A 56395-nucleotide genomic window follows, 5' to 3' on the forward strand; every position below is an offset into this window, starting at 1 on the left:
GAAGGTGCCCGCCTCGCAAGGCCCCCGGCGGATACTTGTGGGTAACTTCAAGCCGCCGAGGGCCGCCTGCCGGGGCTTGGTTTCATGACTTACGTCATGACGTATGTCATCCACGGGACAATGCCGCTGCGCTCCAGCACCTCCGGGAGCAGAACCGCGCAGGGTCTCTCGTCAATCGATCGGCACGGCAAACGCTGCGCAGAGAGCGGTTGAACCCGGTCGTTGCCGGCGATAGCGTTTCACCCATGCGTGCGTCGGAAGCTGCTCGAGGTTAGTATCTAGCAGCTTGAATCTACAACGCAGGCGCACGAAACCGCATTCGGCCCAGTTCCGTGGGGTCACTTCTCATTGGACATTCCGGCCTACCCGGGTCAGCTCTCAGCGGAAATCAACAGCTGCTACCACAACATCCGCAAGATCCTCGCACATCTGAGGGCTCTTCTTGCTTCCGTCATCACCCTTCGTCCTAGCGGTGATCAGGCATCAGCAGTTTCAGCGGCACAGCCTCGCAGCCGCCGGATCGGGTTGTTCAGGCTGAACCATTTATCATCCGGGATCGAACGCCTATCCTGCTTTCTGGAGTGCCGAGATCTGGATCTGGGTTTTTGCTTGTCCCCCGAGGATATCGAGGAGGATCCAGACACGTTTGTCGGGCTCGATCTGCTCGACGGTTGCGATGTAGTCGGCGAAGGGGCCGGAGATGATCCGGACGCGGTCGCCGAGGTTGAGCTGCTCGGGTGGGAGGAGTGTTCCGTCGTTTGCGCATCTCTGGCGCAGGCCTGCGATGAGCGCGTGCGGGACGGGGCTGGGGATGTTTCCGAAGGTGACGAGACGTGCAACCCCATAGGTTGCGTTGATGGCGCGCCACTGGGGGAATTCAGGATTGAAGCGGACGAAGACGTAACCTGGGAAGAGCTGCTGGACGACCTGGCGGAAGCGGGTTCCGAATTTCTTCGTCTGGTTCTGCGTCGGGGAGAAGACGGAGAAGTCCTGTCTCAGCAGGTTTCGTTCGGCGATGCGGAAGGCGTTCGGCTTGGTCTGGACGAGGTACCAGGGGGCCGTGTCGGGGAGGTTCTGGTGGCAGGTCACGCGCGATCTCCGGCTTCATCGAGATCGGACACGCCGCGGGCCTCTTGCGTGGGCGAGGTTGTCCAGGCAGCGCTGGCTGCCCGGATGCGTGCCCTGAGCGACGGAAGGTACCTTCCGCGACGGGCGGCGAGGGTCATTCCGGTCATGTAGGTAGCGATGAAGAGGGCTCCAAGAACTGCGAGAGTTGCGAAGGCGATGAGGGGCTGGTTCCAGAGCAGGACGCCCGCGGTGATGGGGGCTGCGATCATGGGCAGCAGGATGAGGGTTGTGAGGGGGTTTGCGACGCGCCGCGCCTGACGTCCGAGGATGAGGATCTCGAGGGCGCGCATCACGAGCTGGTGGAAGTGCAGCCGATCGGGTTCATCGGAGGGGCGCCCGGCGGTGCGTCGGCGCCAGATGGCGAGGAGCGTGTCGGCGACGGGCCAGAAGAAGATGAGCAGGACGGCCCAGGGGGTCAGTTCGTCGATCCGCGAGATCGACAGGATCCCCACCCATGCCAGCAGGTGGCCGAGGGAATAGGCACCTGCGTCACCGAGGAAGATCCGGGCCTGGGGGTAGTTGAAGATCAGGAATCCCACCAGGGCGGAGACGAGCAGGAGCGCCATCCAGACGAGGCCCGGGTCTTCGGCCAGCAGGGCGACGGCTGCGAGGCCGAGGGCGGTCGCAACGCCTGTGAAGCCGGACAGACCGTTCATTCCGTCAATGAGGTTGAAGGCGTTGCAGACGCCCATGACGGAGAAGATGCTGAAGGGGATGGCGACGATCGACCAGGTCATGATGAGGTCGAGACCCGGGATGTCGAGGCGGGTGAGCCAAATCTGCAGGGTGGCGATTGCCACCACGCTGGAGAGGGCTGCGGCGGCGAGGCGCCCTGCTGGCGGGATGCGGAGGCCGAGGTCTTCGGCGAGGCCAGCCAAGGCTACGGGGGCTGCGGAAGCGAGGATGATGGACCACAGGTGGGCCGTATCCTGTGATGCCAGGAGCGCCCCGGCGGTCAAGCCTGCGAGGACAGCCAATCCTCCGAGGCGGGGTGTGGGGGTGCAGTGGCTGGCTTGAACGGCGCGGAGATCGTTGCGCCGCAGGACGAGGGAGATGTGATGGTCCCGGGTCCACGCGAGGAGTGCGGCGGAGAGGAGAGATACGGAGAATGCCGTGATGATGGGAATCCATTCACCGGATGTCATATGGCTTCTCCCCAATATCTTAAATTTGGATCTTGATACGGGGGGTGCCGCACATTCTCAAATGGACGCCAAAGTTTCCGGAAATGTCTTTGGTGCGATCGGTTTCATGACTGTTCGGGTCATTGTTAATCTTACGTCTACTCTCTTCCGGTGATCCCGGTTGCGCTGACTGCATCGGGTCCGCGGCGAAGGGACAGCCAGAAACCTGCGATATGATCGAACGGTTTCGCCCATCCGTAAGGATGTGCCGCGGCCGGCGCAGGCTTCGCCGCAGGCCGGCAACCCTCTCCTGCGACGGTTTTGCGGACCGATTTCTGGTCCTGGAGCCTTCGACCATGCAGGATACTCCGCGGTCTCTGCCTCTTGCTTGCACGCCTCCCGTACTTTTCTCGTAGGTATTGGTTTTTTAATACCTGCGATATTTGCCCTGACCGTCCGGCTGGATTTCTGTTGGGGTTGCTTTGTGCTTTTAGCGGTTGCGGGGCTACACGCGTTGCGGGTGAATTTGGATCCGGATGCGCTTCCCCCGGGCACCGGCTTTTCACGGTGTCATTTCTGGTGTCAGTCGCCGGGCTCTTCAGGGAGGCAGCGGCGGTGAGGGAGACGGGTTTCGCCGATGCTGCATCGACTGACGGTTGTTCTTGTGGGGAGCCTGCCGGTTCTGGCGGGCTGTTCGGAGGGCCATGTGCGCTTTCCGGTGACGGAGAGCGCGCAGAAGGCGCTTCCGGAGAACGTGCATGTGATCCGGCTGGATGCGGAGAACATCCGCAGCTTCGAGGTGCCGGCGGAACCGCACCAGGCGACGCGGCTGCCGGCCGGAGGGGGATGGGACTACCGGATCGGGGTGGGGGACATCCTGGGGATCACGGTGTTCGACCATCCGGAACTGCTGCTGCCGGGGGGCGAGAAGACCGCCGGGGAGAGCGGGTTCCGGGTTCAGGCGGACGGGACGGTGGCCTTTCCCTATGTGGGGGCGGTGCGGGCGAAGGGCCGGGCGCCGGAGGAGGTGCGCGCGGAGTTGCAGACGCGGCTTGCGGCCTTCGTTCCGGACCCGCAGGTGGATGTGCGGGTGACAGCCTTCAACTCGCAGGCGGTGAGCGTGACGGGGGAGGTGAGGAGCCCGAACCGCCAGCCGCTGACGACGGTCGAGCTGACGCTTCTCGATGCCATCAACGCGGCGGGGGGGCTGACGGAGACGGCGGACGCGCGCCGGGTGACGGTCCGGCGCGGCACGAGCTCCTACAGGGTGGATCTCGAGGGGTTCCTGAACGCGGGGCTCGGGAGCAACAACCCGGTGCTGCGGCCGGGCGACATCGTCACGGTGGCGCGCCGGCAGGCGCGCGAGGCCTATCTTCTGGGCGAGATCGTGAAGCCCGCGGCGGTGGATCTCTCGGTCGAGCCTCTGACGCTGACCCAGGCGCTGAGCCGGCAGGGCGGCATTCTCGAGCGGCGGGCGGATGCGCGGGGGGTTTTCGTGTTTCGCGCGAACGGCGGGCCAGGGATGAAGGTGTTCCAACTTGATGCGCGGTCGCCCACGGCGCTTCTCCTGGGGACACGGTTCCTGCTGCAGCCGGGGGATGTGGTCTATGTGACGCGCGCGCCGCTCAGCCGCTGGAACGATACGATCAGCGACCTGCTGCCCTCGGTGGGGATCACCAGCAGCCTTGATCGGCTGGGGACGAACTGACCGGTGGAGGTTCAGTCCATCCTCGTGGTCTGCGTCGGCAACATCTGCCGCTCGCCCACCGGCGAGCGGCTGCTGCGGGCGCGGCTGCCCGGGCTTCGGATCGAGTCCGCGGGGCTGGCCGCGCTGGTGGGAAGTGCCGCGGACGGGCGTTCGGCGGCGGTGGCCGAGGCGCAGGGGGTTTCGCTTGCGGGCCATGTGGCGCGGCAGTTCACGCCGGCGATGGGGACGGGGTTCGATCTCATTCTCGTCATGGAGACGGCGCATCGGGCTCGGATCGCCCGGATGGCGCCGCAGCTTCTGGGGCGGACGATGCTCTTTGACCACTGGACGGGAAGTCGAGGGATCCCCGATCCCTACGGCCGCCTGGCCGAGATGTACGAGAGCACATTTTCACGATTGTCCGCGGCGGCCGATGCCTGGTCGGTCCGGCTGCGCAAGAGGGTTGACGGATGACGGACACGTCCCGGCCGGCACAGGCCGCCGAAGAGGACGAGATCGATCTCGGACTGCTCATGGCCCAGCTCTGGGCCGGAAGGAACTGGATCGCGGGCTTCATGACCGGAACGGCGGCCCTTGCGCTGGCCTATCTCGTCAACACGCCCCCCACCTACCGCGCGGATGCGCTGCTGCAGCTCGAGGCCAAGAGCGGCTCGATGGCACTGCCGCAGGCCCTGTCCGCCATGGCGGAGATCGAGCCGCAGAGCGCGACCGAGGTCGAGATCCTGCGCTCGCGCTTCGTGCTGGGCGAAGCGGTGGCAGGCACCCATCTCGACTGGCGCGCCGCCCCGGTCCGGCTGCCGCTCCTTGGCCAGGCCGTGGCCTCGGGACGGCTGCCGCTGCCCGATCTCGATGTCCTGACCGCTTATGACCGGGGCGACGCCCGGATCCGGCTCGACATGCTCGAGGTGCCGCCCGAGTGGATCGGGGAGGAGATCCGGGTGACGGCGGGGGAAGGGGGGCGCTTCACGCTCCGGCTGCCGGACGAAAGCCTCGCCGAGGGCGCGGTGGGCGTGCCGCTCTCGCTGCCCGGGCAGGGGTTCGGCCTGCGGATCGGGGCGCTCGAGGGCCCCCCGGGGCGCGCGTTCGTGATCCTGCAGCGCGACGAAACCCAGGCCATCCAGTCGCTGCGGGAGAGGGTCTCGGTCGCCGAGCGCGGGCGGGGCTCGTCCATCCTCGAGGTGAGCCTGACGGGAGAAGATCCGGCCGAGCTGCAGCGCACGCTGGGCGCGATCACCGAGGCCTATCTGCGCCAGAACATGAGCCGCAGCGCCGCGGAGGCGCAGAGCAGCCTCGATTTCATCGAGCGCCAGCTGCCCGAGGCGCGCGCGGCGGTCACAAAGGCCGAGGAGCGGCTGAACGCCTACCGCCAAGCCCAGCAGGCGATCGACCTCGGCTTCGAGGGCCAGAGCCTCCTGACCCAGATCGCCGCCGCCGAGGCCGAGCTGCGCCAGCTTGCCGCCGAGGAGGAGGATCTCGCCGAGCGCTACACGCAGCAGCACCCGGTCTATCAGAAACTTCTCTCCGCCCGGGCGCGGCTCGAGGAGCGGCTGGCGGCGCTGCGCCGCGAGACGACCGAGCTGCCCGAGACCCAGCGCGAGGTCTTCAACCTGACGCGCGATCTGGAAGTGGCCCAGCAGGTCTATCTGCAGCTTCTGAACCGGGCGCAGGAGCTGAGCGTGCTGAAGGCCAGCACGCTCGGGAACGTGCGCATCATCGACAGCGCCCGCACCGAGCCCCTGCCGATCGCGCCGCGGCGGGGCAGGGTTCTGGCCTTCGCCCTTCTGCTGGGCGCGCTCGGCGGGGCGGGTTTCGTTCTCGGGCGGCACTGGCTGCGCCGGGGGGTGCGGGGCGCCGAGGAGATCGACCGGATGGGGTTGCCGGTCTTTGCCACCGTGCTCTATGCCCCCGCGGTGGCGGGCAACCGTCGGCGGAAGGGCGCCCTGCCGATCCTGGCCCTGACCGAGCCCGATGCGGTGGCCGTCGAGGGTATCCGGTCGCTCCGGACGAGCCTGCATTTCGGGATGCTGGACGCGCAGAGCCGCTCGATCGCCTTCACCTCCTCGGCGCCCGAGGCGGGCAAGTCCTTCCTCGCGGTCAATCTCGCGGTGGTGGCGGCCGATGCGGGCCAACGGGTCTGCCTCGTCGATGCCGACCTGCGCCGCGGCCGGATCCGGCAGTATTTCAGGGTGGGGAAGGGAGAGCCCGGGCTTTCGGACTATCTCGCCGGCGAGGCGGCGCTCGAGGATCTTCTGCGACCCACGCCGATCCCGGGACTCCGGGTGATGACCACGGGCCGCTATCCGCCCAACCCGTCCGAGCTCCTGATGCGGCCGGCCCTGTCCGAGCTCGTGGCGGAGCTCGACCGCCGCTTCGATCTGACGATCTTCGACGCGCCGCCCGCGCTCGCCGTCACCGATCCCGTGGTGATCGGGCGCGCGGTGGGGGCGACCATCGCCGTCGTGCGCCACGATATCACCACGACGGGTGAGGTCGAGGCGCTGATGCGCCAGCTCCAGAGCGCGGGCGTGAAGCCCGCGGGCGCGGTGCTCAACGCCTACAAGCCCGAAGCCGGCCGCGGACCCTACGGCTACGGATACGGCTATGGCTACCAGTACAGCTACCGGCCGCAGGCCAGGGACTGATCCGCAGATCCGGGTCCGGAACAGCCGGGACCGGAGGACCCATCGGGAAAGTGAGGAACCATGATCACGCAGATCCTGCTCTGCGGCGGCTCGGGCACCCGGCTCTGTCGAGGCCGGAGCTCCCGGGGCGGCGGGGGATCTTTTGGCCCGTGGTCTTGCGGCGCTCACGGGCAGTCTTGGGGAGATCGCTCCGACATGACCTGCGGCCGCTCCCCGGGGACCTGCCATTCCGGTGCCGCGCGGCTTTCGGCCGCTCTCTCGCCTGATCCTGGGCGCGAGGGGCGGCGAGAGCTTCTTTTCTCATCCTCAAGGATACTTCATGCAACGCAAGGTCACAAAGGCGATCCTTCCGGTCGCGGGTCTTGGAACACGCTTTCTTCCCGCCACCAAGTCGATCCCGAAGGAGATCCTGACGCTCGTCGACCGCCCGCTGATCCAGTACGCGATGGACGAGGCGCGGGCGGCTGGCATCGAGCAGTTCATCTTTGTCACCTCGCGGGGCAAATCGGCGCTGGAGGATTATTTCGACGAGGCGCCCGAGCTCGAGGAAGCGCTGCGCCGGTCGGGCAAGACGGCCCTTCTCGAGGCGTTGGCCGCGACCGACGTGGACTCGGGAGCGATCGCCTATGTGCGGCAGCACCGGCCGCTGGGCCTCGGCCATGCGGTGCGCTGCGCGCGCCATCTGGTGGGGGACGAGCCCTTCGCGGTGATCCTGACCGATGACGTGATCGCGGGCGATCCGCCCTGCCTTCAGCAGATGATCGAGGCGCACGCCGAGACCGGCGGGAGCATGGTGGCGGCGACGGAAGTGCCGCGTGCGGCGACCTCCTCCTATGGCATTCTCGACATTGCCGGGGAGACGGGACCGCTCGTCCGGCTGCAGGGTCTGGTGGAGAAGCCGAAGTCCGAGGCCGCGCCTTCGACGCTCGCGGTGATCGGGCGCTATATCCTGGCCCCGCGGGTGATGGAGCATCTCGACCGTCAGACGCCGGGGGCGGGTGGGGAGATCCAGCTGACGGACGCGATCGCGGAGGAGATCCGGGCCGGCGGTCAGGTCTTCGGGTTCCGCTTCCGCGGCCGCCGGTATGATTGCGGCTCGAAGGCGGGGTTCCTGCAGGCGACGGTGGCCTTCGGGCTCGCGCGCCCGGATCTGGGCGAGGAGTTCCATGCCTTCCTCGAGGAGGAGGTCGGTTTCCGCAGGGCCGCCGAATAATGGCGCGAATCTGCGTCCTTGCAGACCGGCGGTTCATGGAGAGGCGGGGACCCCGTGACCTGATTGCCTCTTGCCTGCGCCGCCCGGATCTTCGGGCGGCGCTCCTTCCCTTTTGCAGAGGTTCAACGACATGAAGATCGCGATGATCGGCACGGGCTATGTGGGCCTTGTATCCGGTGTCTGCTTCTCGGACTTCGGACATGAGGTCGTCTGCGTCGACAAGGACCCGGCAAAGATCGCCAGGCTGAAGGACGGCAAGGTGCCGATCTTCGAGCCCGGGCTCGAGGCGCTGATGGCGCGCAACGTGGCGGCGGGGCGGCTGTCCTTCACGCTCGATCTGGCCGAGGCGATGCGCGGCGCCGAGGCGGTGTTCATCGCCGTGGGCACGCCGACGCGGCGCGGCGACGGGCATGCCGACCTCACCTATGTCATGGCCGCGGCCGAAGAGATCGCCCACACGCTCGAGCATTACGCGGTGGTCGTGACCAAATCGACCGTGCCGATCGGCACCAACCGCAAGGTGGCCGAGGTGATCCGGGCGGCCAATCCGGCCGCCGATTTCGACGTGGCCTCGAACCCCGAATTCCTGCGCGAAGGGGCCGCCATCGACGATTTCATGCGCCCCGACCGCGTGGTGGTGGGGCTGGAGTCCGAGCGCGCCCGGAAGATCATGGCCGACATCTACCGCCCGCTCTTCCTGCGCGACTTTCCGGTGGTCTTTACCGGCCTCGAGAGCGCCGAGATGATCAAATACGCCGCGAACGCCTTCCTCGCGACCAAGATCACCTTCATCAACGAGATCGCCGCGCTGTGCGAGCGGGTGGGGGCCGACATCAAGGCCGTCTCGAAGGGGATGGGCCTCGACGGGCGGATCGGCAACAAGTTCCTCCATGCCGGACCGGGCTATGGCGGCTCGTGCTTTCCCAAGGACACCAGGGCGCTCGCCCGGATGGGGCAGGAGCATGCCTCGCCGATCCAGATCGTCGAGACCGTCATCAAGGTCAATGACGAGATCAAGCGCCGGATGATCGAGAAGATCGAGGATCTCTGCGAAGGCTCGTGCCGCGACAAGGTGATCACGGTGCTGGGCGTGACCTTCAAGCCCAACACCGACGACATGCGCGACGCGCCCTCGCTGACCATCGTCCCGGCCCTGGTCGGCGCGGGGGCGAAGGTGCGGGTGGTCGATCCCGAGGGGCGGCGCGAGGGCGAGCATCTCCTGCCGGGCGTGCGCTGGATGGAGGATGCCTATGCCGCGGCCGAGGGGGCGGAGGCGCTGGTGATCCTGACCGAGTGGAACGAGTTCCGCGCCCTTGATCTGCAGCGCCTGGCAGGGTTGATGGCGGTACCGCGGCTTGCGGATCTGCGCAATGTCTACGAGCCGGAGGCGGTGCGCGCGGCGGGCTTCATGGCCTGCGAGGCGGTGGGCCGGCGGCTGGACGGGCTGCCGGGCCGGGGTCAGGACCAGGGAACGGATCGTGGTGCGGCGCAAGCTTCCGGGGAGCATGCGCGGGAGACGGCCTGACGGCAGCCCGGCGCGCCGAATGAAGAACCGCCCGGCCTTTGCGGGCCGGGCACCACCCAGCGAACCCAGGAGGGGCTTTTCGTGAGGCGCATCCTCGTCACCGGCACGGCCGGCTTCATCGGCTTCCATCTTGCGCGGCTGCTGCTCGCCGAGGGCTTCCGCGTCCACGGCTACGACGGGATGACCGACTATTACGACGTGACCCTCAAGCGCCGTCGCCATGCGATGCTGCTGCAGGACCCGAACTTCTCGGCCACGGAGGGTCTGCTCGAGGATCAGGCGCTGTTCGACCGGGTGGCCGATGAGTTCGCCCCCGAGGTGATCGTCCATCTCGCGGCCCAGGCCGGCGTGCGCTATTCGGTCGAGAACCCGCGGGCCTATCTCGATGCCAACGTGATCGGAACCTTCAGCGTGATGGAGGCGGCGCGGCGGCTGAAGGTGGCCCACCTGATGATGGCCTCGACCTCGTCGGTCTATGGCGCCAACGAGGAGATGCCCTTCCGCGAGACCGACAAGGCCGACCACCAGCTCACCATCTATGCCGCCACCAAGAAGGCGAACGAAAGCATGGGCCACGCCTGGGCCCATGTGCATGGCGTGCCGGTCACCCTGTTCCGCTTCTTCACGGTCTATGGCCCCTGGGGGCGGCCCGACCTCGCGCTGTTCAAGTTCGTCGACGCGATCCTCGACGGCCGGCCGATCGACATCTACAACCACGGCGAGATGTGGCGCGACTTCACCTATGTGGACGATCTCGTCCGCGCGATCCGCCTCCTGATCGAGGCCGTGCCCGGAGGCCCCGAGACGGCGGTCGAGGGCGACAGCCTCTCGCCCGCGGCCCCCTTCCGCATCGTCAACATCGGCAATTCCGACAAGGTGCGGCTGCTGGATTTCATCGAGGCCATCGAGGAGAGCCTCGGCCGCCGCGCGATCCGCAACCTCCTGCCGATGCAGGTGGGCGACGTGCCCGCGACCTGGGCCGATGCGGGGCTTCTCCAGCGCCTCACCGGCTACCGCCCGCAGACGGACATCCGCGACGGCATCGCGCGCTTCGTCGCCTGGTATCGCGACTATTCGGGGAAGTAGCGGTTGCCTGGCCTCATGACACTTGCGGGTATCGAAGGCGCTATCGGCAGTGACGCTGGCGATCTGCTTTTCGGGCGGGATCTGGTCCAGCGGCTCGGGCAGCATGGGCGCGTCGCTGGTGGTGAACCCCGCGGCCCGGATTTCGAGGGATTTCTTGTCGATCCCGATGTGGATCTTGCGCCAGACCCTGCGTTTGGCGCCGCCACGGGCGTTCCACTCGCCTTCGCCCTCGATTTTGATGCCGGTGCTGTCGATCAGCAGGTGCAGCGGCCCTTCTGAGCCGCGAAACTTCCTCGAGGATGGGCGCCGCGATCACCAGCCGGCCCCCTCCACGGCGGCGTCGAGCAGGGCGCGTTCACCCACATCTCGCGTGAGGGTCGGCATCGTGTCGCCGGGGACCAGCTCCACGTCGCAGCCAAAGGCTTCCTCGAGGATGATCCGGTCCACCTGCGCCGCCACCCCGGCCGAGGCCCAGTTCATCTCGGCGATGCTGATCCGGCCGCACGTCTCCTGCGCCCAAGCCGGAGCGGCGAGGGCAGCAAGCGACGAGGCAAGCCCTTGCCGGCCGCTGCTTCAGAACGTCGCCGCGGATCGCGCCGAACGGCAACCCCTCGGGGCCGCTGCCAGCCGTCCAGGCACCATCACCGGCAGTTCTCCCCCCGTGCGGGCGGAACGACCCCGCGGCGATCGGGGCACGGGATGGGGAACATTCAACTCCACGCCCGGCTGAGCGCAGTCTGTAGCCAAGGAGAAGATAATGGTCACCACAGTCGGCACTGAAACCTCGATCGAGAAGCTTGTCGAAAACCTGATCCTGCTTGAACATGATGCGATCGCCGCCTATGACGCCGTCATCGAGCGGCTCGAGAATCCGGACTTCGTGGCCCAGATCAGCGCCTTCCGTGAGGACCACGAGGCTCATCTCAGCGGGCTGAGGGAGTGCGCGGCCGAGATCGGTCTCGTACCTCCGACCGAGGGCGACGCCAAGGAGTTCCTGACCACCGGCAAGGTCAAGCTCGCCTCGCTGATGGGGGATGGTGCCATCCTCAAGGCGATGAGCACGAACGAGACCGACACGGTCACCGCCTATTCGAACGCGGTCGAAAACCCGCAGTCCTCGGCCAAGCTGATGCCGCTGGTGGAGCGGGCGCTGGCGGACGAGCAGCGCCACAAGGACTGGATGGATCGGACCGCCGCCTGATCCGAGGGAAAGCCCCGGCGCGTGCCGGGGCGCCCGGATGACCGGGCGAGAAGAGGCCATAAGGGTCGGCATTCGACGGTCCGCCCGAGATGCAACAGCGCCCCGCGGATCTCGTCGGGCGCGAAGCCGAGCGCGTGCAGGGTGCGCGCCGCCCCGCCGAGCAGGTGTTCAGTCTCATGTTGGGCGGCTGCAAGGCACCCCATCAGCGTGCGGTCGTTGATCGGGCGACCCTGCGTGGTCCCCATCGCCTGCCGCACTTCGCCAAGATAGCATCCGGCCTCTTCGCGCATCCGGTCGAGAACGGTGCGCAGCGTCGGCCCGCGTCTCGCGCCGCAGATGCTGTCCGTCCCGCCGCGTCACGTCCGGCGTCTTTCCGGTCAGGACCGGCAGCAGGAGTGCGGCCGCACCTGTCAGAAGCAGCCCGCCGACGCCTGCCCACCCGAGACCGCCCCGCCATCCCTCAGCCCCATCCCGCCAGAAGGAACCGGACGGGGCGGCGCTTGGGCGCGCGGGCAACGGGGGAAGGCTCAAGGTCACGCCCCTCTCTTGAGTCTTGGGCCAGAACCAGCGCTGCGGGTATCGGTTCCACTTCGGTCCAAAGCCCGGCCGAGGATGACCAGAGGACGGGCCACCTGCCCGATCATCCTCGCTAAAACTGGGGTCTTCATCGCGCTTGACTCGTGAATTTCACAATCCTAACTCACCCAAATCTCCCGACTTCAGAAGCTTGGTCAGGTGCGGCCTCGAGACGTTCAGCATGTCGGCCGCCTGCTGGGTCGTGAGCATCGTGCCCACGGGCACCAGCGTGACCATGTTGCCGCTCGCGACATGGCCGAGGAGTTCGATGATCAACTCGCCAAGGCCCGTGGTTCATCGATGGGAAAGCGGACGGCTTTCGTGACGGCTGCGACCTTTCTGCTCAGGGAGACTGCGGCTTGCCCGGAAACCGGAAAAAGCCTACCTTGGCCGAAGGAGACACCATCATGCGCATCGAGGCCCAGACCGAGGTGGATCGCTGGCTGAAGCCAGGCCTGCCCGAAGACCAGCCTGAACCGGGCTACGAGGAATGGCTCGCCGCCGAGATCGCGGCCGGGATTGCCGAACTCGACGCCGGGAAGGGCATTCCGGCTGAAGAGGTCTGGAAGGAACTCGGCCTCGAATGAGGCTGTTCTTCTCACCCCGCGCGGCCCGCCGTCTGCGGGAGATCCAGGCCTACCTCGCCTTCGCCGCCAGCCTGAACACCGCGCTCCGCGTGGTTCTGCGCATTCGCCAGAGCGCCGAGATGCTTACGGACTTTCCCCGCCTCGGCGTGGAGTGGGAGGGTGGGCCAACACGCACTCTGCGCGTCTCCGGTCTGCCCTACAGCATCCACTACCGGCTTCACGCCGAGGCGGTCGAGATCATCACCATCCACCACCACCGTCAGAAGCCCCCGCGCTTCGGCTGAGCGGCTTCTTTGCTGTTTCCATCCCTCGGCGGCTGACAACGCCGGAGGCGCCTGTCTGAGAGGCCTTGGAACGACGGTTTCGATCCCCCCAAGCGTTGTCTCAAAGGCAAGATTGGCCGCAGTGCGGCCAATCAAAGGAGCTTTTTCAACATTTACCGTCAGGGGCTGGGCAGGAGGGCAGCCGCCCGATCTCGATCAAAGCCACGCGCTGAGCAATTTGCAGGCGCACGAAAGGGCGCAACCTTGGGTCCTGACGTGCGGGCCGACATGCACGCGATGACGAGGGCACTCGGCAGCGGCGCGCCACCCCATCTTCTGCTGCCAGTCTTGCGGGTTTGATCACGCCTGGGGCTGAAGGCCACGGCGCAACTGCAATCACCGACCAGCATCACATCCTCCCTCGTCCGTAAACAGGCGGAAGCTTCAGCGGAGGCGTTTCAGCAACCGCGCCCGCGTGTCGCCGGGCAGGTCGCCGATCACGGCCTCCAGAAGATCAAGAAGCCGGTCCTCGGCGCCGCCGTTCGCCTCCGCCTCCGCCTCCATCGGCACAGCAGTCGAGCAGGATCGTGACGGTCTGGAACATCCGTCCCTCCCGATGAGGCCTCGTTGGTGCCGGAAGCCGCGGCTGAACTCAAGCGCGCGGCCTTGCTTACGCGTGTCCGTCGTGCCGCCAGTGCGGAGAAGGCCGGTCGGGAACGGCGGGAACTGTCCCGCCTGGCCGGCTGGTTCAGCGATCTGGCATCAGGCGGTAGAGTGGCGGCCACGCCGCGCAAAGAGCTTCCGCCAGCCTGCGACCGTCTCATCGGGAAGATAGAGAAGACCTGCGACATCCTCGACGGGCAGGCCCTCGGAGAGAAGCAGCAGGGCATTGGCCATGCGGGCCTGGACGACTTCCGGTGTCCGGGCATCGAGCGCCTTCTTCAGCTTGTCGCGGTCATCGTCGGAGAGAAACATCTCGGTCATCATACAGTCACCCTGGCCCGGAAAGGGCGCGCTTTGGCACAGAGTCCTGGTGTCTTCAAGCCGCGCGGCACAGCCTTCGCACGGGATGCCCATGCCACGCCAAACGGCACCTCAGCCACTCGAGTTTCTCGGTTCGCCCGGCGCTGCCGGATCGCGTCCAACGCCGGACTGGAGGAGCCTGCCCGACGAGACGCAGGCGACGCTGACCGGGCTGATGGTCCCCCCGAGCCTCGACCACGCCGGCGGCGCCGACGGGCAGCCTGCAAACGAGCGCCCGGGACAAGTGGCTTGACGAATGCCGTGTCCGAGTTCGAGGATGCAGTTCTCCATCTGGCTGACGATCTTGTTGCTGGTGACGCTATCGTCTTCCGCCACGGCGACACCCCTTTCGAGCATGAGCCGCAGCCAAGATACAACAGGTTCGGCACCACGCCATTGCGGCGTGCCACAATTGAAATGCTGGCCCGGTCGTCCAGCGGCGCCGTCTCTATCTCAGACATAAGCCTATGCTCAGGCGTATGCCTAAGCCTTCATTGTTATGCCCAAGTGTCCGGTCGAAAGGGGGGCCAGTTCCCTTTCGCCCGAGCTTGCGTCACACTGCCGTGATCATTACGACCTGTGGCTACGCACCTGACCCCTTCTCTTAAGGACTAAGCATGAGACTTTCTTTTAGGATGGCGTTGCTGGCGGTTCCGATGCTGGTGCTCGCTGGCTGCGACACGTCCGTTACACCCGCTTATCAGACAAGCCCCCAGAACACGATCACGCTGCAACCGGTTGCTGCCACTGGGAAGCGAGCCAAGGTTCTGCAGTTCCTCGTAGCGGAGGGAGTTAACACCCAGCCGACATGTCGGCTCGCCGGTCCGATTGACGTCGGCGGTGGGCAAACGGCTGCGCAGGCCCTTCAAGAGGCCATGACCGCAGAGTTCTTGGCCGCTGGCTTCTACAGCGACCGCGGGACACCGCTGACCGTCACGCTTACCAATATGAAAGTGGACACGTTCAGCGGATATTGGGATCTGGCAGCCGTCGTACAGTCCCCCAAGCTTCCGGCAGGATACACCGTTACAACCCGCTACGAATACAAGACGAGTTTTTCTGCGTATTCGGCATGCCCCAATGCGGCGCTGGCGTTCAACCGCGCTGCATCCGCATTCATCAATCAGATCGTGACGAACCCCAGTTTCCGGTCGGCAATCTGATGCATGCAGGCAGCGCGCTTTGTTCTCTGTTCTTTGAAGCGTGCGGCTTCTCAGCTTTCGGAGAATGAATCCTTGCTACGTGCGTTCGCCTGCCTTTCGCTTCAATGAGCTTCAGCTGCGCCGCATCGAGAGCCTCGCGGCGGCGCAATCTGCGCATTGCGCCGTCCACCATGGGACCCAGCGAACGGCGGCTATCGCCGGTTTCTGCGGATACGATGCCGCAAGCTCACAGGCCGCCTCCCCGCCCTTGGGCACGCTGTGCCGTCCGTCTGACGTTCAGCCCGACCATCGGCTGAATGGATCGAGTTCTGGCAGAACGACGTCCCACTCGTCCCGCCGGATCAGGTGCCGGTACGCGTCGTCGCCGTCGTCCCGCCGCCATTGGAGCACGACCGCGATTTCGCCACCGATGACCTCCGCGTCTTCGGGCGGCGCGAACGCCTTTGCCATGCGACCGAGAACACGTTCCCGGCCATCCAGGATCAGCCAGCGGTCGCCGTGGCGCGACAGGGTGACGGGATCGCCCACCGCCGCCTCGGCGATGGCCGCGAGCGATGGGTCTGCGTCCCTCAGGCGACCGGCGAAGGAGAGATCAACGAGCCTGGGATCGGGCGCGATGATCCGGCGCCGGGCGTCCGGGAGCGAGGTGGGGTCCGGAGATACCTCGCGCGGCAGCACCGCACCGCCCACGGATCGCAGGAATGGATGACGCCCCTGCGCCAGCACGGTGAGGCTCGAGCGCGCCCGGGTCATCGCGACGTAGAACAGCCGCCGCGGCGCATCGGCATCTTCACCGCGCGAGGGACGGTCCCAGCCGCCGTCCAGGATCGCCACATGGTCGAATTCCAGCCCCTTGGCGCGGTGGGCGGTGAGGAGCAGGAGGCCGCGTTGCTCGGCGCGCGCCTCGCGCGCCCATTCGCCGAACCACTGGACGAGATCGGGCACCGGCGCGGCCTTCTCCACCAGCTCGCGCGCGAGGGTTCCGATGCCCTCGCCGATCAGGTCGGTCCAGCGGTTCTGCGGCAGGCCGTTCAGAATTCCGACGAGGTCGGCAATGGTCAGAAGCCGCGCGCGGTCGCGCAGCATCTCGCGCAGGAAGGCCTGCATCTCGCGCATGCGCCAGAGGCTGGGCATGGTCTCGCTTGCCAGCTCCACCGGAATGCCAAGCTGTTCGGCATAGGTGCGCGCCGGCTCCAGCCGCCGCCATTCCCGCGCGATGACGGCGGCGCGGCGCCACGACCAGTCCGGGTCGAGACGCGAGAGCCGCAGAAGCTCGTCGACCGCCGCCACCGCCTGCATCCCGTCCCCCGGCGGGCAGGCCAGCAGCGTGACCCGGCCCTGCGCCACCGGATCCAGCGCCGCCATGACCCCGCCCGGCGCCTCCCCGGCGCGGGCGCGGTTGACGGCGATGTCGTGGCCCGCCTTCATCCGCCCCGCGGCCGGGGCGATCACGGCGTTGGCGGCCGCGATGATGTGGCCGGTCGAGCGGTAGTTTTCGGTCAGGTAGACGGGCCTTGCCGCGTAATCCGCCTCGAACCGGCGGATGAAGTCGATCGAGGCACCGGCGAAGGCGTAGATGTTCTGGTCGTCGTCGCCCACCGCGAAGAGGCTGAGGCGCAGTTCGCGGTCCTCGAGGGTTCGCCCCGCCACGGCGGCGATCAGGGCATATTCCTCGGGGCCGATGTCCTGGTACTCGTCGACAAGGATCCAGCGGTAGCCTTGGATCAGCGTCTCTCGCAAGGCCTCGGCCTCGGCCTTCGGGAGCCCGTCGCCGCGCAGGAGCGCCACCGCCTGCATCACGATGCCGTCGAAGTCGCGGGGCCCGTCGCGGTCACCGGCGAAGCTTGCCCCGACCAGCCGCATCGCCAGCGCGTGGCAGGTCGAGACGGTGATGCCCGCGGCCTCGTCCCCGATCAGCCGCCGCAGACGCTCGCGCACCTCGGCCGCCGCGTGGCGGTTGTAGGTCAGGACCAGAATGCCCCGCGGGTCCTCGCGCTTCACGCGGACAAGGTAGGCGATGCGATGGACCAGCACGCGGGTCTTGCCCGAGCCGGGGCCGGCCAGGACCAGCACGTTGGTATGCTCGCGGTCGTCGCGGACGATCTCTGCCTGTACCGGGTTCTCCAGCGCCTCGACGATCGCCTTCCACGAGGCGCCGGTGGTCTGGCGGCGGATCTCGACGCCCTTGCCCGGCAGCAGGGGCTCGGGCTCGCGCGTGCCCGCGTCAGGTGCCGCTTCGCGCATCAGGGCGATGAGGTCGGTTTCCAGCCGCGCCGCCAGCTCCAGCCGCTTCAGCGAGGCGTCCTCGACGCCCACGTGAATGAAGATCGTGATGGCGGTGTCGTTGCTGGCGATCCCCAGCACCTCGAGGTCGCTCAGTGCCTTGCGCAGTGCCGGGCCGGTAAGGCCGCAGGCGCCGGTCAGGTCGTCGGTCGAGATGCCGGTGTCGGCGGGCGCGGTCATCACGTGGCGCACGAGGTCGAGGAGCTGGGTCCGCCGCGTTCCGGTGACCTGCGCCTTGTCGAGGATCCCGGCCGCTTCCTCCAGCGTGCGGATGCGGAGCGACGAGGGGAAGACCTGCACCCGGTTCTCCTCGCGGCTGAGAAGCGTCGCCTCCTCCAGCCAGGCCACGGCGGTCTTCACCCGGGTGTCGTCGGTGGCACGGTCGCGCTCGAACTCCTGGTCCTTCTCCTCGCGCACGATCTCGCCGGGGGTCGCCACCACCTCGCCGTTCTTCTTCATCCGGGTCTCGAGACGGCGGAGCGCCTTCAGGATCGCCCCGATCTCGTGCCGGGCGAGGCGTGAGCGGGCGGAGAGGCCGAACTGCCGCTCCACATCCTCGGCCGCGAACAGCAGCACACAGCGCGCCGGCTGACGGTCGCGCCCGGCCCGTCCCGCCTCCTGCAGGTAGTTCTCCAGCGAGCCCGGGATGTCGCCATGCACCACGAGGCGAATGTCGGGCTTGTCGATCCCCATGCCGAAGGCGTTGGTCGCGGCGATCACGCGCAACTCGCCCACGCGGAAGCGCTCCTGGATCTCGCGCTTCTCCTCGGGCGGCAACCCGGCGTGGAAGCGCTCCGCCGCCAGCCCTTGCGCCTTCAGGAACTGCGCCACGCGCTCGGTGGCCGACCGCGTGGCGCAATAGACCACCGCGCCCGAGGCGCCCTCGGCCGGCAGGTCCGCCTCGATCGCGTCGAGGATGTCGGCGAGCTTCGTCTGGCGCTGGGTGGGAAGGATGGAGAAGCTGAGGTTCGTGCGCACCGCGCCGCCGTCGAGAAGCTGCAGCTCCTGCCCCACGCGGCTCTGGAAATGCTCGCGGATGTCGCGCACGACCTCGGGTTTCGCGGTCGCGGTCAGGCAGAGCACCGGCGCCGGCGGCTCATCGCCCGAGAACTCCCTGATGAAGCGGCTGACGTAGCGGTAGTCCGGCCGGAAGTCGTGGCCCCATTTCGAGATGCAATGCGCCTCGTCCAGCACCCACAGCCCGACCTCGCGCTGCCGCAGCGCCGAGCGGACCGAAACCGAACGCAACTGTTCCGGCGCGATCAGCAGGATGGCCGCGTCGCCCATCCGCACCCGCTCCAGCGCGTGGTGGCGCTCGGGCAGCGAGAGCATGCCGTTCACCGTCACCGCCGAGGAGATCCCGGCCCGCGCCAGCCCCTGCACCTGGTCGGCCATCAGCGCCACCAGCGGCGAGATCACCACGGTCAGCGCGCCGGTCTTGTCGAACTTCGACAGCGCCGGGATCTGATAGCAGACCGACTTGCCGGTTCCCGTGGGCAGGATGCCGAGGACGCTCTTTCCCGCCATCGCCTCCGCCACGATGCGTTCCTGCAGGGGGCGGCCCATCTCGTCCACCGGTTCGGGACGGAAGGCGGGAAAGCCGAACCAGCGCTCCAATGCCCGCTTCGGGTCGTTGTTTTCGGCGCACCAGGCGCAGTCGGGGCTGCCGCAGGCCGTGTCGCGCAGATGCCGCACGATCAGCGAGGCCTCGCGAAACTGCGTCCGCACCCAGGGCGGCATGACCGAGTCCCCGCCGGCCACCGAGATCCAGGACAGCGCGTAGGCCATCGGCCAGCCGAGCTGCGGGTTCGAGATCCGGCTCAGCGTCTGCTCGATGCGATGCGCGCAGGCCCGCCCCGCCAGAAGCCGCCGGATCGCCGCCCCCGCCTCGGGCGCCGACGGCGCCGGGGCGCCGCGGATCGCCCGGAACAGCGCGTCGAACCCCGCCGACGTCTCGCCCCGCGTCGTGAGGAAGTGGTGGACGAGCAGCGCATCGGGATCGTCCCGCTGCAAATGCCCGAAGGCCGCGATGTGGTTCTCCAGCACCTCGAACACCAGGCGGGCGTCGAGTTCCGGGTCGTTCACATGCCCGGCCTGAAGCCGCCCATCGTGATAGTGCTTCACGAGGTGGTGGTAGGGGTTGCGGGGAAAGGCCAGCGGGTTGAGCCAGAGCGTGTCGATGACGCTCCGGCCCATCGCCGTGAGACGCGGACGCTGCGCCACCAGATGCGGCAGGTCATGACGCAGGATGTTGTGACCGATGAGGTGATCGGCGCCCTCGCAGAACGCCTCCAGCCGGACGAGCGCAGGACCGAAATCGCCTCCACTGTGGCGGCAAACCTCGCCGTCCCCCGTCCGGACTGCCGCGAAGGCGAAGAGCCGCGCCGTCCTGGGATCGACTTCCAGATCGAGCGATACGCAGTTTCCCAAGAGGGCGCCCACTGAGGCTCCCGTCTCACGCTGCCGGTTCATGTCAGCACCGCAACCAGCCGCCACGACCGGGACCTTCCCACGCCGCGACCCGCTGGTCCACCCCAGGCGCCAGGCGCCGGCCCCCGTCCTCCCGCGCGTCCCGGGCGACGGACGTTTCGGATGACCCGGGAATCAGCCGGGCTTTTCACATTCGGCGTTTCCGTATTTTGCGATGCAGGCCTGCTGTGTGCATTGCCGGATCTGCAGGTCTCTCAGCGGTTCGTTTCGATCCACGGTCCGAACGGCGGGAACGGTGTAATATTCGGTGCGCATCACCTGATGGCAGGTGACGGTATAGCCGACGCCGGTGCAGGTCGTCGTTCCGGTCGGCACCTGGCGCGACTGGACCTGATTGTACATTTCCTGCTCGTGGCGAGGCGGGATCCTTGTCATCCAGTCCACTGTGCAGCTGTCTTTCTCCGCCCGGAACTCCGGTGTTCCGCAACTGCCCAGCAGGAAGCCCAGGGCCGACAGCAGCACGGTTCTTGTCATCGTCCTCTTCCATCCTGGCCAGTGGTCCCCGGTGGTAGGGCGGCTTATCCTGGCTGTCCAGACAAGCGGGCGGTGTCAGCCGCGTAGCGGAAAAAGTGACGCAAGCCGGTCCCGGCCGCTTTCGTACGGCAATGGGGCATGAAGGCTGCTGCCATGAGCCCGCCCGCAACAGGCGGCGAGGCCAGGGAACCGGTCACCAGGCACTCCCTGATCCATGGCATTCACATGCGTCGCGTCAGCATTCCGTCGAGGGACCGCGAAGGGCGCAGGCCGTTCTTGTCGGGCGGGGTGCGCGCAGACCAGCACGACAGGCCGCAGGTCCATGGCCGGACGCCGCGCCGTTTGCTCGCCTCTCCTTCGGGTTCGAATGCCGACCCGGCTGGCGCCTCCATCGGGCACCTGCCCTTTGCGCCCCCACAACCGACGGGGGCCTGCCGGGATCCCTGCACCGGCCGGCGCGCCCGCGTTCGTCAGATCAGCAAGTCCTCGGGTGTCCGGCCGGCGGCCATCGCCTTTTCGAACCAGCGGGGCTTGCGGCCGCGGCCGCACCAGATCTGGTTGGCATTGGCCGGATTGGGGTAACGAAGCTCCCAGGGCGTCAGTTCGCTCGTTCCGGTCAACTCCTTCAGGGTGAGCCCAGCTCGCGGGCCCGCCTGACCAGCTCGGCCAGCGCCTGCGCCTTGCGCTGCCTCTCAAGGGTGGCGATGGCCGCGGCGACATCGGCTTGCAGCGCTTCGAGCTCCTCGCGGGAGAGGGTTGCGAAATCGATGACCGCCGTATCCTCCTCCGGAACCGGGCCTTGTCCGGTCGGCGCCGCCTGACGCGGTCTGACCCGCGGATGCGCCGCCCTCTCTCATCCGTTCCCTCCCGACGAGATCATGCGGACGAGTTCGCGGGTTGCGGGCGTCGAGCCGGTCAGACGGGCGATGTTGTTCAGCAGTTCGAGCGCCGCCGCCCGCTCCTCGGCCGTCATCGGGGGCAGGCTCCCCAGGGCGATCACCCGCTCGGCGTAGGCGTTGAGGATGGTGGCCACCAGCGAGAGGGCCTCGGGGCTTCCGGGTTCGGCAGACGCCAGGGCCGCGGCCAGTTCGGGATCACCCAGCTGGACCGCAACGGCGGCCATGTCCGCGATCGTCGGCGCAAAGACATCCGGAAGCACCTCGGGGAGCGGTTCGACCACTGTCCGCCCGGCCCAGCCCGTTGCCGGAAGCGCGGCGATGAGGATCGCGGCTGCGGTCCGTTTCAGCATGTCATCCTCCCATTCCGAAGGCATTCCTGAGGGCGAAGGACAGCGAGCGCGTGGCGCGCCGGCTGTCCTCCTCGTCGAAGATGTCGTTGCTGCGATCAAAGCTGTGGCCGAACTTGAGCGACAGGAAGCCTGACTCCCGAAATTCCTGTCCTCGACGGAGGTGCGGGAGACTTCAGGCGAGGACGCATGCAGGCTCCGACATCAGGCCACTGCCTGATCGTCCTTGTCGACCTGCGACCTCGCGTCGGCAGGCAGATGGCTCGCGAATTTCGCCCGCATGATCCTCATGAACTTCGCGCGCCACTTCGGCTCAAATTCGTCCAGGCTCTGCACACAACCGTACGCTATATCGGGGTCGAAAAGTTGCGCCAGCAGATCCCTGTTCACGGTTTGCGGCCGAAGATAGGCGCAGCCAAGGGGGCTGCGCACCACCGCATTTCCGGAAGCGATTTCCAGATGATTTGCGAGGCCAACGGGCAAGAACTGGTCAATGCTGCGAAACTTGTGTTGCAGCTGGCGAGCCAGGACGTCGGGATTTTGCGCGAAGAATTCACAAAACGTACGGCGTCTGATGATGTGAGGGTGGTGGCCAATCTCCAGATACTGGCTCAGTCCTGCCAGCTTTGCGGCATGCATTTGCGCCGTCTTGAAGTGTGCAGCTATCCGGCGGTTTCTCAAGATCTTGCAGCGCAAGTTTCTCAGCCGGTACTTTGCTTCCAGCGGCCAGATGGGGCGCATTTTGCCACGAAGGACAATCTTCCCGTCCGCGCCGATCAAGTCGGATCTCGCGATGGGGGCGTTCAGAAAGACGTCGTCGTTGAAGTACAGGAAATACTCGGACAGATTCGGAATTGCCCATAGCATCGTCTCGATGGTAAGGGAATTGAACGTTGGCAGAGCTTCGGGAATGCCCTGGAAAATCTTGGTATGATCAACCACGACGATCCGATCTTCGGAGCATAGTCCTGACGCCGGGAAGCTGGACAGGCCTTCAGGCACCTGGGAGGCTGTGACCACATAGATCCTGTTTATGAAGGGTGCGTACTTGAGGATCGAGGCAATGCAGTAGTAGATCTCGCCCAGGTTGCTGAACCGGGTTTCATACGTGCCGTTGCTGTTGTTGGCCCATCCCTGCTCCTGCATTGCAGCCAACCTTGCCGCTCTATGCTCGGGATCCGCACCATCGACCCAGGTGATAACTGCATCAATCTTCGTCATTGGAATCGCCGTTCAGAAATTCAGCTCTCTTGTCTACGGTGCTGCGACGCGGATTTCAATTTTTTGATAGCGAAGCGACATACTGTCGCCATGCACGGTGGCGACCGGCCCAAAGTGACGCATTGCCATGGGGTTGAGCGCCTTTACAAGGCAGGTCATGATCTTGAAAGCGCTGTTCGCAATACCATTGCTTCTTCTTCTCAACAGCGCTGCAGCTGTTTGTTCGGCCCGGCCAAAACAGCTTCATCGTCTTCGGGGGACCATGGACGATTGGACGGACAGGTTGGAAGACTACTGGCTTAGCCCGGAGAAATAGCAGTCAGCGCCTCCTTTCGGCAACTCGCCTGATCATCCGCGCACGGCTGTCGCGAGCCCCCGGCGAGCTAGCGTCGCCGTGCCTCCACGTCGAGCGACAATCGCACGTCGGGATCGGACTTCGAGATCCGGCCATAATCGTGGAGCCGGCGGCGTGCCATCTCCATGGCGTCCCCCGGCCGGCCGGCCAGCGCGAAATCGGTCCAGAGCGTGCAGCCGAAAATCCGGGTTTTGCCGTGGCGCAGCTCGCCCTTCTGCCCCCAGATCTTCCCGAATAGGGGATTTACCGAATACAACAAAATTCTTGTGTTGCACCCAAGGCAACCATATATTTTACCGTAAAAGGTAACGCGATGTGTGAGGCGCGGGGACATGACGTCCAAACCCGAGGCGCAGATTTTGACCGAAGTCGGTCAGCGGATCCGTGTGCGGCGTGCGGCGGAGGGGCTCAATCTGGGGCAACTCGCCCGCCTGACCGGGATCAGCGGCCCAGCCCTGTCACTCATCGAGACGGGCAAGCGGGACGCCCGCCTGACGACCCTTGCCCGCATCGCCGCCGCCTTGCGCGTCCCGCTGGAGGCCCTGTTGGCGGATGGGACGCGGGAGCGGGAGACTGCCCGCCCGCCCGTCGGTGAGGGATACGATCTCAAGGACTTCCTGTGACACGGCGGGTCCCGGTCTGGTTCGAGAGGCTCCATCTGGCGGATATCGAGGTCGCAGCCGATGGCGCACTCTCGTTGCGCTATGCGCCGATCCAGATGAAGGAAGACCAGATGAAACTGCTGACGATGGCTTTCGTGGTCGCCGTTTCCGCCGGAGCCGCGCAGGCGGACGGGACGCACATGCCGGATCACGACGCGGCCCCGGGCGGGACGGGCCAGATGGAGCACATGGGGGACATGGACCACATGGGCGGCACGGGTGCCGCATCCGGACACGGGGTGATGGCGATCGGCGCCCCGGCCCGCGCGGAGGAGGCTGCGCGGACCGTGACGGTCGCGATGCGCGAGACGGAGGACGGGCGGATGGTCTTCGATCCGCCCGTCCTCGACATCGCCGCGGGCGAGACCGTGCGTCTCGCGATCCGCAACGAGGGCGAGCAGGAGCACGAATTCGTCATGGATGCCCCGGACGAGATCCAGGAGCACAAGGCCATGATGGCCGAGATGCCCGACATGGTGCATCGCGATGCGAATGCGCTGCGGCTCGGGCCGGGCGAGAGCGGAGAGATCGTCTGGACCTTCGGCGCCCCCGGCAGCTACGAATTCGCCTGCCTGATCCCCGGCCATTACGAGGGCGGGATGCACGGGCCCCTCGTCGTCAGATAGGGCCGGCCGCAGGATCGGGAGGTCCGGCCGGCGGCCGGGCCTCTGCGGCGCCGGGCCTCGTCGTCGAGCAGTCCCGCCCGCGAGATCGGGAGGTTCGGCCACCACCGGCCGCACCCCCGAGGCGCCGCCTCACATGCCATGCACGGGCTGCGGCAGAAGCCCCAGCGCCCCGCCCGCCATCCAGCGGTGCGCCCACCCGCAGCAGGGCAGCGAGGTGGTCGGCGTACCGTCCGGGGCGGCGGAAAGATCCATGAGCGTCACTCCCTGTTGATGCGTTTCTGAAGATGGCCGGCGGTCACGAGGGTGGACAGGCACCCTCATCGAGCAGAAGCCGCACGCCGCGGAGATGTCTTTCCCGCGGCCGGCATTACCGGGCCGGGAGGGGCGGCAGTCCTCTCCGGCCCGATAATACCGGGTTTGCCTGGATCGGGAGTCTTTTCGGGCCGGAACAGGATCTGTCCCAGTCCCGGTCGGATCAGATCCTGAGATCGTCAGGGGGCTTGCCGGTGGCAATTGCCGTCAGGATCACTGCAGCTTCCGGCCCCGTCCGGACCGGGTGCCCGCGGGACCGAGAGGATTGGCATAACTGGCAGGAGCGGCCGAACGCTTGCGGGCGGGCGCGCCGTCCACCAATTCCGCAAGGGTGAATCCCATCTGGCGCGCCCTGCTCGCGAGTTCTTCCAGGGCCTGCCTCCTGCGGCGGTCCTCGTGAGTGGCAATGGCCTTTGCGATCCGTGCCTGCAGGCTTTTGAGCTCCTTCAGCGACAGATCATTCAGCTCTATGGCGGACAATTTTCCAGGCTCCCTGACTCGAACGGATTACCAATGCGTAATGGGCGTCCTGCGGCATGACAATTCTGGTTCTGGCCGGATTGCAGGAAATCTCCCGGGGGAGCCTGCAGGCATTCCACCCGGAATTGCGGGCGGCAAACGTGAACCACAGGAAGGCCCGTGCAACATGACTTGTCCGGAAAATCAGTCCGGCGGAATTATCCGGACTGGTCTGATGTCCGGAAACGGGCTTTGCCCGGGCCAAAGGAAGATCCTGTGCATCGGGGCCGGGATCGCCGAACACGACGCCAGGAAGAGCATTCCGCCCGAACGGATCTGGAAGGACCTCGGCCTCGCATGAGGCCCATTTCCGTTCACGAGGTTCATGGCCTCACCCTTTTCGACCGCCGGGAAGAACGGGCCGTCGCGGGAGAAAACAGCACCCGTTCCCCGGGCGGCCGCCAGCGCGCTGGCAAGTTCCTTCGGCCCGTATCATAGTGGGGCTCGGGTTGAGGCACGGAGCAGAGTCGAAGGGGTTCCCATGGACGCAGGGGCGGGCAAAGTCGGCGATCTGGTCGTCCCGCTGGACGCTGACGTCTTCCTGCGATCGCTGCTTCGGGAACTGGCCGGGACGCTGGAAAAGGTCGTCGGTCTCGACGAGGCCTCGGGCTACATCAGTATCGTCGGCGGCATCATGGGCGAGCATATGAACGGCGCCTACCGCCGCGCGCTGCAGGTCGAGACGCTGACCCGGGAGCAGATCGGCGAGGTGCTGGTGGATCTCAAGCGGCGCATCGAGGGCGACTTCCACATCATCGAGGAGCGCGAGGACCGGATCGTGTTCGGCAACCGGCGATGCCCTTTCCGCGAGCACGTGCTGGGACGACCGTCGCTCTGCATGATGACCTCCAACGTCTTCGGCTCGATTGCCGCCGAGAACCTCGGCTACGCACGGGTCGACATCGAGCAGTCGATCGCGGCAGGCGATGCCGGCTGCCGCGTGGCGGTCTATCTGACCCCGAAGGAGATGCCCGAACCCAACGCACGCGAGTATTTCCGGCGGGAGGAATGATGGCGGCAGGGGTCGAGCAGTCGCTTCTGGATTTTTTCCAGGAGCCGGTCTTCCTTCTGACGCCGCAGGGCCGGATCATGCGTGTCAACGCGGCCGGCGTCCGGCTGGTCGGCGGCGACCCCACCGGGGAGCATCTGGGGTCCCGTCTCGAGACGGGACCCGACGAGCTTCGGGCCTGGCTGCGGTGCTGTTCGGGAACGTCGAGTCCCGTGGCAGGCCAATGGCTGTTTCGTCAGCCGGACGGCGCGGCCCGGCGCCTGCGGGTGCAGGGCGCGCGGTTGCGCGAGGCGGATGGGCAGGTCCTGATTGCGGCGCGCTGCACGGTGCCGGAGGCCGACCGCTTCTCGCTGCTGAAGAAGGAGGTTGCGCAGCTGAACGCCGAGGCGCATGCGCGCCGCCAGCGCCAGGCGCTTCTGGAGGAGGCGCTGCACCGCAACACGATCCTGCTGCGCGAGCTCAACCATCGGGTGAAGAACAATATCCAGCTCATGGTCGGGCTCTTCTCGGCCGCCATCCGCGAGACCGGATCCCGCGAGGTGAGGGACGTGCTTCAGGCCGTCAACCAGCGCCTCCTGGCCGTCAGCGCGGCTCAGTCGCTGATGTACGAGACGCAGCAGATGGCGACGGTCTCATCCGCCGCCTTCCTGCAGGCTCTGGCGCACACGGTCTCGGCGTCATTCGGCCCGGAGGTGCGGCTTGATGTTTCGGCGACCGAAGGACAGCTGAGCAGTGACGCAACCTTCCCGCTGGCGCTGATCCTGAACGAGCTGGTGACGAACGCGGTCAAGCACGGGCTTTGCGGGCGGGAAGGTGTGGTGCGCATCGCGCTGGAACGGCAGGGCAAGGAGTTCGCGCTGATCGTGCAGGATGACGGCCCCGGCATCGCCACGACCAAGGCGGAGCGCCGCTCCTCGGGGCTCGGCCTCGTGAAGGGACTGTGTCGCCAACTGGGGGCCGAACTGAAGGTGGAAAACCGGAACGGGACGCGCATCACCGTGAGATTTACCGACAGCAGCGAGGGGGCCTGTGGATGACCCTTCAGAGCTTCGCCCCACCGTCGGGCCCCGGGGACGCCGACAAGCCGGCGGCATCGGAAGAGGTCGTCGCCGGGCCGACGTCGCGCGCGCGCATTCTCGTGGTCGAGGATGAGTGGCTGGTGGCTTGCGACATCGAGGCGGCGCTTGAAGCCGACGGGCTGGACGTCGTGGGCATCGCCTCCAGCGCGGACGAGGCGGTCCGCATGGCCGAGGTTCACGGGCCTGATCTGGTGTTGATGGACATCCGGATCCGAGGCCGCCGCGACGGTATCGACGCAGCCCTCGAGATCAGCCGTCGCCTTGGTCTGCGGTGTCTCTTCGTGTCCGCCAATCACGACCCCGGCACGCGGGAGCGCGCACAGGCCGCCCACCCGCTGGGATGGGTGCCGAAGCCCTTCTCGGCATCGCAACTCGTTTCAGCGGTCGGGAACGCGCTGCAAAGCCTTCGATCCTGAGGAGCCTCCCCTTTTCGGAGCGGTGCCGTTCCCCGCCAACCACCGAGGCGCGCGCCGACGACGGGTTGGGTGCCGCCGCGCCCTGGTGCTGCGCCGCTTCGACGTGCCGCTGAAGATCCGGCTCAACCGCCTGCACGAGGTGATCCAGGCCGCCGTGGGCTGGAGCGACACGCACCTCTACGAGTTCCGCGCCGGAGGCGCCGGCTGGGGCGTCGTCGATCCCGACGGCTTCCACGACGGCCCGCTGCCCTCCAGCAAGCCAGCCTGCTCGACGTCATCGAGGATGTCGGCACGAAGACGATCCACTACATCTACGACTTCGGCGACAACTGGCACCATGTGATCAGGGTCGAGAAGATCGGCGATGCCATCCCCGCGCCGACTACCCGCGCCTTGTCCGTGCCATCGGCGCCTGTCCTCCCGAGGATGTGGGGGGTGCCCCCGGCTATGCGGAGTTCCTCGTGGCCCGCGCCGATCCGAACCATGAGGCTCACGCCGAGATGATGGACCTCCATGGCGGCACGTTCGACCCGGACGACGCCGGCATCGACCGTATCCTCGACAGCTTCGAGCGCCTCGCAAAGAAAATGGGCCTCTAAGCCCCGGAAGCCGAAGACCACCAGCAGGTCGCTCTGAGCTACCGCCCGGGCCGCGGCCTTCGCCGAAGGCTTACGCTGAGTCGAGGTATCGGACAGGTCCCTGATCGGCATGAGTTTCCTTCGTCGAAGGCATGCGCGGCGCCCGGGAGGGCAGAGCCGAGGCGGCGATGGGCCTGCCGCTGCTCGAGATCTACAGCCCGATCCGCGAGGTCTGGTCGGGCGAGATCATTGCCATTGCCGAGTTCTACGAGATCGACCGGCAGCTCGCCCACGACCTCGCCGCCTCGCGCTGTTCGACCTGGCTGGAGGTCGACCGCAGATACAGGCTGCCGTTTCCGGCCATCCGGAGAATGCCGTGACAGGGCGGCTTGCTGCAGGACCGTCTGCACCGGTCATGTAACGCGGCAGCGGCTCCCGGATGGCGGTGCGATGCGGCCCCTGACCCCTCCGCCACCCGGACGCGACAAGGTGGTCGATGCCTTCGGTCACATCCGGTCGGCGGCGCGTGGAACTGGAACAGGCCGGGAGCTTGTGTTTCCGGCCCGCTGCGGATGTCATCGAGGCGCCTGATCTGTCAGCCGGCTCTGGCCATTTCTGCGCGGCCGCGTTTGCGCTTCATGTCCGAGATCCAGATCTGCTGTTTCAGGCAGTCCGGAAACCACTCGACCAGTTGCGGCACGGAGACGACACGGTGCTCCCGGAGGATCTCCAGGCCTCTTTCGATGATCCGATCCACCGGTCCGCTGAAACCGCCCTTGCCGGAGAACCAGTGCTGCTCGATGTGACGCACCCGACGATCCGGGTTGTCTCTTTCGGGAGCGGATCCTTCCTGGATGCGCCACAGCGGGCAGTAGTCCCGGGAGAAGAGCACCTTGGCCCCATCCGCGTCCACCCAGTAGCCGTAGGGCACCCAGAACTGCAGGGGAACGAAGAGCCGCCTCGCGGGGTGCGGGAGCATTTCCCGGGAGACGCAGTTCAGGATGCCATGATCCGTCACGGCATGGGAAAGGCCGTTCGGTCCCGCCCCCCGATCCAGCATCATGGCCCGGACCATTCCCTGTCGGGGAGCCGCGATCTTGCAGGGGATGCCCAGGGAAGGGGATTGGGCCGCGGCGAATTCCCGTTCGAACAGCCGTTCACGAACAGAGAGGGCTTCTGCGGGGTCCGAGACCGGTCCGAAGAAGCGCGTGCGGAACAAGGCGTGGCACAGGTCTCCGATCCTGAGGCCCAGCTCCTGGTGGAGGTGATCGATGATGGCTGCCTTGCCAGCCGCATCGGGGATGGTGGAGGTCACGCCCTTGCCCTGCACTGCCTGCATGTGATGCAGGTCGCGGTGTCCGGAGGCGCGGGCCAAGGCATGCTGACACGCACTCAGTTTTGGCGCATCGGGCAGCTTGGCGATGGTCTGGGCGGTACGTTTGAAAACGTTCTGGTCGGCGGTATGGATTGCCATGGAGACAGGCCTTCAACTTGTGCCGTATTGGGTGTCCACTGCGCCGACGGCTATTCATCGAAGGGCTATGATTGGCAAAGATACGGTCTTTGCAAGCGTGCCATGAGGCTTTCCCATTGTGGACGGAACGGATCGCTTGAGCCGGTGGATTCAAGATAAGGCACATGCCCGCGCCACGCAAGTGGAGATACCGATCCTTGTCCTCGGCACGCGAACCCGCAGTGCCGGCCTTGCATCAGCGAGCGTTTTACCAGGCCTGGATCTTTTCCTGTCATGAAGCCAGCGGGCTGCAATCTGACAAGGGGTCTTCACCAGGGGAAGACCGCGCGCCTCTTCTGCAGGCCGCGATGGCCGTATCTTTCGGGAAATGGCGCGACGCCGGTCTGTATCATTCATCGTCCGCGATGAGATGAAATACCCCCGGGTCAGGCGGATCATACCTCCGGATGGCGTCATGCCCGAACAGACGCCCGCTCCGGGTTTCCGGGAAATGCACCGTCCGGACAATCGGCCCGGTGCGCGCTTGTGCCGCATGAGGAAAACAATTCGGGCAATCCGCAGCCAGCGGAGTTTCCCACCTTCGGCGTTTTCCGCATTGCCGCTACATGCCTGCCGTGTACATTGCCGGATCCGGCGTCCCGCCGCGGTACGTTTCCGCTCCACGGCTCGAAGGGCGGGGACGGGGAAACATCCAGAGCCATCACCTGATTGCAGATTTCCCGCTCTTGGCGCGGCGGCGTCCCGGCCATCCGGGTCGGCCGCGCATCCGACGTTCTCCACCCGGAACTCCGCGCTCCACAGCCGTGGAGTGGTCCCGCCGCCTCGCGGCCATTCGAGCCGGATCTCGCGGGGCATGGGCTTTTTTCGGATTTTTCCGCCCTTGCAGAAGGTCGCTCGCCGGCAGGCGGCGTGAAGCGTTCGGGGATGGCGGAAAGCGCCCCTGGCCGCGCCACGAGGCCGGTTTTTTCCGGCTCCGGTTCGGGAAGCGCGAGTGCCGGTGCCATTACCGGGCCGGATGAGCCGGGGAGGCCAATCCGGCCCGGTAATGCCGGGCCCGGGTCGCGATGCGGCCTTACCGGGCCCGGAGGTCGATGTCTCCTGACCTCTGTCGGGCAGGATCAGATCTTCAGCTCGTCTGCCGACTGTCCGCGGGCGAGCGCTTCCTCGAACCAACGGGGTCTCCGGCCGCGCCCGGACCAGGTGTCGCCGGAATTGGCGGGATTGGCATATTTGGGCGGGGCATTCGATCGCTTGCGCAAGACCGGCGCACCCACGAGTTCCGCGAGGGTGAAGCCGAGCGCACGCGCCGTTTCCTCGAGTTCTTCCCGCGCCTCTCTCTTCCGGCGATCCTCATAGGTTGCAATGGCCCGATCGAGCTGCGTGCGCAAGGCCTTGAGCTCTTTCAGCGACAGTTTCTCAAGATCAAGTTCGGCCAATGGCTGCTCCTGTTGCGAGGTTTCCTTTTCCGTAATCTCCATACTCCGGCATGGCAAATTGTCTTTTAGGGAGACGGTGTCGTCTCTCGGTCAGGGACGAGACGGGAGAGTACCCGGACTTTTCCGTGGTTTCGCCGAAAGAGCACATGGAACGGGTTCGGGGGGAAAGGAGCATCTTGCGGATTTTTCCCCTCGGGATCCCATGGCGGAACAGGATGGCACGATCCGGGAATCCGCTCCACGGTCAGGGCCTTGCCCCCTAAAAAATTCCCATTGGAGAAAATCCGGAAAGATGGCGAACGTCCGGATCGGCCGGATCTTCCCGTGCAGGCGAGGACCATTCCCGAGCGTTTCCGTCGCGCTCCCTGCCTGGCCCGGGGTGACCTCTCAGGGCGGGCGGCCGCAAGAGCCGGTGGCGGCCGGACATTCCGTTCGGCCGTCGTATATTCGACGGCCACATCGAATGAACTGGGCCCCTGTCCTTGAGCGTGCTGGACCAGAACCGCAGGGCGGCTCAGGATAGGCTCGCACCACTTGGCCGACACTGCAGGGGATCCCGCATGAAACTGATCGCGATAATGACAGCCGCCCTTCTGGTGGCGGATGCGGCCGCTGCCGCCTGTGTCGGCTCGGAAGCCTTCCAGTCCTGTTGGGATGATGCCGGCAACAGCTATACGGTCAGCCGCTACGGGAATACGACCCAGCTCGAGGGCCGCAATGCCCGCACAGGATCGCACTGGAGCCAGGAGAGCCAGACCATCGGCAATACGACCTATCACCAAGGGCGCTCTGCCGATGGCGGAAACTGGAACATGATGCAGCAGTCGATCGGTGGATCGACCTTCTACAGCGGCCGCGACAGCGACGGAAACGCGTTCAGCGGGTCCTGCGGCCCGTTCGGCTGCGACTGAACCCGGCGCCCATGGCGGTGCCGGGGCCTTCTTTCCCTTCGCGCATCGGCAACACCGGGAAGGTGCGGCTGCGGCGGGTCATCCCGTCGCCTGGCAGCGTTCGGGGCGGTCATCCGGCTCCTTCCGGAGGATAACGGCACCCTAGCGGATAGGGAGGCGCCAGGAGAGATCGAGGCCGACCTGCCGGTTGTCGAAGAGGTCGACACTCGATCGGGTGCGCACATATTGCACCGAGAGGTCCAGGGCGGGCGTGATCTGACGGAAGAGGGCCACGCCGGTGCTCACATCGCTCTGGGCGAGGCCGAACACCTGTCCGCCGCTGGCGCGGGATTGCCAGAGCGAGAGCCCGGTCACGGCGCCGGCCATGCGCCAGCGCAGGTCGGCGAAGGCATCGACCCGCTCAGCGGTGCGGCCCTCCACGGCTTGCCCGAGGCCGATGCCGAAGCGGGTGGCGAGGCCGGACCAGACCGAATGCAGCTCGAGCCCCGCCCGTGGCTGACGGTACTCTGGCTGCCGGCGCTGGGTGAGGTCGAGGCGGATTTCGTGATAGCTGTTCGGAACGGCAAGGAGCCGGGCGAACTGAAGCGAGGTCTCGCGCTGCTCGTACTGGCTGAGGCTGCGATCGCTCTCGCTCTGGCGCAGGCAGAGGTCGAGAAAGCTCCAGCCCCGCAGGTGGTTGCGGCTGCATAACTGAAGCCGCCGGTCCCGCCGCTCGTAGCCGCTTTGCCATGCGCGCGAGATGGCGCCGTCCGCCTCGGCCTGCAGGAACCGCCCGAGCCCCCAGGCGAGACGCGCCTCGCTCTCGAAGAGGAGCCCGGCGGTGGCGCCGGATCTGGCGACATAGGTGGGATCGATCTCGAGCCAGCCCCCGCCGAGCGCGATGCGCGAGCCAGCCAGCCCGCCGTTCAGATTCGGCGACCAGCCCAGGGTCGGACTGAGCGATGCTTCCGCCGTCACCCAGTCGATCCCGCCCTCGTGGTAGAACCCCTGGACGAGCATGTCCGCCTTCAGCGACAAGGTGCGCGCCATCGGGCTGGCCCCCTCGGCCAGCGCCCGGCCATGGGCGAGGATCCTCAGGCGCTCGGAGACAACAAGATCGCCGCTGCGCCCGAGCTCGTAGCTCTGGCTGCGCGCACCGTCCGGCAGGACCACCACCGCCACCGTCACTGCCAGCGCCAGCAGTCCCGCTCCATGCAGCCGGAACGGCCAGGTCCGTCCGGCCGCTCTCCCCGCCCGGTCCATCAGCGGTAGTTGAGCTGGCTGCCCCAGAAGATCCCGTCCGAGCTTAGCCGCGCGCCGTCGGCGGTGAAGACGCCCGAGGTCGTCATCTGCTCGTTCTGCCGGGTGAGGCTGGCCTCGTCGCCGCTGATGCTGCCGCGCAGATGGCCCTGGGCTGTCAGTATCTCGCCTCCCACCCGGGCGGTCTGGGTGATCTCGCCGCCGAAGGTTCCCGTCAGGATGTCGAAGGTCAGCTTGTCGGCCCGGATTTCCGTCTCGATCCGGGATGTCTCGTTGAGGCCGGTGCGCAGGTGGATTGCCGCGGTGCCGGCATCGAAATCGATGGTCAGGGCTTCGAGATCGCCCACGCCGGTCTGGACCTCTCCCCCGTCGACGCGGGCATAGACCCGGAAGCTGCCGGTGCCGCGGAAATGGTACTTGCCGCTGCCGATCGGGTTGCCGGCGCTGTCGACATTGTCGAAGGGCGCCTGGTCGGCGGTGAGCCGCAACACCTTCACGACCTTTTCGTGGCCCTCGGCGTCCTTGTCGATCCGGGCGATGACCTCGACGAAGACTGAATTGGCGTAGGCGTTCTCCGCGCGCTCGATCAGGTTGCGATAGCCCGCCGGCGTGGCCGGGTTGGAATCGTCGAACTGGCCGAGCGCGTCGTACTCCGCCTGGGTCGCGGCATTGTTGATGCGGACGCGGCTGTGTCCATTGTGATTGGTCACGTAATGTTCGATGCCTTCGGTCACCACCTCGCGGCCGGTGAACTTCGGATCGACGTTCTTTCCGCTGCTCCCGCAGGCAGTCAGGCCGCAGCAGATCAGGGCCCAGGCGACGGGACGCAGCCGGTCCGACCACAGGCGGACCGCCGCATCCGGCGCCCGTGTCAACATCATGAGAACCATTCCCTCCCGCTCCCGAAGGTCCTGCTGGTGAATCCGTTCATGCCCCGTCCGAAAGGAGGATGAGCACGTACGAATTGGTAATTTACCGGCGCGATCCCGACCATGTGCGCCTCTGTCTCAGGGCTTGCCTGATGTCCTGGATCTGGGGGCCTCGGGCGGCGGCAATGCCAGAGGCGAGATCGGCTTTGCAGGCCAGGTTTCAGCCCGTTTCGTCACCGCTCTGGATCCGCCAACTCCGAGCGTATCGGACAAGTCTACGGGGCCTCCATGGCATGAAACGCCGGCGCGATTGCCGCGCCGGCCACCTGCCATGTGGAACCGAGGCGCCCTTTAGTGGCGCATGTTGCGCTGCCAAGGGGCGAACATCGGTGAGCCGAAACGTCTTTCGCAGAAGCCCGCAATTCGGGGTGCCCGGAAATTGCACCTGGCCGAACGAGGCTCCATTCCCCAACGGGGTTCGAAGCGCCAGGCTTGCGCGCAGGGAGGCTCGGCATGGACGACGGACGCACCGCAAGATCCGCCCCACCCAATGCACCGGAAGCGTCCGCAGCCGGGTCTCAGGGCACATCCATCGCCTTTGCCAATGCGGAATGGCGCGCCATTCGCGAGCAGATCAATATCCTGCTGCAAGCCATATGGCGGTTCGAGTCGCTGGTTCTGGGGGGCTACGCGGCTTTCTATGCCTGGATCCTGAGCGGGAAGCTTCCAGGGGAAGCATCCGTATCCCTGCTGGTACTGGTTGCGCTCCTGTTCTCCCTCCTGGTGCTGCATCGCATCAAGATCGAATATTCGATACTCATGACTCTCGCCTCGTATAGCCGGCTGCTGGAGGACTACATTTACGCTTCCTCGTCGGCCAGACCTCCCGGCTGGGAGAAATACCTCAGCGAGGACAGCAACGATCCTGACCGCAGATCCATGAGGGCCGTGTTCCGGCGCTACAGGAATACCGGGATGGCGGCGGGACTGCTGGTGGCCTTCAATGCGGTTGCCCTGCTGGTGCTGGAACTGGATTACCTTCTCGAACTCAGATCCCGGTTCGAGGCCTTTCATGGGGCGGGACCGTTCTGAAGGCCTCTGGTGCATGGACCGGGCTACCTCCGATACCGGGTGGTTCGGTGGGCTCCGCGCGGGCGGTCTTCCGGATCCCTCGGCAGGAGTGCGGGCCGCCGTTGGAGGGCGCACTCCATCTGCCTTGTCAGCCGACCTGTCGGGCCGCGTCAGGATGGGAGCTTGGCGAGGACTGCTTGCGGGGGACGGGACGCCTTGCGCGGCCGGTGCCGCGGAACGGGGAGGACGTCGTCGGAGACTGTGCAGCCGATGTCCCTGAGAAGATCCCGGAGCTGTCGAACATCCGCCAGGCAAGGCCGCTTGCGCCCTGCCATGATGATCACGTCGCGGTTGGACAGAGGGGAAAGGTGCCCCGCAACCTTGTCGCAGCGGAGCCTGCCCGTGGTTGCGATGCGCTTCGGGAACGCGCGTTCCGCCGCCGCGAGGCTGGTTTCGTCGAGGCAGAAGACGACGGGCTGGCCGGGGGCTGTGAGAAGCCGGTCGAGCGCGTAGAGCCTCTCCTGTTTCGGGGGCATGCGGTACCAGGCAAGCTCGCCGTCCTTGAGCCGGTGGCAGGTCCAGTCGAACAGCAGCGTGATGCCGAGGAAGCTGTGATAGGCGGCGGCGACGAAGCGAATGTTCTTTCCGTCGCGGTAGGCCCAGAGGTCGGACGGAAACCCGTATTCCTGCAGATGGAAGAGGGTCCGGGGCGCGCGGGAGGGGACCTTGTCCAGCTGAACCGATCCGGCCGGCGGGTCGTCGGCATCCTCGCTCCCGAGACGGAGTGTGACGCGGCCCTGCTGTTCCTGATGCTCGCGAAGGGCGGCACCGAGCTCGTTGCACGCTGGCAGATGCGTCAGGAGGCTGGCAGGCGGCTCGGCAGGGCGGAGCGGATGGGCCGGTGCAGGACGGACGGCCCCGTCCTGCGGGTGCCAGAATCGGTCGAGGTCCTGCAGCCGGGTGCGGAGATGTGGGGGTGTAGCCGGCGCGGCCGGTCCTGGCCGCCCGGAAGTACGGTCAAGGGGAGACATGTTCGTTCCTTGGTGAGAGTTGCGCCACTCGGGCGCAACGGGGGTGATGAATGCCTTGAGAGGGTTCGGGCATCCCGGAAACGCCGACGCCGGGTGCAGGGGCCGAGCCATGGCGGAAACCCGACGGCGGTGGCTGGAGAGGCTCCCTGTCAGGCCGCGAGCTCGGCCGGGGCGGGCGTCCGTGCGCTGATCCGGAGCTTGCGCAGCTTCGCCTCGACGGCGGCTTCGATCTGCGAGGCCTCGATGAGGATCTCCATGCGCTCAGGGCCGCCCGGGTAGATCCGCTGCAGAGTGACGTCGGTGAGATACCAGCCGGACGTGAGACGCTCGAGGGCGATGCGCGTTCCATCGAGGCTGTAGCCGTAGGACTTGCCCGGTCCGGCGAGGTTCGCCTGGGCGGTGGCTCCTGCGCGACAGGACTTCTGGAGGCCGAGGTCCTCGAGTTTCCGCTCGGCCCTTTCGGCGGCCGAGATCACATCCTCGGCCTGATGGATGCAACGGGTCTTCTTGCCGGCCACGGCCGAAATGGCCTTCTCGATGGCTGCTGCATGTGACTGACTGATCTTGATCCGCATGAGGCCCCTCATGATAAACGACAATTATGCGGCATACTATAAGACAAGCTTGAGGCTTCCGTCAACCGGGGACCTGCGAGCCTCCCGTCAACTAACTGATTTAATCGAAAAACGATGAAACCCGGAAAGCTCGCCCTGTCGGCCGCACCCTGCGCGCCTCGACGCAATCCGCAAGTTGCGCGCATTAGTGTCGTGATTATACCTGATTGACGCAGGAACATGCAGGACATACCAACGACATACCTGCAACTGCTGAACGCGCAGAGGACGGAAGAGGATGATGGACGAGGAGGAGACACTGCCCGAATGGGCACGGCGCCTGCAGGAGCTGACGGAGCAGAGCGGCCTGTCCCAGGCCGAACTGGCGCGTCGGGCCGGCATAAGCCGGGATACCTATAACCGGTACTGTCGCGGCCTCACACGGCCGCCGCGCCAGAAGGTTCTGGCCCTGGCCAGCCTGTTCGGGATCGAGGACCGGGAGATAGACCCGGTCCAGGTGAGACTGGAAGCGCTGCGCAGGGAGACCGGCAAAGCCGAAGCGGCCCGCAGGGACCATCCCGCCCCGCCCTACCTCCTGTCCCCGCCCGTTTCAGGGGATCCCGGGATGATGCATCTGCGCCTCGATGCGGACATTCGGATCGAGACGGCGCTGCGCATCGTGGAGTTGCTCAACAGGGAGAGCTCCTCCTGACAGGCCTGTGCCGGCACAGCCTGCCGCGAAAGCCAGCCGCATCCCCTTGACGGGATCCCGCAGGATTTCGGCCGGCCAGGCGTCCACATCGACGGCCAGAGCTTGCGCAGGATGATCTCCGCCGGCAGAGGCCGGTCACAGGATCGGAACGCGGCCATGATCATGCAAGGCATCATCCCGTGCGCCCTCGACACCGCGGTCGGTGCGAACGCGACCAGCACGCTACGCCACACCGTTGCAATCGCGGCCCCGGGAACCGTCGGCAAGACGCCGATCAAGATCGGACAGGGCTTCCCCCATGAAGTGACGCGCGACCCATCCCGCTCCAATTTCCCTGTCGAGAGGGTGCGGGCCTGCGTTCGAAGCGGGCTTCTGACCGTCGTCCACGGGCCAACGAGCCCGGGCACGATCCCGCCGCAGTATTACCATCACGAATGTCTCTGCGTTCTCTCTTTGCACTTGCGCATGGCCCGGGTGACAATCCTGTCCCTCCGCGGAAGCCATGTCGGATTGACGTCCTTCCGCAGCCGCAAGCTCCGATGGCCTCCGGATTCGGGGGCGCGCGGGCCGCGGAATGCCGGCGCGAGAGGAATTCCCTTAAAAGCCCGTCCCGAAAAAATGACGCAGGATATCTGGCACAGGCTGATGCTATGTTCCCGAAAGCCGCCGATTCCGTCCCCTAAGCGGCTCGGACGGTCAGGCCGCGGGTGACTGCCACCACTGCCCGCGGCCGCCACTTCTCAGCCCGTTAGATCATGGCGCGCCCAATTGAGCGGCAGTGCCCGGCCATCGGGACAGGATCCGACGCCATCGGCGGCTTTACCTGGCCGCGGATCAGGCTGCCCTGTGAGGCGGTGAGCGATTTTTCCCGCCCTGCCGCGACGACGAGGCATTGCGCATTGCCGTGGCATTGAGGCCACGTTCTTTCGCTGTAACTTAAGATCGCCTGCCCGCATTTCACTCCCCTTCCGAAGGGGTTCTTGATTTCGGAAGCGCTTTGGAACAGGTGCAATGCGGCAGGATTCATCCCCGACCCTGAGGTTTCCCCGCAGCATGCCGCCAAAGGTTCTATATCACGACACCGCCGTTATCTTTCGACCGGGTGGAATTCGACAGGTGAACCGTGTTCAATTGCAGGGAGTGCAATTGGACATCGAAACGGGATTACCCGACTTGACCGACCTTGCGGCATTCCATCCGATCAACGCCCGGAGCGGGACCGGGGGCACATCCGCCCCCGGCTGCAGAGGATGGGTCGGTCGCGGCCCAGGTACGGGATGGATGCAGCCCCGATCGGGGCCGACAAGAGAGCCCGGGCCGACGGCAGACCCGCTCGCCTCCCCGCGCATGACCCCCTCAACCCCCAGGAGTGACACGGTGGCAGAAACAGTATCAGTCGGAGGTCTGCGAGGATGGGCGCTGGTCGCAGCCTCGGCTCTCCTGCCCTCAACCGCCCTCGCCCAGGGCGCCGCCCAGCAGGACCTCCTGGGGCTCCTTCAGGCCCTTGACGCCGCCTCGCGCCCGTCGGCGAACGTGACCATGCAGGGCATCGGCTCGGGCACCGTCGCCCCGGGCGGGACCATTTTCGGGTCCATCTCCGGGACGGACAAGCGCGTGGACACGGGCGGGGACGATGTCGATGGCTCGCTCAGCTTCGGCGCGGGCTTCGGCGATGCCGCCACCGGGATCGGCATGCAGGCCAGCCTGAACGTCACCTCGGTGGAGGACCGCGACTTCGGCGACTCGGGCTTCCTGTCGCTCAAGTTCGGCCGCAGGATCGGCGATCCGGACCTCAATCTCCATGCGGCCATCGGGTTCGACAATGTCGCAACCTGGGGAGACGCTTCGGACAATTCTGTCGAAACCACCGTGGCGCTCACGAAGTTCGGCCGTCTCGGCGGCAGCTGGGGCAAGCCCTACATGGTGACGCTGGGCGTGGGATCGCATGCGCGTGACGATGATCCCGGCCTCATCGCGGGCTTCGGCCTCGGGCTGACCGAGCATCTTGGCGCCAGCATTTCCTACAGCGGCGACTATGCCAACATCGGCCTGGGCGTGAAGGTCCCGGGCGTGAAGGGGGTCTCGGTGTCGCTGACCTGCAACGATGTCTTTGACGAGGAGGACAGCCGGCGCGCCACGCTGTCGCTGTCCTTCGCGCTCAGGAATGCCTTCGGGCTGGGAGGATGACATGCTGAAACGGACCGCAGCCGCGCTTCTTCTCACCCTCCCTCCCCTGGCCGGCTGGGCCGGCCAGACGGTGGTGACCGCCCCTCCCGAGCCGCTTCCGGAGGTCTTCGCCCCCTCGCCCGTGCAGATCGAGACCATCTCGGCCCTCGTGAGCACCCCCCAGCTCGCCGCCGCCCTGGCCTCTGCCGAACCGGGAAGCCAGGAGGCCATCACGGCAGTGGCGGCCATTCTCGAGGATTATGCGGCCCGGGTGGAAGCGGCGGGGGGCCTGCCCCCGATGACCGCCGAGGAGCGGGCGGCGGCGCTGACACTGTTGGGGCGCATCGCGGCGGTGACGGGACCGACCGCGGGCCTCAACGCCCTCATCAGCAGGCTCTCGCCCTGAAGGACCGGGCGGGCGCCTGAAGCCTGGAGGCGGCGACGGTCGGTGGACTGTCGGATCGTCGGGATGCCCGCAGGTCCCCGGGCCGCATGAGGCAGGCCTGCCGCGCGCGCCGCCACGACAGGCACCTGTCTGCGGTTTCCCGGGCCGCCGCTCTTGCCGCTCGCACCTTACGGAAAACGGGTCCACCCATCCCGAAGGCTCGGCCGCCTGCCCCCCCGCCCCGGGCCGGGGGATCCAGGCGGCCGGAGGGCGCGCGGCAGCCCCCGCTCGAAGGAGCGCGAGCTTCGGGGCGGCCCTGCCGTCGCATCGGCTGGAGAGGCGTGGGAGGCAAGCCGCGCGGGCTCCCGGACAAGCGGACCGCGCTCTTGCAACGCTTGCGGATCTGGATCCCGGGAATGCCATCCCCGCGGGCCGCAGCCCGCGCAACCGGGAGGTCGGAGCCGTCATCCCCCACGCATTCCCCGGACCGTATGCCCCCCGCCCGCACCTTCCTCACGAGGCCGAGCCCTGGAGGGATGCGGGTAGACCCTGCCGGTGACGGAGATTGCCGCTGGCGGAACAGGCAGGATCGCGTTCCGGTGCGTCGCCGCCATCTCCGTGGCTTGACAGGCGCCCCCGGACGGTCATCGCCCGGCTCCCCACGCTGGATGATGTCGGCCCTCATGAAGGGCCCCGCGTCGTCGGGCCGGAAGGTTCCGGCTTTTCAGGGTACGAGGATTGACGGATCGGCCGGGGCTTTGCCGCTTGCGTGATCTGGCTGGGGTGCGCGAGAGAAGACGGAAATCCGAAGAGTTGCCTCTCCTAATTCGCAACCCCTCAAGGGGTACGAGGACCAACTTCTTCTCTCGCGCGGTCTCCGCCTATCCGGCGGTGGACGGGATGAATGTAGCGCCAGGGCCTCGCTGCGTTAAGACATTTCTGAGACATGTCTATAAGGAGGGGGTGAGCCCATCCTTCCGTCATCCCTCCAGTCCTTCCGTCATCCCTCCAGCACCTCGGGCGACCAGACCGGATCCGGGTGCCTGTTTGCCCGGGCGCAGAAGCTCCCCGCGCAGCCCTGCGCCAGGCGGATGCCTTCGGGCCTGTCCGGCCCCGACCTTCACACCACCGCAAGACTAATCTCCAGATAGCCCTTTGCCATGTGCTGACGGAGGAACAGGCGTTTCGGCTGGAGGTCTGACGCAAATTACGTAATTTGCGATCATGCGAAAGGAACGGTGCTCATGCCTCCCGTCAGACTCCTGAAAGATTTCCCGAAAACCGCCCTCTCCCGCAGGGTGGGGGACGTTCTGGCCGCCGCGGCCGCCGGCCCGGTCAGTCTCACCGACCATGGCAAACCCCGCTTCGTGCTCATGACGGTTGCGCAGTTCGAGCACCTCTGCGGTCTCTCCGACAGCGGTACCGGAGGACGGATCGGAGACATGTCTCTGGAGGAGGAAGCGCTCCTCCTCGACGAACTCGAGGATGTGCGGGAGATATGAGCCGGAACGGGATCTGTTTCCGGGTTCGTCCCTGCCTGCCCCGGGCTAGCGGGGCGGTTCGGCGAGGGCGGGTGGCAGCCGGTGGCGGATGACGGCCGCCTGCGCCTCCTCCGCCCGCCGGCCGTCGCGACGGAACTCGACGATCGCCTCGACCTCCTCGATGGTGAGAGGGTCCCCAAGCGCCTGCAGCAGGCCAAGTGCCAGGGCGCGGTCGTAGGGCGTGACCCCCGCCAGCAGGGAGATCAGCCGCGCCCGATCCGTATGGGGCTGCAACAGGGCCAGAACCGCGTCGCGGGCCTCCCTGGGGACCCAGACGGAGAGCTGCATGAGATCGACCGCCGCAGGGCCTCGCGGCGGCCCCGCGTATAGACCTTCCACTGTTCCTTCTGGCGCTCGGGGGCGAGAGGCATGCCTGTCCTTTCCATCGCGCAGCAGGTCTGCCGAGGCCCAACCACCGGGTCGACAAGACCTGTTCGAGACCTGCCTACGAAGTTCCCGGCGGTTCCGCAACGGTGGGACCGAGAACGGGCGGCCTCGGGGGGGGCACCGTTATCTTTCCGCCGACTTTTGAACTTTTCGTGCCGGCCATGCGGTGCGTCCCGTAGAGCCAGACATCATCGGCAGGTGGGAGCGAGTTTCATGAACACGTCGCTTCGGTGACATTCGGGGTAAGACGGTGGGGCTGTAGAGAGCGCCCGAGACGCCGGTCGGGAAGACCATGGCCCGGGCACGGGGCAGCAAGATTGTGCTTCCATCTTCGTAGGCGGCGGGCAACCCAGTGGTGTTCGGCGTCAGGCCATGCCGACACGGGGCCACGCATCCCGAGCCTCCAAACCGGAGAGCCTCGGAACCGCGCGCGTTCTTTCGCGGCGGGCCTGGATGCGGGCAAGGCTCATCCGCAGTCTCGGCTCGGTTCTCGCCCCGGCCTCCGGCAGCCCCGGCTCCCGCATTTCCTTCCCCCGGCACGATGCGGCCGGTCCGGGGGAAGGGGAGATCACGCGGCCCGGCCGCGCGTCTCCTGCTCGAGGGCGTCGTGGAGCGTTCTTTCGGCGAAACGCCGGCTCGTGCCCCGGGCGAGGGAGCAGGCGAGGATCGGGAGGGGCTGCTGACGATCGAGGGCGAGGGCGCGGAAACGCTCGCCCTGCCAGGTGAACTCGAGTCCGAAAATGTCCACGGGCAAGGGTTGCACCTCCGAGGCAGCGGGCGGGGCCTCCTCCGGAGGCGCCGCCGGCGGAATCCACTCCGCCACGACGAAGGTCAGCGCCTTGCCGCCGCGGCGGGCGCGCAGCACGAGATCGCCACAGGGCCGGTCGCAGTACTGGCTCAGGTAGCGTCCGATGCTCTTCGAGGAGAGCCGTTCGGAGCGCTGGGTGAGGCCGGCGAGAAGGTCGGCAAGATGGCCGGCATGGCCGGCCTCCATCCCCTCGTAAAGATCCCGTGCCGAGAAGGGGAGGGCACCGAAACGCTCCTGAAGGGCGCAGAGAAGGTCGTGGAGATGAATCGCATCGTCGGTCTCATGCAGCGCGCGCATTGTTCCGGGCACCGGGTCGGCGAACCAGCCGTTCGAGAGCGCCTCGGCATGGCGCACGGCGGTGCGCACGAGCCGGTCCCAGGCGGTGAAGGAGGCGAAGCGGAAGGGCGGCGCCGGGAGGTCCGCCGCCAGGGAAGCCCGCACGAAGGCCAGGGCCGCGCAGACGATGTCCTTGTGCATCTTGAGCGCGAGTTCCTTCGGGCAGAACGCGAAGCGCCTTTCGCCGGGCTGCTCGACCCGGGCATCGATGCGCCAGCGCAGCGCCCGGCGCTGCAGTTCGCCGTCAAGCGCGATGTTGGTGCCGGTCGCGCCGACGAGGATCCGGGTGGGAAGACCGTCCCGCAGGATGTTGGCACCGAGCAGCCGGTCCGACCAGGCCTCGGAGGTCAGGAAGGCGCTCAGGGGCGCCGAGGACAGGGTGCCGGTGCAGTTGTCGAAGATGAGGCTTCCCTCGGATCCCAGCGCGGCGCTGGTCAGGAGCTTGCGCATTTCGGAGGGATCGTTCTCCGGCATCGGTGCGCTGACGCTGACCGCCCGCCCGGCCCCGATGCTGGCCACCGTCTCGATCGAGCTGGTCTTGCCCGTTCCCATGACCGGGGCATCGCCCACGAACATCGGCGCGGTCTGCAGGACTGCTCGCAGGATCGCCGTCAGGATCCCGGCGAGGAGGGCGCCGCGCGAGGCGGCATCGACGAGGGGGAAGTCCCGAAACGGGGTCCAGATGACGTCGAGAGCCGCCCGGGCCTCCTCATCGGAGAGGCTGTCGGGGATCGCCGGCCAGTCCTCGACCTCGAAATCGAGATAGAGCCCCTCCGCGGCATGATAGCCTGGCCGGTCGAGGAGCTTGCCCTCGGCGTTCAGGATGGGGCGGTTGAGGACGGCGGTCAGCGGATTGAGCCTGCGCTGCGCGCCGAGGCTCAGGATCTGCCGCAGCAGGCGCACCGGCGGATCGATCGGCTTCAGATGACCCTTGGCGTCGGGCCTCAGGAAGCGCAGATCGCCGAGCATGAGCTCGAGCATATGTTCGTCGATGACCTGCAGCTGGCCTGCATGGACGGTGACGAGGACGCCGCCGCAGTCGAAGAAGCGGCCGTCGGCCCGCATGCAGGCCAGGACGGCCTCGGTCGCCTTCCGCATCTGGCCGGGATGGACCTCGATGATCTGGAGGGCCGCTTCGAGCCGGTAAGTCGCCCCGCCATGCGCCATCGAATGCAGGACCGGCGTACGGCCATCGAGAAACAGGCATCCCACGGCGGCCTGGCCATTGTAGTCGGGCTCGACCGGATCGAGGGTGATCGCGCGGTGATAGCCGATGCGATCGGCGAGGACCGCCGCGACCGGGACCGGCGAGAACTTCGGTTCGCCGGAGCGCTTCACGAAGAGGACGAGTTCGGGGCCGAGGATGTGCTTCTCGACCGCCCGGATCAGTGCCTCCTCCTCCTCACGGGCGGCGGGATCCGCCCCGAGCTTGCGCAGCAGGGCCGGGCGCTCCGTTGCAAGCCAGGTCTCGCGCGCCTCCTCCGCGGCCTGCCGGGCCTGGGCGCGGGCATGCTCCTGCGCCGCCTTGACCAGTTCCTCCGTGGCCGCATCGGGGTCGGGCAGCGTCGCCCGGCTGTCCCAGGCGTCCGCACCTTCCGGATTGACCAGCACCGGATCGCCGCGGCGCTGCTCGAGCCCTGGCCCGCAGATGGCCCCTGCCGCGAAGACGATCCGGTTCGGCTGCCAGACCGAGGTGTCGACGGGGCAGCGCAGGAGCCGGTTGCCGTTTCGCGCCACACGGACATGACCATGGCCCGCGAGCCAGAGCCGGAAGGCGAGGATCATCCCCACCCGCGGGATGTCGCGGGCATCGAGCAGCGGAATGTGGAGATGGAGGCCGCGGGATCCGGTCAGGTCTTCCCCCGTATCGGTGCGGCAGATGTGCGAGGAGGAGGAGGGGAGCGCGATGATCTTCACGCCCCGGAGTTCGGGCACCGCCTCGTAGAGCAGCTCGAGCAGCTCCTCGCGCGTGAGGCAGCGGCCATCGGGCAGCCCGTCGTGGTCGATGAACAGGAAGCCCCCGGCAGCCGCGTAGTGGAAGCCCTCGGTGGTGCGGGCGATGGAGCCCGGGCGGCCCTGCGTGAGCATCATCTTCCGGGTGACGATCTGCGTGGCGCTCTCGTCGCAGGGCACGCCGAGGACGAGGGATTGCGCCGTAGTCAGCCCCGAGAGGATCGGGATCAGATCTTCGGGACGCTCGAGCGTGATCGTCTCGATGCGGCCCCGGATCAGGGCGGCGCAGGTGGTCTTCCTGAGCTCGTTCTCCTCGCGCTCGAACCGTTTTGCCTGTTCGGTCGGCTGGGTCGCCGTCAGTTTCGTCAGTTGGAACATCCTGTCCTCGGTGGTTGCGATTGGCCACCGGAAGCTCGCCGGGATCGGGAGACGCTTCGCCTCCGCCAGTGGCGGAACAGAAAGGCTTGATTTGTGAAAGAAGATGTGCATGGGGCGGGCGCCGCTTTGCCGATCTGGCGGTTTGAAAAAGCTCGGATGTTTCGGACGGGTTTCGGAAACAGGACAGGAAGAGGAAGAAGCAAACCGGCAGAGCGCCTGCGGGGGTGCCGGGAGAGAACGGCGCCGCACGCCGGGCGGCTGCGGGCCCTGACCCTTGCAGACCCCGCCTCGACCGTTTGCCGATCTGGCGGTTTGAAATCGGCTCCGATGTTTCGGACGGGTTTCGGAAACAGAACAGGAAGAGGAAGAAGCAAACCGGCAGAGCGCCAGCGGGGGCGCCGGGAGGGAACGGCGCCGCACGCCGGGCGGCTGCGGGCCCTGACCCTTGCAGACCCCGCCTCGACCGTTTGCCGATCTGGCGGTTTGAAATCGGCTCCGATGTTTCGGACGGGTTTCGGAACAGAACAGGAAGAGGAAGAAGCAAACCGGCAGAGCGGCAAACCGCAGGCTCGGGGCCGGTGGCGGGGTGATGCCGGCGCCATGCCTCCGGCAGAGGGGAGCACCCATCCTTCTGCACGGATCCCGCTTTACCGGTCCGACCGCTATGTATGATCCGCCCGGAAAAAGGACAGGCCGCCGTGGAAGAGATCAGGACGGGACCGCAAAGCGCCGGATCGCCGAAGCTCCGATCCCTGACAAGCCGAGCAGGCGGACCGGCCAGTCATGCCTTTCCCGGAGCCTCGCCCGCCGAACGGCGGCTTCTTATGATGAAGGGCCACGGCGGCGGCCGATCGGTCCTCGAAGGTTCCGGTGCCGCGGCGGCACAGGACGCAAGGGAGATGGGCGGAGGCTCGAGCGCTGTTCTGTCGGGTATCGCCACCCTCGGGGACGGGCTTTCGGACGCGCTTCTGCTGCTCCTGAACGCGCTTCATGTCGGGGAACCTGAGCGGGGGGCGACGCCTCTCCTCCTCGGCCTAAAGGATGGCGTGCTTCCCTCCGGGAGGCTCCTCGGCGCCATCAGTCAGCTGCCGCGGATCCGGACCCTGAGCCGGACCATGATGCCGGACGGGAGGGTCTCGACGATCCCCGATCCTCCCCATGCGCGGCGTATCGCACGGAGCAGCCTGCGCGGCATCGCCCTGCTGCTGCAGTTCGAGCGTTGCGGGCTCGCGGCCCGCGGCCAGGCGCGGGACGCTCTCCTCCACGCCTGCATCGCAGCGGCCCGCCACCTCACCCACTACGATACCCCGGCCAAGACCGTGCAGACCTACCGCGCCAAGCTGAAGGGAGCAGGCCTCTTCGAGAGCGCCGCAGGAACGCGCGCCTTCATGGCCTCGGTTCTCGCCGCCATGGCCGGACCCGGCCTTGATCGGATGCTGGCCCGTCCTGACGCCCCGGAACAGGTCCGGGCCTTCCGCGCGGCGGCGGATGCCCGTCGTGCGCTGCTCGACGACCGCCTGCCCGACGGCCTCGGCCGCGACGTGCTTTGCAGTCTTTTCGATTTCTCGCACCACAGCGACGCCCAGATCGCCCGCACGATCCAGGCGCTGGCCAGGGTCGAGCGCCATCCCATGCCGGACCTCGGCATCCTTCCGAAGCTGACGGCGGACATCCTGCCCGAGGGCCTTCTGTCGGGTCCCTCGCTGCCCCTGCCCGGCGGATCGCGGAACGCGACCCGCGGCCAGTGAGCGGAAGATTCCTCTTGTCCCGACGACGGATGGCTCTTGCGGCCATCCGTCATCGGAGTTGTCTGGATGTACCCGGAAAATGCGGAGACGGCAGCTTAATCTGTTCCAATGACCGGACTTCGGTTAGGATCATCTTCGATGGGTCGACATCTTTCACGGAGGGTTCCATGGCCGACGACGATGCACTCGACGCACTCCGCAAACATAACGAACAGCTTGAGCAGTTGTTCTCCTCCGATGGCCGAGCCCAGTTGGACCGCCTTGTGTTGCTTGAACTTTCGGTTCACGCCTATGTGAACGGCAGACTGTCTGAGTACAAGTCTCTGCATGACCGCAACGAAGATCAATTCAGGGGGCGCATCGCCGATAGGCTCCAAACCGAGTTGCAGGGGCTCGATGAAGAAGATGCCAATCGGCTTGCCGCTGATATCGCGACATTTCTTGAGGTGCCAGACTCCGTGAAGAACGTGGGCAAGAAGATTGGCTCGGTTGCGAACTCTTACCTCAAGAAGAAGGCAGGCGGCATTCTCGGTGGAGCGGATGACAACGATACCGAGGACTGATCAGCGTCATGCAACCTGTGATCGGCTATCAAGGGAGCGCGGCGCGCGTTGATTGTCTGCCTGCGCTGCCGGACCAGCAGCTCCCGCGTGCGGTACATCATGGCCGCGGCCTTGGGGCCTCGAAATTCACCTCGGCCGGGAGCGGCGTAGTGGCGAACGTCGCGACGGGGCGGTAGATGGCCCACTTCATCCCGGCGTCGTCACTTGTTGCATCTGCCGCTCAATGCGCAATAGGCAAGCCCGAGAGTTGCTGCGCCGCGAGCCACATCTCTTTGCCGACTTTTGAATGCCGGAATAACATGGCCTGAACCAATGCGATAGAGATCGTTATTGCTTTACCGGATATAGCAGAGCTGACCTCTTGTCGAAGGCGGGAATAAAAACGGGCGCATCACCAATGAGGCCGGCGAGATACGCAATATCGCCGGAATTGGCCCCATTGAAGCCTTTGTACAGGTGGGGGTCCGCCGGCCGTCAGATGAGCAGTTCCTCGGGCGCCCAGCCTGCGGCCATGGCCTGTTCGAACCAGCGCGGTTTGCGTCCGCGGCCACACCAGAACTCGTCGGGGTTGGCAGGATTGGCGTAGCGGTTCGCCCGCGGCTGCGTCTTGCTCACTCCGGTCACCTCTCCCAGAGTGTAGCCCAGTTCCCGGGCCCGCTTGGCCAGATCGGCCAGGGCATCCAGCCTGCGCCGCCTTTCGAGGGCCGCGAGCGCCACGTCGATCTTGGTCTGCAGTTCCTCCAGTTCCTCCCGGGAGAGAGCATCGATGTCGATGGCCCCCATGTCGTCCTCCTGAAACGCGCCCGTTCGATCTTCCCATCTTCTCGGTCGGAACCGCTCCCTCACGGGCGCTGGCCCCGGCCGGACCAGCCGATCCTGTGGGCCGGCGGATGCCGAAAGCCACGTTCACAAATCGGAAATTCCGCATTGGGCCTGGTCCTGCCAGCATTCAACACGCTTTTCCATCGGACTCTACCCAGCCGGAAGATATACCGGAAATCGTAAAGCAATCCTTGGTATTACGCCGGAGGAGACCCGTCGGACGGCCCGGTCCGCGCTCATCAAGGTCCCTCCGGAGAACATGGGCCGAGGCTGTGTAAAAACCCGGAGTTTGCACATCCGACGAGATCACCTTCCCTTTGAGGATTTATCGGTCGCCCTCGGTGGGAACGCGCTTGTCGCATGTTGGCGCACCCGGAAACTCTGCCCGCCGTCTCTCCTTGGCACCTCCGACTCACTCGATTTCTGCTGTCGGGGCGGCTGACAGCCTGCGGACCCATGATCCTCTGCCCTTCGCGGGCACGCCGCCGCCGAGGCGCGGCATCAAGAGCCGGATCGGGTTGTGAGAAGCGACCGGGAAGATCCAGGCATGCCCCGCCTGATCGCCTTCTGCCGCGCCTCGGCGAGGGCGCCCTCCACCAGACCGAAGGCGATGCTGGCGGGCAGACACCGGTCCCAGTCGGGCGCTTCTTCTTCCACGTCCTCTTCTGTGAAGTGATCCGACATCAGAATCACGCACAGGCCGGGATTTCGAATGCGCAGACGCTGCAGGTGGGGGCGGATGGCGGATCTGCCGCCGTAGGAGTCGAGATCGCAGAAGAATGTGGTGAAGGCCCGAGGGCGTTCGGCGGCGACATCTACGGCGGTTTCCAGACGGACAGCGCAGAGCACGATGCTCCGCTGCCCTTCCAGGAAATGAATGAGATCCGCATGGCGCTCGTGTCTTGCCGTTGCAAAGAGCATCAGTTGTTCCGGATGGAAAGGAGGCATCTGGGCTGTTCCTGCTGTTCCTGCTGTTCATCTGTTGGGAAAGCAAAGGGGGTGTGCGGCAGGTGCCGGCCGTTGCGGCCCGGCCTTGAGCGGTTCCGCGCGCACTGGATCGTCTTCCGGATCATTCCGGCTTTTTCGGCAGGTGGATTTTGAGCATCAAGGCGACATGACGCCCGTATTGGCCGGGCCCTTTGCGCGGAATCGGCCGGCGGAGGTGCGGCCTGGAAAAGGATATATCGGAAGATAAATCATTCCGATCCGCCCTATCGCAGGGGTGATCCGATCCCGGATCGCACTATCTTTATTGCGGTTTTATCATCTTTTTTCGCATCCGATTGCTGCCAGGCCTGCAATTCATGACCACAAGATCAGGCCCCCGACATCTGGATCGGATTGATCCCTTCGAAAAAGTGTATTTAGTTACTTCGAATAAGCCGCGTCACCGCTGCGGGATGTTCATCAGGCAGCGCGAAGATCGGAGTCATGAAACGGGCAATATCGTGTCAGGGATCCTGCAGTTCATCCGGAGCGCCGCCGCGCAGCCGTCACGCCGTATCGCTCCTTTCCTGATGGCTGCCGCCCTGCTGTCAGCCTGTTCCCAGGCCGACCTGCCTGTCGTCTCCGTCTCCATGCCATCGGCCACCACCGAATACAGGCTCGTGGCCAGCCAGCGCCGCTGGGTGGGCATCGCGGCAGGGGAGACGACGCTCGAACGCCAGGGAGAGACCGGGCCGGAACAGCTCATAGCCCTGCCCAACGCCACGACCACCCCCGGCGACAATTTCATCCTGCTCAAGGCCCGCAAGGATTTCGCGGCCGCAGGCCGGTTCTCGACCTCGGTCTTCTCGGCGGACATGGATGAGCGGATCCGCCCCTTCCGCGGGCTTTCCGATACCAACCTGAGGAGCCGTACCGATCCGCTGGGGCCGCTGTTCTGGACCGAGATGCGGCAGGGCAGTCTCTACTGCGTCCTGGCGTTCCGGCGGATGGACGCGGCGGCCCGCATGCTGCCCTCCAACGCCCGCACCGTGGATCTCATGATGCGCAACTGTGTGAACGGAGATCTGGAGGCGGCGCTGGCTCCGATCGGGGCGGCCAGCATTTCAGGCATGCTCGCCGCAGGCGGAACGGGTGCGGGAGGAATGGGCATCCTGCTGTCACCTCTCGCAGGTCCGCAGCCATGATTGCGGCCCTGCGTATCAGATTTCACGGGCCACGGGCGGCCTGCTGGTGTCTCGTGGACCGGGCTCCGCGGCGGGCCCCCATATTCCAGGGGTCCGCATGTCCTCTCGCTCCAACCTGACGGGGCGCGGGCTCCTTCGCGGCCTGCTCATCCTGGCCGTAGCTTTCGGCACGATCCCCCTGATCATGCTCCTGAGCGTTCCCTCGGACACGCTCGCACAGGGGCTTTTCGGGGTCACCACCATCCTGCTGGTGGCCGTCCTGAAGCCTTTCACCTGGCGCTCCATGCCGCTGCGGTTCCTGATGCTGGCGACCGCGGGTACGGTCGTGCTGCGCTACTGGATGTGGCGTCTCTTCGAGACCCTGCCCTCGAGCGACAACCCGGTCTCCCTTGCCGCAGCATGGATGCTCTTTGCGGTCGAGACCTACGCGATCCTGCTGTTCTTTCTCAACGCCTTCCTGCTGGCGGACCCGTTGAAGCGCGGCATGCCCGAGATGGTTCCGGTCGATCGGCTGCCTACGGTCGACATTCTCGTTCCCTCTTACAACGAGCCGATCGAGCTGCTTTCGGTGACGCTCGCCGCAGCCAGAAACATCCATTATCCGCCGCACCTGCTCAATGTCGTGCTCTGCGACGACGGCGGTACCGACCAGAAATGCACCTCGTCCGATCCGGCCGAGGCCGAGGCGGCCCAGGCCCGGCGCAAGGCGCTCCAGGAGCTCTGCGAGCGGCTGGGCGTGACCTATCTCACGCGCGAGCGCAACGTGAGCGCCAAGGCCGGCAACCTGAACTCGGCGCTTGGCCGGACCCAGGGCGAGTTTGTGGCGGTCTTTGATGCCGACCATATTCCTTCAAGCGATTTCCTGGCCCGGACGATCGGTTTCCTCGTCAAGGATCCCAAGCTCTTCCTGGTGCAGACGCCACACTTCTTCATCAACAAGGATCCGATCCAGCGCAACCTCGACCTGCCGGAGAGCTGCCCGGCGGAAAACGAGATGTTCTATGCGCTCATCCAGAAGGGGCTCGACCGCTGGGACGGGGCGTTCTTCTGCGGGTCGGCGGCGCTGCTGCGGCGCGCGGCGCTCAATGCGGTGGGCGGCTTTTCCGGCCAGACGATCACGGAGGATGCCGAAACCGCGCTCGACATCCATGCGCGCGGCTGGAACAGCCTCTACATCGGCCGTGCGCTGATCGCGGGGCTTCAGCCCGAGACCTTCTCCTCCTTCATCCAGCAGCGCGGGCGATGGGCGGCGGGGATGATGCAGATCCTGCGGCTGAAGAACCCGATCTTCCGCCCCGGCCTCACCCTCGCGCAGCGCCTGTGCTACTACAATTCGATGAGCTACTGGTTCTTCCCGGTGGTGCGGCTCATCTTCCTGCTCTCGCCCCTGCTCTATCTGTTCTTCGGGTTGCAGATTTTCGTGGCAACCTTCGAGGAGGCGCTCGTCTACACGCTGACCTACCTGGTGGTCAGTTTCCTCGTGCAGAATGCGCTCTTTTCGAGCGTGCGCTGGCCGCTGATCTCGGAGGTCTACGAGATCGCGCAGACGCCCTACCTGATCCGTGCCACGCTGGGAGCCCTGCTGCGACCGAAAGGATTCCGCTTCCAGGTGACGGCCAAGGACGAAACCGTGGCCGACAGCTTCCTCTCGCCGATCTACCGACCGCTCCTGGCCCTGTTCCTTCTGATGGCAGCGGGCGTCGCCGCGGCAGGGCTGCGCTGGGTTTTCCTGCCTGACGACCGGCAGGTCGTGATGATCGTGGGGGGCTGGGCACTCTTCAACTTTCTGATCACGGGCTTCAGTCTCCGGGCCGTGGTCGAGAAGCGGCAACGCCGGGTGGCGCCGCGGGTCGATCTGAGCGTCCGTGCCAGCCTTGATCCCGGCGAGGGCGAGGCAGCCGTTCCGGTCGAGGTGGTGGATGCATCGACTTATGGCGCCCGTCTGCGCCTGACCGATGCCGCCCATCGTCGGCTGCGCTTCAAGCCGGGGCAGACCATCACCTTCCAGCCGGAGATCCCGGACGTCCCGCGCGCGAGCCGCTGGATCTCCTGTGAGGTGCGTTCCCTCCAACCCGAGGGAAGCGACCTGTATCTCGGGCTGCGCTTCCTGCCCGACCAGGATCCGTCGGTGCGCGAGGCGGTGGCCTGTCTCGTCTTTTCCGACTCCAGCCTTTGGGAGAAGACCCGCCGATCCGCACTTGCCGGACGCGGGCTTCTGGCGGGCATGGCCTATGTCTTCTGGCGGGCAGGGACCACGATCCCGCGCACCTCTCTCGACATGATCCGGCTCTCCTGGACGGCCCCTCCTGAGGAGGCCGATTCCGAAGCAAAGGGGCCGGCACCGCATATTCTGGCGTTCGGGCAGGATCCCGACGACCCGCCTCCGCGGGAGCCGGAGGGCAAGGTTCAGAAGTCGCAGATGAACGGAAAGAACCCGGTCCTGCCTGTCCCCCAGGTGGGTCTTGTGGCGGCGGCAAGAGAGGTGCCCGGAGCCACCCTTCAGTTGTCCGGCAGGTGACCGACATGCGCATCGCAACTGTTTGTCTTCTGGCCAGCTCCCTGGCGATGGTCTCGGGCGTTCAGGCCCAGGTGATCCGCTTTGGGGGAGCCGAGGAGCGTTCGTCTCTGGCCACAGGAGACGATACGGCGGAATCCGGGCTGCCCGACAAGGTGCGCCCGATAGACCCGGCCTTGCGCCAGCGAAGCGAGGCCACCGGCTCGTCGGACCAAGGATCCGCGCCAACCGAGCCCCCCGTCAGTCGTGCGCCGCTCATCCTGGTCGCGCCGGACGAGGCGCATGACGGCATCCTGCGCCAGCAGGGAACGCGAGGGCGGATCGTCCTTGAGGTCTTCGCGGCCACGTCCGGCGAAGCCGCCTCCCTTGTGTTGAGCTACCGCAACAGCATCGCCGTCCTGCCGGAGGCTTCCTCCGTCGCCGTGACCATCAACGATCGCGAGGCAGGCCGCTTTGCCCCCCGGGCCTTCGACGGATTTGCGAGCGAAACGCTCCACCTTCCCCCGGGCCTGCTCAAGCCCGGCCTGAACCGGATCGTGCTGGATCTGCAGCTCTTCCACCGGATCTACTGCAGTCCGGAGGCCTGGTTTCAACTCTGGAGCGACTGGGACCTGTCCGCGAGCGGGCTCCTGGTTCACGCGGACGCCGGGCAGCCCCCGGGAATGGAAGATTTCCGCACCGCCCTGCGCGCGATGGCGGGGAGCGGCCGGCCCCTCGTCATCCGGCGCAACGCGGCCACGCTCATCGACCAGGCCGGAACGCTCGACCGGCTCATCGGGGTGCTGGGGGCCGCCGCCGGCGGTCGCCTGCCGCCGGTCGAGCTGCGGGCTCCCTATCAGCTGCGTGAGCAGGCCCCTCCCCCCGCCCGGGTGACCTTCCTCGCCTCCGGCCGCAACCATGTCGAGGTCCGCCGTGGCGGAGACGGCGCCGTGGTGCTGGTGTTCGAATATCCGCTGGGGCAGCTTGCGGATGTGGGGCGGCTGGCCGATCTCCTGCCGCCGCAGCCCACGCCCGCTCTGGCGATCCCGTTGCTTGAGCCCGGCACCCTCCAGACCCTTTCGAGCCTCGGTTTCGAACCGTTCAGCGGCTCAGACATCTCGTCCTCCCGCACCATCCGCTTCCGGCTGCCGGAAGACTGGCTCATCCTGACAAACGAGCCGGCCACGCTGGCGCTCGTCCATTCGGCCATGCCGGGACTGCCCGCAGGATCCCAGATGGTGGTCCGGGTCAATGGCGAGGCCGTTCGGCTGGTGCGGATCGACGGTACCGTGCCTGGCTCGGAGGATCCGCTGGAGATCCGGTTCGAGGGGCGCAGGCTCCAGCCGGGGATCAACAGCCTGGAATTCCAGGTCGCTCTTCCGGGCGAGCGGCCCGATCAGCCCTGCTCGCGAGCCGCTGCGGACCGCTTCCTGATCAGCCCGGTCTCCACGCTGCAGGTTCCGGCCTCCCCGCGCATGGTCCTGCCCGACCTGGGGCGCGAGCTGGCCCGGGTGGAGCATGCGGACGTGCGGGTGTCGGGCGACGGGCTTGGGCTCCAGGCCGCCCTGCAGGACCTCCTGACCCGGACGAGGGCAGCTGCGGATCCGGATCAGGAACCGGGACGCATGCTGCATGTGATCGATCTCGCCCATCTGCCGCCGCTTCTGCAGGACCGCCCGGATCTTCGGGAAATGGCGCTGCAGGCGACGCTGCAGCCGGCCGGGGGACAGCCGGCGGATCCCGACCCGCCTGCGGGCCGACTGGAACAGGGTGCGCTGACGTTGCCGACCACCGGCCAGATGATGACCTGGCTGCGGTTTGCCTTCGGGCCCGGCCAGGGATCGGTGGAGGACTGGCTGCAGGGACGGAAGGCGGCCGCGATGCTGGTTCTGGGCGGCACGGTGGAGCCCCGGAGCATCTGGCTCGTGCTCGGGCCCGAGGCCGATCCGAAGGAGGTGCTCAGGGACGTGCGAAACAGCCTTGTCTCTCCGGACCGGCCACAGGGCGAGGTCGCGCTGCTGGACCGCGAGGGTCACTGGCAGAGCTGGAGGTCGGACCAGGTCTGGCCCCGGCTCCTCGAGCCGATCGGGCCGGCCAACCTGCGCGCCATCGTGGGAGCCTATGTCTCCTGGGCACCGGGGCTGCTCGTGGTGGCGGGGCTGGGAGTGTCGTGGATCGTGGCAATCGGGGCGTGGCTGGCCATCCGGGGCGGCCGGGACAAGAGGCAAGGATGAATCGCAGGAACTTCATGACGGCACTCACCGTCTCCCTCGCAGCGGCGGGACCCTTCCGCTCCCTGGCGCAAGGCGCACCGACCTTCAGCCTCCCTTCCGACCATCCGCTGCAACAGGCCTGGCAGGCCTGGAAGCGCCAGTGTCTGAACGAGGACGGGCGGGTGATCGACGCGCCCCAGAGCGGGGCGAGCCATTCCGAGGGCCAGGGATATGGTCTTCGGCTGGCGGTGGTCTTCGGAGACGAGGAGGCATTCCGCCGGATCTTCGCCTGGACCGAGAGCAACCTGGCCTTGCGCGAGGACGGGCTCCTGAGCTGGCGTTACCTGCCGGAAACCGGCGATCCCGTCCCCGACCAGAACAACGCCTCGGATGGCGATCTCTTCTATGCCTGGGCCCTGATCCACGGCGGGCTCCTCTGGAACGAGCCGGGGTTTCACGACCGCGCCCGGATCATCGGCAAGGCGCTCGAGCAGGGCTGTGTGGCCGGCCACCCGGACGGGTCGGAGCGCAGGTACCTGCTGCCGGCAGCCTACGGCTTCACCAGTGACGAGGGCGTCACGCTCAATCCCTCCTACTGCATGCCACGGGCGATGCGCGAGGTGGGGATGTTCGCCGAAGCTCCCGCCCTTGTTCTGGCGGCGC

The 56395-nt window shown here is 66.6% G+C and carries 51 protein-coding genes and 4 pseudogenes (1 of these 55 cut by a window edge); 30 read left to right on the forward strand and 25 right to left on the reverse strand.

Translation table 11 applies throughout. The annotated features are described in order from the left end of the window. Nucleotides 1-564: 564 nt before the first annotated feature. Nucleotides 565-1089, reverse strand: a complete 525-nt coding sequence (gene nusG, locus FG154_RS14250) for a transcription termination/antitermination protein NusG (protein WP_145109262.1) — start codon at nucleotides 1087-1089, stop codon at nucleotides 565-567. Continuing rightward, the gene (locus tag FG154_RS14255) at nucleotides 1086-2273 is read right to left on the reverse strand and encodes an MraY family glycosyltransferase (RefSeq protein WP_145109265.1); all 1188 of its coding nucleotides are present in this window, start codon (nucleotides 2271-2273) and stop codon (nucleotides 1086-1088) included. Before FG154_RS14255 ends, nusG begins: the two co-directional genes overlap by 4 nt. A gap of 616 nt (nucleotides 2274-2889) precedes the next feature. Between FG154_RS14255 and FG154_RS14260 the strand changes: the two genes are divergently transcribed. From FG154_RS14260 to FG154_RS14285, 6 genes are all read left to right on the forward strand, one after another. Beyond that, nucleotides 2890-3960 carry a polysaccharide biosynthesis/export family protein gene (locus FG154_RS14260; RefSeq protein WP_145109268.1) on the forward strand — a complete coding sequence of 357 codons (1071 nt, stop codon included), beginning with the start codon at nucleotides 2890-2892 and terminating at the stop codon, nucleotides 3958-3960. A gap of 3 nt (nucleotides 3961-3963) precedes the next feature. Beyond that, on the forward strand, nucleotides 3964-4413 hold the full coding sequence (locus tag FG154_RS14265) for an arsenate reductase/protein-tyrosine-phosphatase family protein (RefSeq protein ID WP_145109271.1): 450 nt from the start codon (nucleotides 3964-3966) through the stop codon (nucleotides 4411-4413). Further along, the gene (locus FG154_RS14270) at nucleotides 4410-6602 is read left to right on the forward strand and encodes a polysaccharide biosynthesis tyrosine autokinase (RefSeq protein ID WP_145109274.1); all 2193 of its coding nucleotides are present in this window, start codon (nucleotides 4410-4412) and stop codon (nucleotides 6600-6602) included. Before FG154_RS14265 ends, FG154_RS14270 begins: the two co-directional genes overlap by 4 nt. 319 nt (nucleotides 6603-6921) lie before the next feature. Further along, complete coding sequence (locus tag FG154_RS14275; protein WP_145109277.1) at nucleotides 6922-7815, forward strand: UTP--glucose-1-phosphate uridylyltransferase; 894 nt, start codon at nucleotides 6922-6924, stop codon at nucleotides 7813-7815. 130 nt (nucleotides 7816-7945) lie between these two features. Then, a complete protein-coding gene (locus tag FG154_RS14280; RefSeq protein ID WP_145109281.1) occupies nucleotides 7946-9340 on the forward strand; it encodes a UDP-glucose dehydrogenase family protein in 1395 nt (464 codons plus the stop codon). A gap of 81 nt (nucleotides 9341-9421) precedes the next feature. Next, a complete protein-coding gene (locus FG154_RS14285) occupies nucleotides 9422-10426 on the forward strand; it encodes an NAD-dependent epimerase/dehydratase family protein (RefSeq protein ID WP_145109284.1) in 1005 nt (334 codons plus the stop codon). Between the two features lie 9 nt (nucleotides 10427-10435). Here FG154_RS14285 and FG154_RS14290 read toward each other — a convergent pair. Further along, nucleotides 10436-10714, reverse strand: a pseudogene (locus tag FG154_RS14290) (transposase); the annotation flags it as partial. Nucleotide 10715: 1 nt separating this feature from the next. After that, a pseudogene (locus FG154_RS21840) lies at nucleotides 10716-10981 on the reverse strand (glycine betaine ABC transporter substrate-binding protein); the annotation flags it as partial. A gap of 202 nt (nucleotides 10982-11183) precedes the next feature. Between FG154_RS21840 and FG154_RS14300 the strand changes: the two are divergent. Further along, nucleotides 11184-11627 (forward strand): ferritin-like domain-containing protein, encoded by a 444-nt coding sequence (locus tag FG154_RS14300; protein WP_145109287.1) that lies wholly within the window; start codon nucleotides 11184-11186, stop codon nucleotides 11625-11627. 687 nt (nucleotides 11628-12314) lie between these two features. On the opposite strand, the gene FG154_RS14310 is transcribed toward FG154_RS14300, so the two are convergent. After that, nucleotides 12315-12479, reverse strand: coding sequence for a helix-turn-helix domain-containing protein (locus tag FG154_RS14310; RefSeq protein ID WP_186312379.1), 165 nt, complete (start codon nucleotides 12477-12479; stop codon nucleotides 12315-12317). Between the two features lie 131 nt (nucleotides 12480-12610). On the opposite strand from FG154_RS14310, the gene FG154_RS14315 reads away from it, so the two are divergent. Both FG154_RS14315 and FG154_RS14320 read left to right on the forward strand, forming a co-directional pair. Further along, the gene (locus tag FG154_RS14315) at nucleotides 12611-12790 is read left to right on the forward strand and encodes a hypothetical protein (RefSeq protein ID WP_145109290.1); all 180 of its coding nucleotides are present in this window, start codon (nucleotides 12611-12613) and stop codon (nucleotides 12788-12790) included. Continuing rightward, entirely contained in the window at nucleotides 12787-13074 is a 288-nt protein-coding gene (locus tag FG154_RS14320) for a type II toxin-antitoxin system RelE/ParE family toxin (RefSeq protein WP_145109293.1), read from the forward strand. The genes FG154_RS14315 and FG154_RS14320 overlap by 4 nt, the downstream gene beginning before the upstream one ends. 741 nt (nucleotides 13075-13815) lie before the next feature. On the opposite strand, the gene FG154_RS14325 is transcribed toward FG154_RS14320, so the two are convergent. Together FG154_RS14325 and FG154_RS14330 are read right to left on the reverse strand one after the other, a co-directional pair. Further along, the gene (locus tag FG154_RS14325) at nucleotides 13816-14037 is read right to left on the reverse strand and encodes a helix-turn-helix domain-containing protein (protein ID WP_246100295.1); all 222 of its coding nucleotides are present in this window, start codon (nucleotides 14035-14037) and stop codon (nucleotides 13816-13818) included. A 282-nt stretch (nucleotides 14038-14319) separates the two neighbouring features. Beyond that, nucleotides 14320-14537, reverse strand: a pseudogene (locus tag FG154_RS14330) (transposase); the annotation flags it as partial. A gap of 156 nt (nucleotides 14538-14693) precedes the next feature. Here FG154_RS14330 and FG154_RS14335 point away from each other — a divergent pair. Further along, a complete protein-coding gene (locus tag FG154_RS14335) occupies nucleotides 14694-15239 on the forward strand; it encodes a YajG family lipoprotein (protein WP_145109296.1) in 546 nt (181 codons plus the stop codon). 276 nt (nucleotides 15240-15515) lie between these two features. Here the strand turns inward: FG154_RS14335 and FG154_RS14340 are convergent, their stop codons facing one another. From FG154_RS14340 to FG154_RS14365, 6 genes are all read right to left on the reverse strand, one after another. Then, complete coding sequence (locus FG154_RS14340) at nucleotides 15516-19994, reverse strand: RecQ family ATP-dependent DNA helicase (protein WP_145109299.1); 4479 nt, start codon at nucleotides 19992-19994, stop codon at nucleotides 15516-15518. 132 nt (nucleotides 19995-20126) lie between these two features. Next, nucleotides 20127-20486, reverse strand: a complete 360-nt coding sequence (locus FG154_RS14345; protein ID WP_145109302.1) for a hypothetical protein — start codon at nucleotides 20484-20486, stop codon at nucleotides 20127-20129. 470 nt (nucleotides 20487-20956) lie between these two features. After that, a complete protein-coding gene (locus FG154_RS21450) occupies nucleotides 20957-21106 on the reverse strand; it encodes an H-NS histone family protein (RefSeq protein ID WP_246100297.1) in 150 nt (49 codons plus the stop codon). A 233-nt stretch (nucleotides 21107-21339) separates the two neighbouring features. Further along, the gene (locus tag FG154_RS14355) at nucleotides 21340-21735 is read right to left on the reverse strand and encodes a hypothetical protein (RefSeq protein ID WP_244908357.1); all 396 of its coding nucleotides are present in this window, start codon (nucleotides 21733-21735) and stop codon (nucleotides 21340-21342) included. Nucleotides 21736-21936: 201 nt separating this feature from the next. Then, nucleotides 21937-22953, reverse strand: a complete 1017-nt coding sequence (locus tag FG154_RS14360; protein ID WP_145109305.1) for a stealth family protein — start codon at nucleotides 22951-22953, stop codon at nucleotides 21937-21939. A 383-nt stretch (nucleotides 22954-23336) separates the two neighbouring features. Next, the gene (locus tag FG154_RS14365) at nucleotides 23337-23564 is read right to left on the reverse strand and encodes a hypothetical protein (protein WP_181318548.1); all 228 of its coding nucleotides are present in this window, start codon (nucleotides 23562-23564) and stop codon (nucleotides 23337-23339) included. Nucleotides 23565-23640: 76 nt separating this feature from the next. Between FG154_RS14365 and FG154_RS14370 the strand changes: the two genes are divergently transcribed. Further along, nucleotides 23641-23931, forward strand: coding sequence for a helix-turn-helix domain-containing protein (locus tag FG154_RS14370; protein WP_011910940.1), 291 nt, complete (start codon nucleotides 23641-23643; stop codon nucleotides 23929-23931). Next, nucleotides 23928-24596, forward strand: coding sequence for a cupredoxin domain-containing protein (locus FG154_RS14375; protein ID WP_246100299.1), 669 nt, complete (start codon nucleotides 23928-23930; stop codon nucleotides 24594-24596). The genes FG154_RS14370 and FG154_RS14375 overlap by 4 nt, the downstream gene beginning before the upstream one ends. A gap of 129 nt (nucleotides 24597-24725) precedes the next feature. Here FG154_RS14375 and FG154_RS21730 read toward each other — a convergent pair whose 3' ends face one another. Then, nucleotides 24726-24848 (reverse strand): hypothetical protein, encoded by a 123-nt coding sequence (locus FG154_RS21730; protein ID WP_281282082.1) that lies wholly within the window; start codon nucleotides 24846-24848, stop codon nucleotides 24726-24728. 273 nt (nucleotides 24849-25121) lie between these two features. After that, nucleotides 25122-25388, reverse strand: a complete 267-nt coding sequence (locus FG154_RS14380; RefSeq protein ID WP_244908355.1) for an H-NS histone family protein — start codon at nucleotides 25386-25388, stop codon at nucleotides 25122-25124. A 520-nt stretch (nucleotides 25389-25908) separates the two neighbouring features. On the opposite strand from FG154_RS14380, the gene FG154_RS14385 reads away from it, so the two are divergent. The 6 genes and pseudogenes from FG154_RS14385 (at nucleotide 25909) to FG154_RS21465 (ending at nucleotide 28889) form a co-directional block, all read left to right on the forward strand. Then, nucleotides 25909-26439, forward strand: coding sequence for a methanogen output domain 1-containing protein (locus FG154_RS14385; RefSeq protein ID WP_145109308.1), 531 nt, complete (start codon nucleotides 25909-25911; stop codon nucleotides 26437-26439). Next, nucleotides 26439-27473, forward strand: a complete 1035-nt coding sequence (locus FG154_RS14390) for a sensor histidine kinase (protein WP_145109311.1) — start codon at nucleotides 26439-26441, stop codon at nucleotides 27471-27473. Before FG154_RS14385 ends, FG154_RS14390 begins: the two co-directional genes overlap by 1 nt. Then, nucleotides 27470-27931, forward strand: a complete 462-nt coding sequence (locus FG154_RS14395; protein WP_145109314.1) for a response regulator — start codon at nucleotides 27470-27472, stop codon at nucleotides 27929-27931. Before FG154_RS14390 ends, FG154_RS14395 begins: the two co-directional genes overlap by 4 nt. Before the next feature lie 103 nt (nucleotides 27932-28034). After that, nucleotides 28035-28274 carry an IS1096 element passenger TnpR family protein gene (locus FG154_RS21455; protein ID WP_246100301.1) on the forward strand — a complete coding sequence of 80 codons (240 nt, stop codon included), beginning with the start codon at nucleotides 28035-28037 and terminating at the stop codon, nucleotides 28272-28274. Beyond that, nucleotides 28241-28530: pseudogene (locus FG154_RS21735) on the forward strand (plasmid pRiA4b ORF-3 family protein). The gene FG154_RS21455 and the pseudogene FG154_RS21735 overlap by 34 nt, the downstream one beginning before the upstream one ends. A gap of 167 nt (nucleotides 28531-28697) precedes the next feature. Further along, entirely contained in the window at nucleotides 28698-28889 is a 192-nt protein-coding gene (locus FG154_RS21465; RefSeq protein WP_186312381.1) for a hypothetical protein, read from the forward strand. Nucleotides 28890-29104: 215 nt separating this feature from the next. On the opposite strand, the gene FG154_RS14410 is transcribed toward FG154_RS21465, so the two are convergent. Then, a complete protein-coding gene (locus FG154_RS14410; protein WP_145109319.1) occupies nucleotides 29105-29983 on the reverse strand; it encodes a hypothetical protein in 879 nt (292 codons plus the stop codon). A gap of 1118 nt (nucleotides 29984-31101) precedes the next feature. Next, the gene (locus FG154_RS14415; RefSeq protein WP_246100305.1) at nucleotides 31102-31419 is read right to left on the reverse strand and encodes an H-NS histone family protein; all 318 of its coding nucleotides are present in this window, start codon (nucleotides 31417-31419) and stop codon (nucleotides 31102-31104) included. Nucleotides 31420-31979: 560 nt separating this feature from the next. Between FG154_RS14415 and FG154_RS14420 the strand changes: the two genes are divergently transcribed. Then, nucleotides 31980-32330: a hypothetical protein gene (locus FG154_RS14420; RefSeq protein WP_145109322.1), complete on the forward strand. Its 351-nt coding sequence runs from the start codon at nucleotides 31980-31982 to the stop codon at nucleotides 32328-32330. A 141-nt stretch (nucleotides 32331-32471) separates the two neighbouring features. Here the strand turns inward: FG154_RS14420 and FG154_RS14425 are convergent, their stop codons facing one another. Both FG154_RS14425 and FG154_RS14430 read right to left on the reverse strand, forming a co-directional pair. Further along, entirely contained in the window at nucleotides 32472-33512 is a 1041-nt protein-coding gene (locus FG154_RS14425; protein WP_420024551.1) for a lipocalin, read from the reverse strand. A gap of 59 nt (nucleotides 33513-33571) precedes the next feature. Further along, on the reverse strand, nucleotides 33572-34459 hold the full coding sequence (locus tag FG154_RS14430; RefSeq protein ID WP_244908353.1) for a viral aspartic protease: 888 nt from the start codon (nucleotides 34457-34459) through the stop codon (nucleotides 33572-33574). 492 nt (nucleotides 34460-34951) lie between these two features. Here FG154_RS14430 and FG154_RS14435 point away from each other — a divergent pair, with 492 nt between their 5' ends. Beyond that, a complete protein-coding gene (locus FG154_RS14435; RefSeq protein WP_108222313.1) occupies nucleotides 34952-35530 on the forward strand; it encodes a hypothetical protein in 579 nt (192 codons plus the stop codon). Nucleotides 35531-35679: 149 nt separating this feature from the next. Here FG154_RS14435 and FG154_RS14440 read toward each other — a convergent pair whose 3' ends face one another. Next, nucleotides 35680-36651, reverse strand: coding sequence for a hypothetical protein (locus FG154_RS14440; RefSeq protein ID WP_246100307.1), 972 nt, complete (start codon nucleotides 36649-36651; stop codon nucleotides 35680-35682). Between the two features lie 38 nt (nucleotides 36652-36689). Then, entirely contained in the window at nucleotides 36690-37115 is a 426-nt protein-coding gene (locus FG154_RS14445) for a hypothetical protein (RefSeq protein ID WP_145109328.1), read from the reverse strand. A 277-nt stretch (nucleotides 37116-37392) separates the two neighbouring features. Here FG154_RS14445 and FG154_RS14450 point away from each other — a divergent pair, with 277 nt between their 5' ends. The 4 genes from FG154_RS14450 to FG154_RS14465 all read left to right on the forward strand — a co-directional run bounded on the left by FG154_RS14450 (nucleotide 37393) and on the right by FG154_RS14465 (nucleotide 41859). Continuing rightward, nucleotides 37393-37806, forward strand: a complete 414-nt coding sequence (locus tag FG154_RS14450) for a helix-turn-helix domain-containing protein (protein ID WP_108222310.1) — start codon at nucleotides 37393-37395, stop codon at nucleotides 37804-37806. A gap of 1377 nt (nucleotides 37807-39183) precedes the next feature. Beyond that, nucleotides 39184-39993 carry a hypothetical protein gene (locus FG154_RS14455; protein WP_145109331.1) on the forward strand — a complete coding sequence of 270 codons (810 nt, stop codon included), beginning with the start codon at nucleotides 39184-39186 and terminating at the stop codon, nucleotides 39991-39993. 1 nt (nucleotide 39994) lies between these two features. Continuing rightward, complete coding sequence (locus FG154_RS14460) at nucleotides 39995-40378, forward strand: hypothetical protein (protein ID WP_244908352.1); 384 nt, start codon at nucleotides 39995-39997, stop codon at nucleotides 40376-40378. Between the two features lie 1223 nt (nucleotides 40379-41601). Continuing rightward, entirely contained in the window at nucleotides 41602-41859 is a 258-nt protein-coding gene (locus FG154_RS14465) for a type II toxin-antitoxin system prevent-host-death family antitoxin (RefSeq protein ID WP_145109334.1), read from the forward strand. Between the two features lie 45 nt (nucleotides 41860-41904). Here FG154_RS14465 and FG154_RS14470 read toward each other — a convergent pair whose 3' ends face one another. Continuing rightward, complete coding sequence (locus FG154_RS14470) at nucleotides 41905-42186, reverse strand: hypothetical protein (RefSeq protein WP_145109336.1); 282 nt, start codon at nucleotides 42184-42186, stop codon at nucleotides 41905-41907. A 667-nt stretch (nucleotides 42187-42853) separates the two neighbouring features. Beyond that, entirely contained in the window at nucleotides 42854-45760 is a 2907-nt protein-coding gene (locus FG154_RS14475; RefSeq protein WP_246100309.1) for a hypothetical protein, read from the reverse strand. A gap of 899 nt (nucleotides 45761-46659) precedes the next feature. Between FG154_RS14475 and FG154_RS14480 the strand changes: the two genes are divergently transcribed. Together FG154_RS14480 and FG154_RS14485 are read left to right on the forward strand one after the other, a co-directional pair. Next, nucleotides 46660-47508 carry a hypothetical protein gene (locus tag FG154_RS14480; RefSeq protein WP_145109339.1) on the forward strand — a complete coding sequence of 283 codons (849 nt, stop codon included), beginning with the start codon at nucleotides 46660-46662 and terminating at the stop codon, nucleotides 47506-47508. 167 nt (nucleotides 47509-47675) lie between these two features. Then, nucleotides 47676-48071, forward strand: a complete 396-nt coding sequence (locus FG154_RS14485; RefSeq protein ID WP_145109344.1) for a hypothetical protein — start codon at nucleotides 47676-47678, stop codon at nucleotides 48069-48071. 474 nt (nucleotides 48072-48545) lie between these two features. Here FG154_RS14485 and FG154_RS14495 read toward each other — a convergent pair whose 3' ends face one another. Continuing rightward, nucleotides 48546-48854: an H-NS histone family protein gene (locus FG154_RS14495; protein ID WP_108222303.1), complete on the reverse strand. Its 309-nt coding sequence runs from the start codon at nucleotides 48852-48854 to the stop codon at nucleotides 48546-48548. Nucleotides 48855-49394: 540 nt separating this feature from the next. Further along, nucleotides 49395-49841 (reverse strand): hypothetical protein, encoded by a 447-nt coding sequence (locus FG154_RS14500; protein WP_145109347.1) that lies wholly within the window; start codon nucleotides 49839-49841, stop codon nucleotides 49395-49397. 356 nt (nucleotides 49842-50197) lie between these two features. Between FG154_RS14500 and FG154_RS14505 the strand changes: the two genes are divergently transcribed. The 4 genes from FG154_RS14505 to FG154_RS14520 all read left to right on the forward strand — a co-directional run. Continuing rightward, on the forward strand, nucleotides 50198-51025 hold the full coding sequence (locus tag FG154_RS14505; RefSeq protein ID WP_145109350.1) for a hypothetical protein: 828 nt from the start codon (nucleotides 50198-50200) through the stop codon (nucleotides 51023-51025). A gap of 97 nt (nucleotides 51026-51122) precedes the next feature. Beyond that, the gene (gene bcsA, locus FG154_RS14510; protein WP_145109353.1) at nucleotides 51123-53543 is read left to right on the forward strand and encodes a UDP-forming cellulose synthase catalytic subunit; all 2421 of its coding nucleotides are present in this window, start codon (nucleotides 51123-51125) and stop codon (nucleotides 53541-53543) included. A gap of 5 nt (nucleotides 53544-53548) precedes the next feature. Further along, nucleotides 53549-55753 carry a cellulose biosynthesis cyclic di-GMP-binding regulatory protein BcsB gene (locus FG154_RS14515; protein ID WP_145109356.1) on the forward strand — a complete coding sequence of 735 codons (2205 nt, stop codon included), beginning with the start codon at nucleotides 53549-53551 and terminating at the stop codon, nucleotides 55751-55753. Then, nucleotides 55750-56395: the 5' portion of a family 8 glycosyl hydrolase gene (locus FG154_RS14520; RefSeq protein ID WP_108222299.1), read on the forward strand. The gene runs 443 nt beyond the window's last position; 646 of the gene's 1089 nt are visible here — the first part of the coding sequence; its start codon is at nucleotides 55750-55752; the stop codon falls past the right edge of the window. The genes FG154_RS14515 and FG154_RS14520 overlap by 4 nt, the downstream gene beginning before the upstream one ends.

This window comes from Cereibacter sediminicola (genome assembly GCF_007668225.1).
Lineage (GTDB): Bacteria > Pseudomonadota > Alphaproteobacteria > Rhodobacterales > Rhodobacteraceae > Cereibacter_A > Cereibacter_A azotoformans.

What these genes read in the sequence shown, in the direction of transcription:
- FG154_RS14440 (WP_246100307.1), bottom strand. Translation starts at nt 36,651, where the DNA reads ATGGCTCGGCCCCTGCACCCGGCGTCGGCGTTTCCGGGATGCCCGAAC.
- FG154_RS14495 (WP_108222303.1), bottom strand. Translation starts at nt 48,854, where the DNA reads ATGGGGGCCATCGACATCGATGCTCTCTCCCGGGAGGAACTGGAGGAA.
- FG154_RS14500 (WP_145109347.1), bottom strand. Translation starts at nt 49,841, where the DNA reads ATGCCTCCTTTCCATCCGGAACAACTGATGCTCTTTGCAACGGCAAGA.
- FG154_RS14355 (WP_244908357.1), bottom strand. Translation starts at nt 21,735, where the DNA reads ATGCTGAAACGGACCGCAGCCGCGATCCTCATCGCCGCGCTTCCGGCA.
- FG154_RS14335 (WP_145109296.1), top strand. Translation starts at nt 14,694, where the DNA reads ATGAGACTTTCTTTTAGGATGGCGTTGCTGGCGGTTCCGATGCTGGTG.
- FG154_RS14325 (WP_246100295.1), bottom strand. Translation starts at nt 14,037, where the DNA reads ATGACCGAGATGTTTCTCTCCGACGATGACCGCGACAAGCTGAAGAAG.
- FG154_RS14270 (WP_145109274.1), top strand. Translation starts at nt 4,410, where the DNA reads ATGACGGACACGTCCCGGCCGGCACAGGCCGCCGAAGAGGACGAGATC.
- FG154_RS14360 (WP_145109305.1), bottom strand. Translation starts at nt 22,953, where the DNA reads ATGACGAAGATTGATGCAGTTATCACCTGGGTCGATGGTGCGGATCCC.
- FG154_RS14395 (WP_145109314.1), top strand. Translation starts at nt 27,470, where the DNA reads ATGACCCTTCAGAGCTTCGCCCCACCGTCGGGCCCCGGGGACGCCGAC.
- FG154_RS14385 (WP_145109308.1), top strand. Translation starts at nt 25,909, where the DNA reads ATGGACGCAGGGGCGGGCAAAGTCGGCGATCTGGTCGTCCCGCTGGAC.
- FG154_RS14465 (WP_145109334.1), top strand. Translation starts at nt 41,602, where the DNA reads ATGCCTCCCGTCAGACTCCTGAAAGATTTCCCGAAAACCGCCCTCTCC.
- FG154_RS14275 (WP_145109277.1), top strand. Translation starts at nt 6,922, where the DNA reads ATGCAACGCAAGGTCACAAAGGCGATCCTTCCGGTCGCGGGTCTTGGA.
- FG154_RS14430 (WP_244908353.1), bottom strand. Translation starts at nt 34,459, where the DNA reads ATGGTTCTCATGATGTTGACACGGGCGCCGGATGCGGCGGTCCGCCTG.
- FG154_RS14390 (WP_145109311.1), top strand. Translation starts at nt 26,439, where the DNA reads ATGGCGGCAGGGGTCGAGCAGTCGCTTCTGGATTTTTTCCAGGAGCCG.
- bcsA (WP_145109353.1), top strand. Translation starts at nt 51,123, where the DNA reads ATGTCCTCTCGCTCCAACCTGACGGGGCGCGGGCTCCTTCGCGGCCTG.
- FG154_RS14300 (WP_145109287.1), top strand. Translation starts at nt 11,184, where the DNA reads ATGGTCACCACAGTCGGCACTGAAACCTCGATCGAGAAGCTTGTCGAA.
- FG154_RS14450 (WP_108222310.1), top strand. Translation starts at nt 37,393, where the DNA reads ATGATGGACGAGGAGGAGACACTGCCCGAATGGGCACGGCGCCTGCAG.
- FG154_RS21465 (WP_186312381.1), top strand. Translation starts at nt 28,698, where the DNA reads ATGGGCCTGCCGCTGCTCGAGATCTACAGCCCGATCCGCGAGGTCTGG.
- FG154_RS14255 (WP_145109265.1), bottom strand. Translation starts at nt 2,273, where the DNA reads ATGACATCCGGTGAATGGATTCCCATCATCACGGCATTCTCCGTATCT.
- FG154_RS14480 (WP_145109339.1), top strand. Translation starts at nt 46,660, where the DNA reads ATGGGCGGAGGCTCGAGCGCTGTTCTGTCGGGTATCGCCACCCTCGGG.
- FG154_RS14280 (WP_145109281.1), top strand. Translation starts at nt 7,946, where the DNA reads ATGAAGATCGCGATGATCGGCACGGGCTATGTGGGCCTTGTATCCGGT.
- FG154_RS14485 (WP_145109344.1), top strand. Translation starts at nt 47,676, where the DNA reads ATGGCCGACGACGATGCACTCGACGCACTCCGCAAACATAACGAACAG.
- FG154_RS14515 (WP_145109356.1), top strand. Translation starts at nt 53,549, where the DNA reads ATGCGCATCGCAACTGTTTGTCTTCTGGCCAGCTCCCTGGCGATGGTC.
- FG154_RS14370 (WP_011910940.1), top strand. Translation starts at nt 23,641, where the DNA reads ATGACGTCCAAACCCGAGGCGCAGATTTTGACCGAAGTCGGTCAGCGG.
- FG154_RS14475 (WP_246100309.1), bottom strand. Translation starts at nt 45,760, where the DNA reads ATGTTCCAACTGACGAAACTGACGGCGACCCAGCCGACCGAACAGGCA.
- FG154_RS14410 (WP_145109319.1), bottom strand. Translation starts at nt 29,983, where the DNA reads ATGGCAATCCATACCGCCGACCAGAACGTTTTCAAACGTACCGCCCAG.
- FG154_RS14460 (WP_244908352.1), top strand. Translation starts at nt 39,995, where the DNA reads ATGCTGAAACGGACCGCAGCCGCGCTTCTTCTCACCCTCCCTCCCCTG.
- FG154_RS14420 (WP_145109322.1), top strand. Translation starts at nt 31,980, where the DNA reads ATGAAACTGATCGCGATAATGACAGCCGCCCTTCTGGTGGCGGATGCG.
- FG154_RS14435 (WP_108222313.1), top strand. Translation starts at nt 34,952, where the DNA reads ATGGACGACGGACGCACCGCAAGATCCGCCCCACCCAATGCACCGGAA.
- FG154_RS21730 (WP_281282082.1), bottom strand. Translation starts at nt 24,848, where the DNA reads ATGGATCTTTCCGCCGCCCCGGACGGTACGCCGACCACCTCGCTGCCC.
- FG154_RS14445 (WP_145109328.1), bottom strand. Translation starts at nt 37,115, where the DNA reads ATGCGGATCAAGATCAGTCAGTCACATGCAGCAGCCATCGAGAAGGCC.
- FG154_RS14345 (WP_145109302.1), bottom strand. Translation starts at nt 20,486, where the DNA reads ATGACAAGAACCGTGCTGCTGTCGGCCCTGGGCTTCCTGCTGGGCAGT.
- FG154_RS14315 (WP_145109290.1), top strand. Translation starts at nt 12,611, where the DNA reads ATGCGCATCGAGGCCCAGACCGAGGTGGATCGCTGGCTGAAGCCAGGC.
- FG154_RS14320 (WP_145109293.1), top strand. Translation starts at nt 12,787, where the DNA reads ATGAGGCTGTTCTTCTCACCCCGCGCGGCCCGCCGTCTGCGGGAGATC.
- FG154_RS14260 (WP_145109268.1), top strand. Translation starts at nt 2,890, where the DNA reads ATGCTGCATCGACTGACGGTTGTTCTTGTGGGGAGCCTGCCGGTTCTG.
- FG154_RS14470 (WP_145109336.1), bottom strand. Translation starts at nt 42,186, where the DNA reads ATGCAGCTCTCCGTCTGGGTCCCCAGGGAGGCCCGCGACGCGGTTCTG.
- FG154_RS14505 (WP_145109350.1), top strand. Translation starts at nt 50,198, where the DNA reads ATGACCACAAGATCAGGCCCCCGACATCTGGATCGGATTGATCCCTTC.
- FG154_RS14340 (WP_145109299.1), bottom strand. Translation starts at nt 19,994, where the DNA reads ATGAACCGGCAGCGTGAGACGGGAGCCTCAGTGGGCGCCCTCTTGGGA.